Below are 57,490 nucleotides of genomic sequence, written 5' to 3'. Positions count from 1 at the left end.
CAGGCAGGAGCCTGTAAACAGTGCCATCCCGGTCTACCAGGAAATGAGATGAGACATTGAGTTTTCCGGCCTCTCCGACCATGGTTCGCCATTGGGGTATGGTCGTATCATCAAAGGCGTCAAAAGAGCCTTCTAAGGTAGGAATGGCCGTCCAGTGGAGAACGATCATCCGGGGGGTGATATAAATGCTGCTGTCCTTCAATCCATATCTTTCAGCCATGTAAGCCTGGGTGAGTTGTTCCCGCTGGGCATCAAAGACGATAGGCCTGTCTACAATTCGTGTTGAAGCGCAGGACCAGAGCAGCAAAGAGAAACAGAGCCAGAGCAATCCTTTACCTGTTATTTCTTTTCTCATTTTCCCACCAAATTAGTTTCTTCACCTTCATTTAAAGGGATCCCGTATTGTATGACCACTTTCTTACGGCCCCATTCCCGGGCTTTTTCCACATCCACCCCCATAAAGATATCGATACGGTTTACCCATCTACCGTGCATTTTGTCCTTCACCCGGAAGACCCCTTCAAATCCCTCGATCTTTACCGGTGTATCGTATCTCAATCCTTTTTTCAGCAGGTCACGGGAGACCGCAATGCACTTCATCCCGGGCTTGAGGGTATCTCCCCATGCTGCGATATTTACCAGGGAATCTGTCTGGGAAGCCACTGCATTGTAGGCCGTTGCGGTCACTTCCATGGATTCCCAGGTATACTTGTCCTCTTCATCGGCACAGGAAAGCAGCGGCAGACAGACCAAAATTAGGATCCCGGTAAAGCTGATCAGACCCCTCATCTTATGGCGTTAATTGATTTTCAAGGATCATCAGGTCTATCCCAAATTCCTTCCATCTGTTCTGCAAGTCTTGTGGGGCAGGGACAAATGGCAGGGTAAAACTGCTTACGATTATATCCAAATCCCCATCCCCGTCAATATCTCCCTTGTCCATCAAAAACCATTTTGCTTTATCCGAATCAGCCACCTTAAAGGTCTCGAATTGATAGGCGGCGGGATCTGTGTTATCCAGAAACAGGAAGGTACGGTCCGGAGCATTCTCGTAGTCTGGAAAGGTGGAAAGCAGTCCAAAGTCCATGTCACCATCCTGGTCAAAATCGCTCGCCAGGACCCGTGTCGCCCCGTACATAGGGTAAAAGAAGACCTTAGTAAAATTATTAAGACCGTCGTTCAGGTGCAATCGCATGCCGTGATAGGGTTTTGCAACATAGGATTTATCGGCATTGTCCCCGTGGACAGTTACAATATCCAGGTCCCCATCTCCTTCGTAATCCATCAGTTCGAACCAGCTACTCCCATATACGGGGTTAAAACGAATGACTTTATGTGCCTCAAAGGAGAGGTTTTTCTTTTGAAAGAGGATCGTGATACTTTCGTCTCCCTGTGAAGTGAGGGCCACGAGATCCAGAAGTCCGTCATTGTCCATATCCCGGGACACTACCCTGATGGTCCCGGGCTGATTCAGCAGAGTTCGCTTTTCGTACTTCCCTGAGGCGTTCTTTACAGAAAGGGACAGTTCTCCGGTCAGGTCCCCGAACTCACTGATTACCAGTTCCTCCTGCCCGTCCCCATTGAGGTCCTCTGCCAGAGTATGAACGGGCCGATGCAGCGGATGTACCACTTGAAGGGTATCCGTTCCCCTGATCTCATAGACCGTTCCCCTGGACAATGCACTGGGGTGGATATTTCCTATGGTCGTGATAAACGCGTGCTCCTCCCCTGGTTCGTAAGCGACCACCAAGCTCGTAAAGTACCCCAGTTCCTTTAATCCTTCGGCAGGTGAATAGGACATCAATTCCCCCCGCATATCCCCCATGATCATTTTTCCGAGGGAAGGTTTGAATTCGAGATAGGCATAAGAACGCTTTATGGGTCCACTGAACGATTGGAGAACAGATTTGAATTTCTCCAGTTCTCCCGCCTCCACAGATATCCTGATCTGCGGTAAGGAATCCGGGGCCTGCTCCAGGATGTACTCTTTTAATAACGCCCAGTCTTCTTGGGCTATGGTGGGTGTTAACGGATAAATTCCGGTCCGGATAACCGCTTCCATTTCTTCATAGGACAAACCGGCAAGGGGGTCATAGCCCTTGTCCCGGATTCCCATCCTGGCTCCCATATCTGGCAGGATAGCCTCTTCCCAGATCTTTCTGGGCAAATGATCGATCTGGGGTGCTATATGGCAGTTCGCACAATGCGTTTCATACAGCTGAACCTGCCTTTCTTCCCTGCCAGTGCCACAGGAAGAAAGGAGCAGTAAGCACAAGGTCAGATACAGAGCGTAGATTGACCCAGTATCCATCGAGGATCTTGAAAATGTTCGTTTGTGTTTTACAATGCTATGGCTGTTTTTCATATGCTTTTAGACGAATCATATTTCCTATCTTCGGCTTTTATTAGTTTTCTCCGGAGATTTCAGATCCAGTCCTGAACGGATCAGAATTTCGGAAAGTTACAAATATCGAAAGTGAAATGAAGAAAAAAATTATGAGGTTTGCCCTTATCCTCGTCCTGTTCATTGGGGGTATCGGTATATGGCAATATCCCAAATTGAATCTGATCTCCGGATACGCGGCAAAGAATACCGCTTCAACTATTTTTATCGCCGGTCGGACCCTGGCCTCTGTATCCGAAAATGACAATAACGTTCCCCTGATAGAATTGGCCGAATCTACCTATGACCCTTCCAAAAAGACGGCTGGTGCAAAGGTTTTCGGGCTCATGGAAAGAACGGCGATCTGTACCGACGGACTCGGATGCGTCCTGGTCAACGGAGACATGGATAGCAGGATGGTCATGGAGGTCCCCATGAGGGTCCGAAACTCCATACCTCTGCCCTATCCACACGGGCATCTACCTGCAAGGGATACCACCTTCGGGGAGGTCAACTACACCCAATTGGATTTAGCTCTCGATCATGTCTTTGCCGATACGGTTAAGACAAGAACTGCCCTGATCCTATATAAAGGGCAGGTCCTGGCAGAACGTTATGCGGACGGTTTTGATCAGGACACTCCCATTTTGGGCTGGTCCATGACCAAGAGCGTTCTGGCAACCCTCTACGGTATTCTGGAATTCCAGGACAAACTACAGATTGCGGACATAGTGGATCTGCCTTCCTGGAGTGAGGACGACAGAAAAGAAATAACCTTCGATCACCTGCTTCGCATGCAAAGCGGCCTTGAATGGGATGAGAATTATTCAACAATCTCCGATGTCACTAAAATGCTCTTCATGGAATCTAATATGGCAACGGTTCAGGCAAATAAACCTTTGGTAGCCCAACCCACTGAGGTCTGGAATTATTCTTCGGGAACGAGCAATCTTCTCTCTGGTCTATTGAAGGGTAGCTTTTCTTCCTATCAGAATTATCTGAATTTCCCGTACAAGGCCCTTATAGACAGGATAGGAATGCATTCTATGGTCATTGAGACCGACCTGGCAGGAAATTTTGTAGGGTCGTCCTACGCATGGGCCAGTACACGTGACTGGGGGCGATTTGGACAACTATACCTCCAAAAAGGAGACTGGAATGGGGAACAGATCTTCCATCCTGCCTGGGTCTCCTATGTAACAGAACCCACTGAACATTCCGACGGGGTTTACGGGGCCCATTTCTGGCTCAATGCCGGAGGTAAATTCCCGGATGTCCCCAGGGATATGTTCTCAGCCAACGGGTATCAGGGGCAGCATGTATTTATCATTCCATCAAAAGATCTGGTAGTGGTAAGGACGGGTCTGGCTGAGGCTCCTCAATTCGATACCAACCTGTTTTTAAAGGAAGTGATAATGGCTCTGCCCTGATGTTCTATCCCTGTTTTTGCCTGAAAATAGGGTTTCACAACAAAACGAACGGGGTTGACAACAAAAGTTGTTCAACGAGAAAATTCTGCTCTATGTTTACAGTGTCTTTAACAAGGAGTTAATTTTTTCATTTTCATATAGTGTTCTCGTAAAAAGGCCCCGATCTCAACAGACGGGGCCTTTTTTAATGGATGAAAATGAAATCCCCATTATGGGATCCAGTTGTTCTTCCCAAAATCAGGTTTGCGTTTTTCCAGAAACGCATTCCTTCCTTCCTTGGCCTCATCAGTCATATAGGCGAGTCTAGTTGCCTCTCCCGCGAAGACCTGTTGTCCTACCATGCCGTCGTCTGTCAGGTTCATGGCGAATTTCAGCATCTTGATGGAGATGGGTGACTTGGCCAGGATCTCCTGTGCCCATTCGTAGGCGGTCTCTTCCAGGTCGTCATGAGGTACCACGGCATTGACCATGCCCATTTGACAAGCTTCCTCCGCAGAATAGGTCCGACCGAGAAAAAAGATCTCCCTGGCCTTCTTCTGTCCCACCATCTTGGCGAGATAGGCCGACCCGTATCCCCCGTCAAAACTGGTTACGTCAGCATCGGTCTGTTTGAATTTGGCGTGCTCTTTACTGGCCAGGGTAATGTCGCACACCACGTGCAGACTGTGTCCCCCACCTACAGCCCAGCCCGGGACCACTGCGATTACTACCTTGGGCATAAACCTGATCAGCCGCTGTACTTCCAGGATGTTAAGCCTGTGATATCCGTCTTCTCCCACATACCCTTTATGCCCCCTTGCCTTTTGATCTCCTCCGCTGCAAAAGGAATACACCCCATCTTTTGAAGACGGGCCTTCAGCCGACAACAAAACAACACCAATCGAGGTATCTTCCTGGGCATCGTAAAATGCCTCATATAATTCCCTTGTGGTCTTTGGCCTGAATGCATTTCTCACGTCCGGTCGGTTGAAGGCGATGCGGGCAACCCCTCCGGATTTTTTATAGGTGATGTCCTCGAACTCTCTGACGGTCTTCCAATTTGCGACTGAATCCATGATCTTTGTTTTGGTCAGTAAAGATAAGTCATCCGGACAGGCCTCACAACGCATGCGGAAAGCGACTTACCTTTCTTGTTGCTTTGATTGTTCCTCCTTGAGTCCGATCCACTTCGAAAGGTATTTGCTGCTGGCCATGGTGTGATGGAGGAGCATAGAGCCAAGGAGGTTGTTCTCCCTTATTTCATCGAGTTGATGGGTAAGAACGTCCAGTTGATTCATCAATTCTTCTTCAAACGCCGTACAGCAGAAATCGTTGCGCAACATATCGTCACCTCTTCGCTGAAGGTCCTCCCATAGCTTCTTTTCCCTGTACAGAGACACGGCCAAAGAAGCGAAAAGATGGGGGTCATCTGCCACATATTCCTTTTTATCTGCCAAAACGGTCCCCTCTGCAGCGATGGAGGTCATGGCTGAGGGGGTCCCACAATGAATGGCCTCAAACATCTTCCCTTTGAGACCTGCCCCGAAACGCAGGGGCATGAGGTTGACCCGGGCTGTACGGAGGACCGTGGATACATCGGGTATCCATCCCTTCACAAAAAAATTATCTTCGGGTGCCCTGAGATCCGTGACCTTCCTGGGCAGGGAAGCCCCATAGATATGGACACAGGCGTCTGGCAGTTTTTTTCTAATTAGAGGCCAGACCACCTTCTTTAAATAGCTGATAGCATCCGTGTTAGGCAGGTGCCTCCCGCTTCCGATAAAGACAAAGTCCTTTCGGTCCTCAAAAGGCAGGCGATCGCTTTCTTCTACGAGATCGGCCTCTTCAAAGATAAAAGGCAGGTAAAACAACTGGGGAGTAAGTGAGGGTACATGCTCTTTTAACCAATCCATCTCAGCTCGGGAAATGATCAGGGACAGGTCGCACCGAAAGAGGGAGGCGAGTTCCCTTTTTGTGATCTCCAGGGTCTTCCATAGAGAGGGGGTGAAGTCGACCCCATTATCCAGGGCTACTTTTCGTGCCTGCCTCAGGGAATGCAGGTCTTCTGTATCCACGATACGAATGGCACGCGGGAGGATCCGGGCTACCCTCCAGCCAAAGTACTCCTCGGTAAGGAACCTGTCGAAAATAACTATGCCGGGGTCTAATTCGGAAATAAAGGCGTCAAAACTGTCATGGTTCAGTCGAATCCTGGAAAAATTCACCCCCGGGATTTCAGGAAACTCCCCTCCCGTCGGGAGGGCGGCCGCCGAACTGAAAGTGATCTGATATCCCCCGGATTTAAAGAGGGAGATGAGTTGCAACATACGCACCCCTGCGGCCGTGGCCGTCGGATCAGGCCAGTTAAGACCTATGAGAAGCAACCTGGGGTTGTGTTTTTCCATGGTCACATCCTTGATGCGAACTTCTGGGAGATCTTGAGCCTGAGTTTGCGCTCGTAATCTTCTTGGAGCCAGTCCTTGTAATTCTTGGTGTTGTTCATGATGCAATAGGAGTACTGCTTCACGCGATATTCTATCTCGTCCTTCAGTTGTTTGGCCAGAATCCTCGCTTCGAATACGTCCTTACTGTTCTCCACACATATCCTCGCGTGTTGCTCAATACTTTGTTCGAGGACCGTTTTAGACCTCAACCCCTTGGCGAAGATCTCTTTATAGGCTGCCTTGACATCAAAATCAATCTCGTCGGATTTAGAGAATTTTTCCCTGAGTTCGGGAGGCATCTCGTAGACAAACTCACGCTCTATGTCCTCGTCGTTCTTGATATTCTCCAGGTAGAAATCCGGGAAATGGAAGATCTCCTGCCAGTCTATGGGGGCATCCCACATCCCGAAGCGGGCAATATTGTTACCGAGGTCCACAACCGTGAATTCATCCTTGTTTGGCAGGATGCGCGATCCTCTCCCGATCATCTGGAAATAAAGGGTCAGGGATCGGGTAGCCCTGTTCAGGATGATGGTCTCAACGGTTGGCTCATCGAAACCCGTGGTCAGGATACTTACCGAGGTGAGTATAGCGTCAGGGGTTTTGGCGAACCAATCCAGTATTTCCCGCCTTTCGGAGGCGGTATTCTTATTGTCCAGATGGCGAATGGGGTATCCCGCCTTTTTGAAGGTCTCGTAAACATAACGGGAGGTATTGATCCCGTTATTAAAGATCAGTGTCTTGGTCCCTTTGGCAATTTCCTCGTACGCGCCCAGCAATTTGCCGAGCATATTCTGGTTTCCGTACAATTCATCAGACGATTTTACTGTGTAATCCCCGCTGATCCCCAGTTTTAGGGATTTAAGGCTTACATCGTAGCTGTACATATTCGCCTTGGCCAGGTATTTGTTCTTGATGAGCGAGTCTATAGACTGTCCCACGATCAGCTTTTTGTAGTGATCTTTCATGGGAAGTTTGATGTTCGAACTCAGGGGAGTAGCCGTTACACCCAGAATGGTGGATGCTTCAAAATATTTAAAGAGCTTTCGGAATGAGTTGTAATGGGCCTCATCAATGATCACCAGGCCGATGTTCTTAAGGGAAATGGTACCTTCCTGCAGCCTGTTGTTCAGTGTTTCCACCATGGCTACGTAGCACATATGGGGATCATTGGCCGGTAATTCCTTTACATCGCTGTTTATGATCTTGTTCTTTACGCCAAAACCGCGGAGCATCCTGGAAGTTTGATGGCTCAGTTCTATCCTGTGTGTAAGAACCACCACCTTTTCCTTCCGGTGGGCGATAAATCTCCTCGTAATCTCGGAAAAAACAACGGTCTTCCCTCCTCCCGTCGGTAATTGATAAAGGAGATTGGAATGGTCAGCGGGATTGTCCAGGTGCTCAAATATGGAATGGAGGTCCCTTTGCTGATAATCGTAAAGGGTCTTTTCAATATTTTCAGTGGAAATCGACAAAAATGTCAGGTTTTGGGGTTAAAATTCTGCTCTTGGGGTTCTTAAATCACCAATTTGCAAAACTAGAGGATTTTTTCCCTTTAATGAAATTTAAAATCCGAAATCTGGGGTCAGTAACCCTGCTGGAGGTCGACCTGGTTCCTCAGCTCCTTCCCTTCCCTCAACCTGAAAAAATTCTCGGCTAGCTGGGGTACGACGGACTGGGGGTCAGACACACTGGCCACATGAGGCGTGATTCGGATCTTTGGATGTTCCCAGAATAAATGACCGCTTGGGAGGGGTTCCTCCTCAAAGACATCCAGGCATGCTCCGGAGAGCTGTCCGGAGTCCAGTAAAGGAATGAGGTCACCCTCCTCCAGGTGTCCTCCCCGGGCAACGTTGATCAGGAACGCACCATGAGGCAGCTGCGAGAGGGTTTGCTGGTTGAGAATCTTTTTCGTTTCCGGGGTCAGGGGCAAAAGACATACGAGTACTGTGGATTTTGAGAGGAATTCCCGGCGCGACTCTATCCCGTGAAATACGTGTACCCCGGGGAGCTCTTTTGGGTTTTTAGACCACCCTATAATCCGGAATCCCATTACCCTTAATTTATCTGCCAGCTGGGTCCCAAGGGTGCCAATGCCCATTATTCCAATAGTATGGTCCGCAATACGACTATAGGGCCTGGGTTGCCAGAGCCCCTTTTCCTGATCCCGGGCGTACTGGTCCATGTTTTTTAAGTGGCCCATGATGGCTGTGATCACGTATTCGGCCATATCATTCGCCAGGGCGTCGTCTACCACCCTGGTGATGGGCACTCCCTCTGGACGAGTGGGATCCCCAAAGATAAAATCGACCCCGGCCCCGAAGGAAGCTATGCATTTGAGATTTGGGTAGGCCTTCAGGCTACCTTTAGGATGTTTCCACACTACAGCCATTGTGATCTTTTCCGCGGGATGTTCTTCTTCAAAATGATATACCGGGAGGGATGGGTATTGATCCAAAAAGGCTTTTTTCCAAAGCCCGAGTTTTCCGTCCTTTCTGATGAGTACTATGGCCATTGGTGTATTTGCATTATAATTTTGTGAATACCAGAGTTTCGTATACGCGTTCGAATTCTTCTGCATATCCCCAATCCTGTTTTCGAGCCTGTGAAGAAACTGCTTCCAGCCGTTCAGTGAAGGCATCCCTGAGGGCATTGCGAGCAATATGCGAGACCGCCTCGGTAAAAGAACGGAGCATACTCTTATAAAAAGCTTCATGGACCTTGTGGTGGGAAGCATAGCGCTGGGCAGTCTCCAGGTTAAACAGCATGAGGTCGGCCAGCAGATAGGGATCCATGCCCAGGGTCTCGAATTTCCTGATCAATTTTTGCGCCACCGACCGTCTGGCTCTGGGGCGTTTCCTCTTCACAGGAAAGTATTCGTTGGAGATCCTGGCCTTTGCCTCGCCCAGGAGTTTATCCTCCTTTGGGTTGAAGACAAAATCGTAATACGTTTTCACCTGGGAAATGCGCTCGTACAAGTCCATGATCTGGATTTCCAGATCCTTTTTTTTAAGGTCTCGGACGTACTTCTTTAAAGCTGATTTGCTCATCTCTCTGTTTTGGCCGGTTACAAGGTACTTATTCTGCCTCCAAAATCAAGATTCGTCCATTAAAACCCCATATTTTACGGGACGGGGGTGCAAATACTAAAGTTCTCATAAAATATGTATAACAATAGGGGGGTGCTTTTGGAAAAGACAGAATAAAAGTGTATAATGAGAGAATGTAATTTAAAAAAAATTCTGTATACATATGAGGCAACTAAAGATTATCAAGCAGGTCACGAACAGGGAGTCCAAATCACTAGACAAGTACCTGCAGGATATCAGTAAAATAGATTTGATTACGGCGAATGAAGAAGTAGAATTGGCCCAACGTATCAGGGCTGGAGATCAGCTGGCCCTTGAAAAACTGACCAATGCAAACCTTCGATTCGTGGTTTCCGTGGCCAAACAATACCAAAATCAGGGACTGACTCTCCCCGACCTGATCAACGAGGGGAACGTAGGCCTTGTAAAAGCTGCCAAACGCTTTGACGAAACCCGGGGCTTCAAATTCATTTCCTATGCTGTCTGGTGGATACGGCAATCTATCTTGCAGGCTCTGGCGGAACAATCCAGGGTGGTCAGGCTACCGCTGAATAAAATCGGCTCCATAAACAAGATCAAAAAAGCCTTTTCCTACCTGGAACAGGCCCATGAAAGGCCGCCATCGGCCGAGGAGATCGCACAGGAGCTCGATATGACGGTAACCGAGGTCAAACAATCTATTAAGAATTCAGGGAGACACATTTCCATGGACGCCCCACTGAAAGAAGGAGAGGATTCCAATCTCTACGATGTCATGCGGTCTGGTGAATCCCCAAAACCCGATAAAGGACTGATGCAGCAATCCCTGAACACAGAGATCAACAGGGCCCTGGACACCCTGTCTCCCCGGGAGGCCGACGTAGTAAAACTCTATTATGGCATTGGCGATCAGCAGTCCATGACCCTGGCAGAGATAGGTCAGACGTTCGACCTGACTCGAGAGAGGGTACGACAGATCCGGGAAAAGGCCATCCGTAAACTCAGACACAATACAAGAAGTAAACTCCTCAAAGCCTATTTAGGTTAATCTTTACTGTCTTTAAAAATTAAAAGGAAGCCCGAGGGCTTCCTTTTTTCTTAATGGATATACACTAAAACACTTAAGAACAGCTAAGCCTGCTGATCTCAAAGTCTTTCAGGATCTCATTGAGGTCCTCAATGAAATTCAGGTACGCTGCATTGTCATAATTTGGATTTGCCATAAGCTTGGGGTTTTAGGGGAAGCCGAACTCTTCTAGAGATAATCGAGTTCTGCTAATTCGTTGACGCTTAAAATTTCATTCAGATCTTTAAGGAAGTTTAGGTATTCCTCACCGTAGGTATCGTATAACATGATCGTTTGGTTTTAGTAGAGATCGGGGACTAAAGTTTAACTATATAAACATATTTTATCTGTTCAGGATCACCAATTCTTTGTGGTGTACTCATTGATAATTGTTGTATATAACGCAATTTTTGAGGTGCTTATTGTGGGATCAGAAGCCGACCTGATACCGGAGACCTGCAGAAAAAGCCCAGAAGAAATTACCCGGGGCAAAAACGAATTCCTGTCGGGTAAGGCCCAGGTGGATCCTGTAAATGGAAGGGTTGGAATTAAAGGAAAACTGGTATTCCATCAGAAGTTGCTGAGACTCTACAAAAAGGAGGGTCTCCGCGACCAGGACACTGTTGGCAAGGAATTGTCTGAATTCCGGCATAAATCCCATCCCGGCAGTCAACCCTATATAGTTATTTGCGTCCTTCAGATATCTCCGGGCGTTAAGAACCCCAGAAATTCCGAGAGTGTTGTTGTTTCTGGGCGTAACATAGGGCCTGAGAGAGAAGTAGTAATTCCCCTTATACAAACCAGCAGACCCGGTAAAAATAGTGACCTCACTATCGGTAAAGGACAGGTACCTGGCTCCAAGGGAGGTCTCCACCCCTCCAGGCAGGTTAACGTACAGATCCCCTCCTACTCTGTGTTCCGGATATATCTCAGATTGGCTGTACCCGTAATTTATATAGGCGTATACCGATTTGGAGAATTTGGGGTAAAGATCGAGCTCATACTGAATACCGTCTATCCCAAATCGGTTACTGTAATTGATTCTGGGTATGATCTTCCCTAAATCCGTCCCAAAGTTAAATTCAACGCCCGTATAGTACATGGGATCAAAAACCACATCAAAGAGATCTGCTGAGCTGAAAAGTGCCACAAAATTTCTGTTGCCTTCCTGCTCTTCCGCCTTTTCGGCCTCTGTTCCGGTATCCGTTCCTTTTTCATCCCAGGATTCGAGAATACTGTTCCTAAGACCCCTGAGATCTGCATCTTCCGGCAGGTAGATAAGGGCCTTGTTTGCCAACCCTATAGCTGTATGTTTATTCTTTGCGTAGATCTCGTTGCGGATGGCCGCTTCCCAAACTTCCTTGTTGGATTTTTCGGAGGAAGTGATCCTGTTGAAGAGATTGCGTGCCTGAGTATAATCTCCGTCCCAGCTATAGGTTTTGGCCAGGAGGTTGCTGACATCCGTGTATTCGGGATAGTAAGCTAATATATTTCTCAGGGTGTCGCGCGCCTCTTCACGTTTTCCCTCTCCAGCCAGTTCCATTGCCCTTTTCAGAGAGCGATCCGGGTCTTTAGGAAAGGCAGCCTCCTGTGCTTTTAGCTTAAGAGGTAGGCCCAGGAGGAAAACCCCGAGGATTACGATACCGGTTTTCATGGTTCTGTTATTCATATCCATCCTCCTCAAAATTCAGGTACCCCAGATTGTCATCCCGAAACAAGGTTTGATCCTTCTTCATTTTGTCTTCCGCCCTCTTGATCTTGCTCCTGAGTTCTTCACTGTCCAATCTGTGTTTCTTGATCAGGGCTTTGAGATCCAGCGCTTTGTAATTCGTGTCGGACCAGAAATACACATCCAGCAATGCCGAATAGGCATCTGCGTATACCGGATATTTCTTGATGGTTTTTTCAAGCAACTGGGCTGCCTGTTCGTATTCCTTATTCCAGGCGAATATCCTGCCTTTGAGGATTTCCGTATCCGCATGTCCGGGCACTTCTTTCAGGATGTGTTCGCACAACAGCAAAGCCCTCTCCCGGTCTCCCGAGATGGCAAGATCCCTGGCGGTCCTGTAAGCGTTGTCGTAATCGTCACTGTTAAAAACACTATTGATCCATACCATTTCTGATTTTTCCTTCAAGGTGTTGACCTCGTCCTTTGCCAGCGTGTTGCCCGGCAGAAGTTTGTTGTTCCTGGTAACATACTGATTGATTGCTTTGAAATTCCTGAAAGAAGTGCGGAGTTCGTCCACTCCCCCGGCTTCCCCTGGTTCAAAAAGATTGAGGTCGGCCCCTATGCGGTATACTGAATTTCCCGAAATACAAACATTGCCGCGGATATACTCCTGAATATTGCCGCGATGGCGGAACAGGGGGATGATCTTATCTTTCTCAAAAAAACCTTCATGAAAGAGTCCGGTTCCAAGCCAGGATACCATCTCCGGGACGGATACCTGATATTGGGAATGCAACAGTCCGGCCAGTTCGGGAAGTACATCCGTATGAGCCACCAGGGAATTGATCCGTGAAGGCGATATGAGCATGGGACTGCTGATGATGAGAGGGACACGGTAGCGCCCCAGATAGTCCTTTTGGGGGAGTTCACTGAGATTATGGGTACCCGTAATGATAAATATCGTATTGTAGAATTCAGCTTTCCGCTTGTATCCTTCCATGAATGTGCGCACCGCCTGGTCTGTGTAGAGCAGGCTCGCGAAGATCTCTTCATTTTTGCGGATCAGGCGTTTGTTCCGATCCGCAATCTCTGCCTGCGTACTGATCTCTTCCACCTTTTTCTCGTATTTGTCTAGGGATGGTATCAAAAAGGGACTTTTTGTGCTCTGGGTAAGGAAAACATCCAGCCTGGGGCGGTCAACGCTGGTGTAGTCATCAAACCATTTGCGGAACAGCTCTGCATCGGGGTAACCCAGGGAGATTCCTGCAGCATCTTCCTCCTGAAGAAGGTATTGGGGCCCAAAGGTCTTCCTGCCTGAAATGAGATCTACCCCTTCGTGATGAAGGAATCTGCCGAGATTTTCCAGGGAAATGTTTCCTCCGAAATTAAATGAGGTCTGATACCCATCCTCGTTCAACAGGTCGAACAGCGTATAGCTCTCAGGCAGGGATTCGAGGTTGGTAAACCCCTCTTCGCCAAAGGGCAGGGAACCAAATATAGAAGGAATACTCGCAGCTGGCTCCCCTGTGTTACTGAGGCCATGCGGCCAGTACAGGGATTCATTGAGCAGAGAGTTCAGATAGGGCATAAATGCCTTAAAGGGGGCCTTTTCCCCAATAAAATCCGAGCCCACCCCATCCATGATGATAAAAACAATGTTAGGCCTTTCCTGCTTCAGCTGAAAATGAGAAGCCAGGGCTGAAGAGGATTCTAAAGGCCTGAGTAAGGGATATTCCTCCTGCCCTTCGTATTTATTGAAATCCAGTGATTCCTTCATCTGATGGTAGATGAGGTGTTCGGTCTTATTCTCGTTTACCGGGTTTTTTCTGGTGATCAGGGTTGCCAGGAACAAGCTGAAAATGATGATAGTAAAAGGGTACATCCTGCTGACGGCGGAATAAAAGTTCGCCGTGATCCTGTAGAAAAGATACAGGAGGGATATGGCGAAAAAGACAAAGACGGGGATATAATAAAGGAAGGTCCATCCGGTTGTGGCTTCTATGCGGTCTGTGAAGCCAGCCCCGAGGATCTCGTAGTTGGCGATGTAATACCTCGTAAGGAGTCCTTCTGCCCCCAGAAGGAACACAAGGATCATCGTCACCATTTTGAACCCTGCGTCAGACTTTAGCTGTTCCAGAAACTTAAAGGGGAATACCAGTGCCAATGCGGTGAGGGAGGCAAATCCGAGATGGTGTACTGCCAAAAGAAGAAAGCTTTTATTCAAGATCCCATCGAAGACTCCAGCGCTGTATAACCTTATATTCTGATAGATGGCGATCACGAGCTGACACAGGTAAAAGGCCAGGATCAGCCTGATGAAATCCCGCAGGTCCCGTTTCTTTGCCCGAATGTCAATCTTTGTCCGCATAGCTTATGCCTTGGCAAACCCTTTTCTGACCTGGGATCCCCATCCAGACCTGATCTTAAAAAGTTTTTTATAATTCCCCCTGACCGAGGACCACACCACCAGGGGGTGGAAGAACAGGGGCTCCAGTACAGCTGTTAGCATCATGGTAAGAATGTCTTTGGTTCGCGCGTACTGGTTATAGGAATAGACTTCCCAGAGAATGGCGTAAAAGGAGAACATGATAGAAAAACTGTATATCGCAAGGGTAATGGCGATAAAGAAATCCCAGTTCAGTATCCCCAGATACAGGAACATGATCACAGCCAGGCATCCTGTGAATTCCAGCAGGGGCGCCAGCCATTCATAAAAGAACCAATAAGGGTAGCTCAGCATCCCTAACCTGCCGTATTTAGGATTGAAGAACATGTCCTTATGAGTACTCAGGGTTTCCAGGTTACCCCGCGACCAGCGATCCCGCTGGTTGATAAATATCTTTAAGCTTTCAGGTACTTCCGTCCAGCAAAGAGGGTCAGGGATATAGGCCACATGGTAAGGTTCCCCCTTATCGTGCATATAGCGCCTCATCCTGAAAATGATCTCCATATCCTCCCCTACCGTGTTTGTATCATATCCTCCTACCGCGATGGCGATCTCCCGGTCAAAGAATCCAAAGGCGCCTGATATGATCAGGAGACTGTCTAATCGACCCCAGGCCATTCGCCCCAAAAGGAAGGATCTGGTGTATTCCAGCAATTGGAACCGTGCCAGCCAGTTTTTAGGCAATCTGATCTCTTCCAGGGTTCCACCTGAGATCTTGCATGAATTGGCCACGCGAATAACCCCGCCCACGGCAATGACCCTTTTCTGTGAATGCTGATAAAACGACTTTACCACATGCAGAAGGGCTTCCGGAACAATTAAACAATCAACGTCTATACATCCTACATATTTATTCTCAGAAAGAAAGATTCCCGCATTCAGGGCATCTGATTTACCTCCGTTGGCCTTATCCACCACGGTGAGTTTTGCAAAGGAACGCTGGGTGGATTTGTAGATACCCCGAATGGGCTTCGATTTGATATCAGGGTCTATTTCCCGGTCGATCTTTTCCAGGTTATAAGCCTGGATAAGCTTTTGAAGGGTATCGTCCTTACTCCCGTCGTTCACCACCATGACCTCGTAGTTCACGTACTGAAGGGAAAGCAGGGAACGAACGTTTTCCACAATGGTCAACCCTTCGTTATAGGCAGGGGCAATGATCGTAATACCCGGTGCAAGGGGAGATCCCAGTGTTTTTGTGATATTCCCGAAGCTGTTCTTGTTTTTGTAATGGATGGAATTGCGCGTGGCGAAATACGCCATTAGGACATAAAGCGTAAACAGCATGGTTGAGAACACCAGAAAGACGATGTTCAGGTACTCCAGGATCACATTAAATACACCGTTGTCCATGATCAGTTCCCTTACTTCTTTAACTCTTTAAGGTCAAAATTCAGGAGATCACTCTGATACGAGCTGCTTGCCCATTTTACAATCGAATCCCTGTTTTGTCCTTCTCCTTCTTCTTTCTTGAGTCTCGCGCTGAGCTTTTTCCTGACCTCAATGGCCATTTTCCGAAGGCGCGCATTCGGGTCTTCCCTGAGGCTTTCCAAGAAAGTGAGCTCCCTGTGATCTCCCAATGCCGGGATCTCCCGTAAAAGAATCAATTTGGCGTCCAGGTCCGATTTGCAGAACAAATCCGCAAAGATGCTGTGGCCCCGTGGTTGATCTACAAGAGTATTTTCCTCTTCTTGGTAAATAGGCGGCTCGATATTAGCCTCCGTGAGTCTTTTCTCAACCGAATTACTGAGTTCCTCCCAGTCTACCAGGGAGCAGGCATCGTCTCCTTCAGATACCTCACCAGGCTTTTCTTCCAAAATGGCTGATTCAACCGCATCTGTCTGCTGACCCTCCATATCGGTTACCTTAGTCAGTTTCTCCTTCTGGTCTGTTCCTGCCGGGTTTTCGCGCGGTAGATCCTCCTGAGGTGCATCCTCCACTACGAAAGGCAGAAAATTGAAATTAAGGTATTCCACTTCGGTCTCCCCGCCAGGGTTTTGGACTTCCACCCGGCTTAGAATGTCCTCCAGTTCCTTCCTGAATTCATAGTCAGGGTGGACCACCTCATAAGCGACCTTGAGATTCCAAAGCCGCTTTCTCGATTTCTTTTTGGGTTTCTTCTTATCCATTTCGGTTGGTTTTTCTATTACAATTGGTAAAAAATCCAGGGGCAGGTAGCCTGCATCCTCTTCATCTTTTCTGCGGCTGTCTAGAATCTCGTTGAGTTCTTCCATAAAGCAATGATCGAAGATCTCGAGGTCTTCACTGAACAGTTCAATTCCCTCCTCGGTCACTTCAATTTCCTCTTCTGCCGTTTCATGGATTTCACTTGGAGCTCCCGGGACTGTTTCGAGTTCTGCTTTCAGGTTCTCTGTTTCATCGATGAGCTTCGGAGTCACATCTGAGTCGATCATGGGGTCCAGGTTCTCATGGGGCAGTACGGTACCAGGCGCTATGGTGTTAATGGCCCCCAGTGCCTTGCTTCTGACATTGAAATTGGACACTTTCCGGCAGACCTCCCTGAGGAAAGGAATGTGTTCTTCTTTTCCAATGGCACCCATAGCATCCAGGATCAGGATGCGCGTGTCCCTCTTTGCCCTCGGAAATGCAGCCATAAGCGTAGGCATGGCTTCAATAATCCCGAATTCCTTAATGCAATCAATGGCTGCCTGTTTGATCTCTTCGTCCTTGTGTTTCAGCAATTGGATGACCCCGGAATTGGCATCCGTTTGGTTGTAAAACCTTATGAGCCTGAGGGCGAAAAGCACAACATCCTTGTTGGCTGACAACAGCCAGACCCCAAAACTCGGGGGGATAAAATCCTCCTTCTCCCTCAATACCTCGAGGATCTTGATCTGTTGCCATTCGGAGATCGGATATTTATTGGTATCCAGAAAGTGGGCTATGCCTTCGTGTTTCAAGGAAACTGCCGCGATCTGCGCCTGCTTTCGGATCACGCTCTTCCTGTGATTTATAAATTTCCTGATAGCTGTATAGGCCTCTTCCACCTGCATCTGGGTAAGTTCCACGATGCCCTTGGTGACGATCTCCCATCTCCAGCTTTTCAACTTGTCAAAAGCGTCGAGATGGAGGTCAAAATCCTTGTACATGGCCAGAAGCCTGGTCCTGGAATCCCCTGTAAGATCGCGCTGAAGATCGAGTAATATATCCTTGAGGATACTGCGGTTAATGGGATCCTTGAGAAATTCCCTGATCTCAACCTTGAGTCCGATATGCTCATATTTTTCTTCCCTGGTGGCATCTTCTCCGTGGAAGAGGAAGTTGCTGATGATGGGGGTCAGCTCTTTCCGCTGTTCCCTGATGTTCCTGGATTTTGCGGAAAGCCTGTTCCTGAAGAAAAAAATGAAACTGAAATAGAGAATACAGAGACTTCCGAACAAGACACTAAGATCCCACAAAAGATCCGTATGGATCTCTGGGATGCTCAGAAGCATGGAAGTGTGATATGTAATTTTTGCTCTAATGAATATCAGGCTTTGTTGAGTTCGCGTGTTACCCTGACCAGTAGCTCGGCCGGACTCACAGGTTTCGATATAAAATCATTGGCACCCAGCTCAAAGGCTGAAAGCACGTTTTCCTCATTGCCGGCGGACGAGATGATAATGATGGGTACCTTGGAATTCAAGGTGTTGCGCACATAGTCTACCAGCTCGAGCCCGGAGAAATAGGGCATCATGATGTCACTCACGATGATATCGGGGATCTCCTTTTCTAGCTCCTGTTTCACCTCTCTCCCGTCACAGGACCAGTGGACCTTAAAACCGGCCTTGTCCAGCCTGTAGTTCAACAGGGAGGCCAGGAGTTCATCGTCATCGGCAAGCAGGATCTTTTTCATCTGGGTATCAGTTTTCCTTTTTTAATCGCATCAATTCCCTGTCCAGCGTACATTCTACCATGGGATACTCCTGTACGAACCGGTCAAACAAGTATTGCATACGTTCATAATTGGGGTCGTTCTGGCAATGGTCCTGAATTTGCCTGACCAGAATCAGCAGGTTCTCGGCTTGCACCATTGCGAGCCCTGATTTCATCTTATGTGCGGCAAAACGGAGTTGTTCGGTATCCTGGTTTTTGAGGTGGAGTTTGGCGCGTCCGGTAAACTCCAGGACGTTGCCTTTGAAAAGGGAGATCAGTTCTTCGAGCATGTCGACCTCCCCCATGCAGTCCTCCAGCATACCGGTAAGATCGATCTGAAAGTTGGGCTCTGGGGTCGGGCCCGGGCTTTCAGGCTTGTTGGGATTGGGCGTAGAAGCCGATTTCCGGGAATCCGGAAACCCGTATTCCATTAACTTGTCGAGTAATTCCTGAGGTGTATAGGGCTTTAGGATAAAATCATTAATGCCGTCAGCAGCTGCCTTTTCCCTGTCGTGGACAGAGAAGTCGGCTGTCAGCGCAATCACTGGGACCCCGGATATTCTTGGATTCTCAGAGGCCCGTATTCTCCGCGTGATCTCGTATCCATCCACAACAGGCATATGTAGGTCCATAAATACCAGGTGAACTTGCTCCTCTTCAAGGATCTTTAACCCTTCCACCGCGTGTTCGGTCACGAAGAAGGAGCATCCCCAGTTCCTGAGTCGTTTTTTGATCAGCCACTGATTCAGGGGATTGTCCTCAAAAACAAGCACATTCAGAGACCGTAAATCTTTTTCGGGCGTTTTATTTCTATCCTCCTTGAGGACTTTCTCTTCCTGTCCTACCTCGTAGATAAGCGTCATATCGAAGCGGGTACCTTTATTGACCTCGCTTTGTACGCTGATGGTCCCGCCCAGGCGGTCTACGATCTGTTTGACGATGCTAAGGCCCAGGCCAGCACCCCCATACTTCGAAAACGTGTGTTGGCCGGCCTGTCTGAAGGCGTCAAAAATGTGGTTGAGATCTTCTCCGGGGATCCCGATCCCCGTGTCTGTGATCCTAAACTTCAAATGGGCTTTTCCTCTTTCGATCCTATCGAGCCGGGTCTCCAGGACCACTTTCCCTCGGTCTGAAAACTTGATCGCATTCCCCAAAAGGTTGAGCAGAACCTGGGTGAGTTTGGATGGATCACCCAGCAGGAATGGTGGGATCTCAGGATCTGTCGTTACCTCAAGGGTTATCTTTTTATCGACGATGAGGGTTTCGCAGAGATAGGAAACTTCCCGGATCAGATTGTGGAAATTAAAGGAGACTTCCTTGAATTCTTCGGAACCCGCTTCCAGTTTGGAGTACTCCAGGAGTTCATTGATGATGTCCAGTAGAGATCTCGATGCAGAAAGGATCGCGTCTACCTGCTGCTGCTGGGCCGGATTCAGGTCCCCTTCTTTAAGGAGGTCCGCAAATCCCATAATCCCATTGAGAGGGGTTCTGACCTCATGGCTTACCTTGGCGATGAGATGGGATTCCCTGTTTTTTTCCTGCTCCTCATCCGTTTCGGGTTGTTCGGGAGTAATGCCCCAGATTCTCGCCTCAAGTTCATGCTTAAAAGTGTCAAAAGATCTTTTTAAGCGACTGGCTTCTTCTGTGGTAAGTTCCTCAAACGAAAAATTGTTCAGGGCCGATTCGAGATCGGTGATTTGGGTAAGTAGGTTTTTTGACTTCAAGTTGAGGTTTTAATAAGGTGAATTCTTCACTAAAATCCCGATTTACGGGGGGTAGGCCAATTAAATGTTACCTATGAGGTATAATGTGTTGTCAAAATGCTTTATTTGTAGGTCTAAAGAGATCGTAATGAAGTATTTCACCTTGTTTTTTTGCATTTTATCGATAGTCTCCTGTGGGCAGTCCACAGAGGATGAGCAAATGGCTTTACGGAAAAAAGCGGAACGCATTCACCAAAACGTGATCACCATCGATACCCATGACGATATCAACATCCGAAACTTTACGGACAGTGTTAACTACACTCAGCGGCTGGAAACCCAGGTAAATCTCCCTAAGATGAAAGAAGGGGGCCTGGACGTGGCCTGGTTCATCGTCTACACCGGACAGGATTCCCTTACCCCTTCGGCCTATGAAAGAGCAGAGGAAAATGCCATGGCGAAGTTCCAGGCCATCCACAAACTTTGTGAGGAGATCGCTCCGGATGAGATCGAACTGGCATTGACCTCCGAAGACGTCCGGAGAATCCACAAAAAAGGTAAACTCGTGGCCATGATCGGGGTGGAAAATGCCTATCCTATGGGCGAGGACCTGGAAAATTTTAAAAGATACCACGACCTGGGGGCACGCTATGTTTCCCTATCACATAACGGACACAGCCAATTCGCCGATTCCAACACCGGTGAAGCCGATAGCATTTGGCTACACAATGGTTTAAGTGACTTAGGCAAAAAGGCTGTAATTGAGATGAATAGATTAGGAATTATGATTGATATTTCTCACCCGGCCAAAAGCTCCATGGAGCAGATCATCGCCCTCAGCAAAGCTCCTATCATCGCTTCCCACTCCTCCGCCAGGGCCCTGTGCGACCACAGCAGGAACCTGGATGACGAACAGCTTTTGTGGTTAAAGGAAAACGGAGGGGTGGTACAGACCGTAGCCTTTAGTTCATACCTGAATACCGACAAGGATAAGGCTCGGAGGTCTTTCATGGAGGAGCTGTATGAAAAGGTGGCGGATTCTCTTGGGATCACCTGGCACAACAGGTCTGAGTACAGGTCCCTGCCACCGGATCAGCGGGAGGAATTTCTCGAGAACTACCCAAAGGTGGTCTCCATCGGAAAAGACATCGCAGCCAAAATGCCTGACGCCCCTGCGGCCGTAAACGTACAGGATTTCGCAGACCATATTGATTATATGGTCGGACTTATCGGGATTGACCACGTGGGGATCAGCTCGGACTTCGACGGGGGTGGCGGTATAGAGGGCTGGTCCGATGCTTCCGAGACCTTTAACGTGACCCTCGAACTCGTAAAAAGGGGATATACGGAAGAGGAGATCGCCAAACTCTGGGGCGGAAATCTGCTCAGGGTTCTGGACGAGGTCCAGGCCGTTGCACGGGAGATGGAATGACCTAATCTTCCTGGTCTGCGAGCCGATCCTTTACATATTCTACTTTGGTCTTCCCGTGCGGAAATGGCTTGCCTTTGTCATCCAGGTTCACCATGATGATATTATCGACCGTGAGGATGGTCTCCCGTGTCATTTTGTTCCTGACCTCACATTTCAGGATCAGGGAGGATTTTCCGAATTTGATCACCTCTATACCGATCTCCACAATATCCCCCTGATGTGCCGTACTCATAAAATTGATCTCGGACATGTATTTGGTGACCACTTTTTTATTTTCAAGCTGGATGATACTGTATAAAGCCGCTTCTTCGTCTATCCAGGACAATAACCTGCCCCCGAATAAGGTCTGATTGGCATTGAGGTCTTCGGGTTTTACCCACTTTCTGGTGTGAAATCGCATAACAAAATTTTTGTCAAAAGTACTACTAATATAAGCTCGACAACTCGACAGGACCCAGGGAGAAATCAGAATTATCAATAACGCAAACCGGAGCCTCCTCCATTGCCGCCTTGACATTTTTTGGACTTCTGAATTTGCGCTTTGTTAAACTAATCTCAAGGGGTCTTCCATTTTCCCTTTATTTTAGGAACTTCGCAAAAAATTGAAGATATGATCCTCTTCGTGGACATGGATGAAGTGATGGCGGACACCTATACCGCCCACATAGAATATTACAACAGGGAATTCGGCGAATCCCTGACTTTTGAGGAATGCATGGGGCACGAGGTCTGGCAGAAGGTCCCCGAATATCGCAAGGACAGCATTTGGCAGCACTATTATCAGAAGGGATTTTTCAGGGGATTAAGACCGATGGAGAACAGCATCGAGGTCCTGAAGGAACTCAATGAGAAGTATTCGGTCTATGTGGCTTCCGCCGCGATGCAGTTTCCAAATTCCCTCCTGGAAAAACATCAATGGCTGGATGAACACTTTCCCTTTATCCATTGGAAGAAAAGGATTTTATGTGGAGATAAAAAGATCCTCAGGGGGGATATCCTGATCGATGACCGAAGCCACAACCTCGAGAACTTTATTGGAAGGCCATTGATCTATACCTCTCCCCATAATATACACACAAACCATTTCGAAAGGGTGAATTCCTGGGAAGAAATCGCCAGGGAATTGCTCTGAACCTGTAGAGGGCTTTGTTCATAACCCCGTTAACAAGTAATTGATTCCCACATCCAGCCCCCTTCCCGATTTTCTAATTTTAATAAAACTTCTGAGATGAACGACAGATCTTCGGAGCTCCTGAGGTTTCGCCCAGAATTGCCCAACGCCCGGATCACAGACAACATGAGTCGGGACGAACACTTCCAGAACGCTACCCTCAGACCCATTATCAAATTTCAGAATTCCCTGCTTATCGCTGCCTTCATGAACTACGTGCAAAAACACAAAAATGTGTTTTACGGTCTGCAACTTCCCAAAAGGCTGGCGTATATAGAGCACGCCATTCAAAAGGACATGAAGTTCAGGAATTCCCTGAAAGGGATGATCATCGGACTCTTTACGGTTGAGGAGTACGAGATCTATATTCAGAACTCATCTTCCCTTAACAAACGGATGATGAACATGGTCATCGAGAGGCTCAAGGACCAGGTACAATTGTTCGAACCTGCCGAACTATCTCAATAGGGATTCACCGTTCAGGTCGGTGGTCAGGATAGCGCTCATTAGGTCAAAATAAGGCCGGATCCTTTTGAAGGATTCGTCTACCACCTCTATAAAATCTGGAGCGAGCACCTGTTCATCCGAAAAATTCCGGATAAAGATAAATTGCTTCTTTTTGATTAGATCTATGTCCGGATGCTCCTTGTCAAATCCCTTGGGGGCCGTCTTTACTTCCTCCCCTGCAAGCTCTCCCCATGTCTTCCTGAAAACATCGGCAGTGATGACCTCCCTGAATTCACTGGCGTCCAATTCCAGCTCTTTCCGAATCCTCAGGAGGTCGTCCTTATTGGGTTCCCAAAATCCGGCTGCCGCAAAGGTATCCCCCGGTTTGATTCTGAGATAGTAACCCCCTCTTAAGGCTTTACCTGCCCGGGAAAATGAACCTGCGAAATGAGTCTTGTAAGGGGTTTTATCCCTGGAGAAACGCACATCCCGGTAGATCCGGAACCACTTCATTTTCTCGATATCATCGTGCTTTCGCATCCTTTCCATGAGGGAAGAATAGAGGGATCTGACCTCCTTTTCCAGAGATTTGAATTCCGGTTTATGAGCCTCAAACCAATCCCTGTTGTTATTGGCGGACAAGGCCTTTAGAAAATCAAGTGCCTCCTTGTCGATCTTGTCTGTAGCCATGGATAGTCCTGTTATAGAAGATTTGTAATAAAGTTAACCTTTTTGAAGAAGGGCCTTTTTAATTAATGGTTAATTTTATTTTGAAATTTACTGTTATGGAGACCCGTGCTATCATTGATAGAATCAAGAAAAACAAAATACAACCGAACCTGAGGTTCAGGTTAAAGAGAGAAACCGAAGCCTTTACGGATCTGTTGTTCCTCTCCTTATTCGACATAGAGACCCCCATTGAGGATAATATGCCCCGTCTCCAGGAAAAGTTTGACCAACTGGTGGATCTGGCATGCTGGGATCCCGACAGGTCCTGTGCTTCCATTTGGGAAGAGTATCTCCAGACCTTACCCGGAGTTCTTGAAAAACTAAACCTGGATGCCAGGGCCATCGCGGAATGCGACCCTGCTTCCCTCTCGATCGAAGAGGTGTATCTGGCCTACCCGGGTTTCTACGCGATAGCGATCTACCGACTGGCCCACGAATTGTACAAAAAACGGTTTCCCCTCGTACCAAGGCTGATGACAGAATACGCCCACCGGCAGACCGGGGTCGACATAAACCCCGGGGCCCAAATTGGCAAGTCGTTCTTTATCGATCATGCCACAGGGGTGGTCATTGGGCAGACCGCAGTGATCCACGACCACGTGAAGATCTACCAGGGGGTCACCCTCGGAGCCCTTTATGTGGCCAAAAACCTGAGTGATACCAAAAGGCATCCCACCATTGAAGACAACGTCACGATCTATGCCAATGCCACCATCCTTGGCGGAGATACGGTCATAGGTGCGAATTCAATCATAGGGGGAAATGCCTGGCTTACCAGCTCGGTCCCCCCTAATTCCAAGGTATACCACAATCCGGAGATCGAAATAAGAACACAGCAAAATGACCAATAAACTTACAGACCTGATCGGGAATACCCCCCTTGTACTTTCGAAGACGCTGAATGACCATCCGAAGGTCCGATTGTATTTTAAATTGGAAGGACAAAATCCCGGGGGAAGTGTCAAGGACCGTGCTGCACACAACATGATTGCTTCCGGTCTGGAAAGAGGGGATTTTTCAAAGGAAACCCGCCTAATCGAGGCCACCAGTGGTAATACGGGCATCGCCCTGGCCATGATCGCAGGGATCTACGGACTCAATATAGAACTCGTAATGCCTGAGAATGCTACCAGGGAACGCGTTCAGACGATGAGGGCCTATGGAGCCAAGGTTACCCTGACTCCTTCAGAAAAAGGTATAGAAGGTGCCCGCGACTACGCGGAAGCCAAGGTGACCTCAGAAGGATATCAAATGATCAACCAATTCGGAAATCAGGACAACTGGAAAGCTCATTATAAAACCACAGGGCCAGAAATTTGGAGGGATACGGGAGGAGAGATTACCCATTTTGTATCTTCCATGGGTACTACCGGGACCATTATGGGCACTTCAAGATTCCTTAAGGAAAAAAAGGCATCTGTTCAGATCGTCGGGGTACAGCCTACAGACAATTCCAGTATCCCCGGGATCCGCAAATGGCCCAGGGAATACCTGCCTAAAATCTTTGACCCCAAAAGGGTAGACCGAATCCTTGAGGTCAGTGAGGCAGAGGCCAAGGCCATGACAAAGCGCCTGGCAAAGGAGGAGGGCATCTTTGCGGGGATGAGCAGCGGAGGAGCAACAGCCGCAGCTCTCAGGCTTGCCGGGGAACTGGATGAAGGTGTAATCGTGTCCATCATTTGTGACCGGGGAGATCGCTACCTCTCTTCAGACCTTTTTGATGGATGACCTAAAAAAATGTGCACCGATGGGTGCACACTTTATCTTTCCAGCCATTCTTTTCCATAGGATCAGTTCGCAGCAAAAGCCGCTTTAACTCCGTTCTGTAATTTGAGGCCAGAATTGAACTCCAGGGTCCTGATTGGGAAGGGAATATTGACGCCTTCCTTGTCAAAGGCCTTCTTCAAGGCTTTTATGACCGTGTTCTTGGCCCTGAGTTTTTCGATGGCGCTTTCGCTGGTGATGTAGAATCTGACTATAAAATTGATCGAACTATCACCGAATTCCTCAAAGTAAAACTCTACGTCTTCAACAGATCTGACCTGGTCAATACAATCCTTTACCGTTTGTTTGGTCAGGGTCTCCACCTTGTCCAAGTCCGATTCATATCCAACCCCGCATCCCAGGACCACACGCATTTTGTTGGTTAGGGTGAAATTTTTCAGTGGGTTTTCCAAAATGGTCTTATTGGGTATGATCACTTTGTTGTTATCGGCTTCTTTGATGATAAAGTTATTCAGGTTAATCTTGATAACCTCACCGGCGAACCCATTGGTCTCCACCCAGTCGCCTATGCGGATATTCTTCCTGAAGGACAGGACCACTCCGGAAATAGTATTGGATAAGGCTCCCTGAAGGGCCAGACCCACAACGAGACCGGCAACTCCTGCCCCTGTCAGCAGGGACATCAGGGCGTCATTGAGGTCGAGAATGCTCAGGGCCAGAAAAAGCCCGAATAAAACCACAACTACGGTGGTCAGGTTGGAGATTAGGTTGGAAATGGATTTTTGTGGGACTTTCTTGCTGACGAGCCTGGTGACCCCTTTACTGACGTACCTCGCCAAAAAATAGGACGTGAGCAGGACTGCGATGGCCAGCAGCATATTGGGCAGGTTTTCGATCAGGGTATTGCCCCAGGTATTGAGTTTATTCAGTAATACGTCAAAGGATGATGATAGTTCTTCTTTCATGCGTTCGGATTTAAATTAAACAATAGTTTGCGTGGTCCGAAGTGCATTAGATGATGGTTGCCGTCTTAAGTTCACCATTCTTTTCCTTGTTCCAGGCATTAAGCATCCAGCTGGTTTTCTCGAGTTGACGGATGTACGCGCCTATGAGATCGATGGTTCCTTCATCACCTACCTCATTTGCCTTTTTCACGACCTTGCTCATTTGTTTGAGCAGGATGCTATGTGCCTTCAGGATCTCTCCTATCATCTCCCGGTCCGTCTTTTTTCCGGTGCTTTCCTCAATGGTTCCGGTCTTTAAATAGGCGCTCAGATTGCTCATCGGGTGATAACGCAGGGTGAGTATACGCTCTGCGATCTCGTCTATCTTTTCCCTTGCGTCCATATACATGGTCTCGAATTGTTCGTGCAGGTCAAAAAAGTTCTGCCCGAGGATATTCCAGTGAAAATTTCTCAGTTTCTGATAATACAGGTGATATTCTGCCAACAGGGTGTTCAATTCGATCACAACCGGCAATAATTCTTCTTCTTTGATATTCAAATAGTTCATCTTAAGGGATTTAAATGTTAATTAAAAAGTAATGTCGGATTCATTTCAGGGCCGGAAGAAACCGGCAGAAATTGGGCGAATGCCCGATGGAAATGTTTTATTTAGTAATCCAACTACTTGAATATAAGGTATTTAAAAAATTTGTCAAGCGATTTAACAAGGTTTAACAGGATTTTGCACTTATTATCATAATGCTCTGTTAAACCTGTTTCGAATTGTTAAAGTCCAGAAAAGGAAGAAAAACGGTTCATTCCTGAGATCTGGGGTTCACGATGAGGGTTGTAAAATGAGCCGAAGCGCTCTGCGATAGGTTTCGAAGGTATTGAGGTTGTTGTGTTCTCCCCCTTCGATCTCGATGAATTCAACGGGTTTTCCTTCGAGACTGCGCAGGAGTTTTAAGGAGGAAGAAATAGGCACTACCTCGTCCTGATCCCCGTGAAAAATAACGATCTGAGCATGCGTATGACGCAGGAATTCGTGGTTTCTGAAAGGGTATTTGATAAAATTCTCTACCGGTAAAATGGGAAATCGCCCTTTGGCGACATCCAACAGGCTGTAGAAGGGCGTTTCCAGGATCAGCAGGGGTACCTGATTATGGGATGCCACATAGGAAGCCATAGCCGTTCCCAAGGATCTTCCGTATACCACAATGTTCTCTGCCTGGTAAGACCGGACCAAATGTTCATAAAATGCCTGGGCATCCTCCAGCAATGCCTGTTCACTGAGTTTTCCCCTGCTTTTCCCATAGGTACGGTAATCCATCACCAACACATCGTAATTCAAGTTCACCAATTCCTGTACTACCTCTCCCCATCGGGCCAGGTTGCCGGCATTACCGTGGAAATACAGGATAACCCCTGTCGGATCCTCCTTCTTAAAATGCAGGGCGTTGAGGGTTGCCCCGTCTGGCCGGTCTAAATAAAACTCCTCGAAGGGTACCTCAAAGGTATACCGGTAGTCCTCGGGCAATCGCTCAGGGAGGAAGATCAAGTTTTCTTGAAGAAAATACAGCATAGTTACAGAAATCAATAGAAGAATAATCAGGCCCAGACTCACCTTTTTCAGGCTACGCATGACGCTTGGAATTGTTTTGATGAACATGGATGCTCGATCCTTCGAGGTTTATCCTTACAGGTTTGGAAGTGATAATATCCTCCAGCATCTTGTGGTACGACTCAAAAGTGTTCAGGTTCTTGTGCCCTCCACCTATGACCGTATACAGGGTGGTCTGCTTGGGTTTTATTTTCGAGAGTTTTAAGCTCGACTTATAGGGGATCAGATGGTCATCGGTGCCGTGGATGATATGAATGGGGCACTGCACGTATTTAAGCCATTTATAGGTGGGCATGGGAAATTTGATGAGAAGCGATAAAGGCATAAAGGGGATGTATTTCTTGGCCACGTGCCTGAGGCTGTAATAGGGCGCATCCAGGATGAGCATCCTGGGGTTGTTCATGGAGGCCAACTTGGCGGCAAAACCGGATCCGAGAGACCTGCCATAGAGGATAATGTACTTTTCATCCACCTTTTCCCGAATTTTATCATAGACGATCTGCATATCCCTCTTGATCGCCTTTTGGGTCCTTCTCCCAGTGCTCTTGCCAAAACCCCGGTAATCGACCATAAGCACATCATATCCATGGCGGGTAAAATCCACCGCAAATTTTCCCCATCCTTTGATACTCTTGGAATTTCCCTTAAGATAAAAGACTACCCCTTTGGGTTCTCTCGCCTTGAAACGCAGGCCGTTGATGACGGCCCCATCCCTTGTTTCCACATTGTATTCTTCGGTTTCCTGGTTCTCGTAATAGAACTGGAAGTCTGCTGGCAGTTTTTCCGGTTTGAACATGAGATAGTCCTGGAGGATGAAAATCAGTATACTGATCAGGAGGTAGACCAACCCCAGGAAAAGCAGAATTTGTACCCAAACTGGCATACTCTGAATTTGGACTTAATGTACAAAAATTATCAAAAGACAGGGGAAGCGGAATCCGGCAGATCAGATCCACTTTCTCTTCCGGAAATAGATCAACATCACGATCAGCACAAAAATCATCAGTCCCCAGACCATGTAATATCCGTTTTGCCAATGGAGCTCGGGCATATTGTCAAAGTTCATCCCGTATATGCCCACAATAAAGGTCAGCGGGATAAAAATAGAGGCCATCACGGTCAGCACCTTCATGACCTCATTCATCTTATTGCTTACGTTACTCATGTACATCTCCATAAGACTCATGACCATTTCCCGGTAGATCTGCAGGGACTCATTGATCTCCAGGCAATGGTCCAGGACATCCCTCAGAAAGAGCTTGGTATCCTTGGTGATGAGCGGGTGTTCGGAATCGATAAGTCGGCTGATCAATTCCTTTACCGGGAAGATGAAACGACGGATCCGTAGCACTTCTTTCTTCAGTTCCTGGATCTTCTGGGCAGTCCTCGGTTTGGGTTTTCTATAGACCTCTTCCTCCAGAACTTCGATCTGGTCCTGAATATGCTCGAGGACTAGAAAATAGTTGTCTATGATGGCATCGAGCAAAGCGAAGAACAGGTAATCCGCACCCCGGAGACGTATCCGCCCAAGTTTTCCCAGTATCCTCTCCCTAACCGAACCGAACACATCGTCCTTGAGTTCTTGAAAGACCAGGACCTCGTGTTGGAAAAGTGACAGAGCGACGTGTTCAATGACGATATTCTGTTGTTCATCGAGGTAGATCATCTTAAACACACCGAAGATGTAATGCTCGTATTCGTCAATTTTGGGGCGTTGTTCGGTATGTACCGCGTCCTCAAGGACCAGTGGGTTAAGGTCGAACGTCTTTCCGAGCTTCTCTATAAAACCCTCATCACTGAGCCCCACCAAATTGATCCATTTGATCATCTCACCCCGGTTATCCAGAAGGGACTCCACATGCACGGGGCTGTATTGTTCTACGTGTTCATTCCCATAGGCGACCACATCGAGGGTGCTGATCGAATCTTCACGGTTCCCCATGTAAGTGATCGTTCCGGGAGCTTTCCCTACCTTCTTAAGGATCCTGAATTTCTTTTTGTGGATTTTTCCGACTGGAAAATGCAATTTGGCCATGGACTACAACTTTCCTTAAAGATATAAAACAAATCGGGCTATATCAGTTCCAAATTCTTTAAAAACAGGCCAGAGGAAGGAGCTATAAACGGAATTCGGATCTCCTCTTCTTTCAGCAAAGCCCTTTCGATCAAGCCGGGGTCCACTTCTCCTTTTCCGACCAGAACAAGAGCCCCCATCATCATTCGGATCTGATACCGCATAAAGCCATCCCCCCTCACGGTGAGTACGTAACTCTTCTCGGGGAAAAAACTTGCGCTCAGTTCCTCGTTTTCCGTGATCCGACAGAACGCAACCTTCCGGAAGACCTTCTTCCCTACCTGCAATTGCGCAGTGAAATTGTGGAAGTAATGCGCTCCTTCGAAAAGGAGGGCAGTCTCCTTCATCAGGTCCAGGTCGAGGTCGCCCTGGAAATTTGCCATAAAAGGCGCACAGAAGGGATGATTCTTGGGACCGAAAGAAAAGAAATATACGTATTCCTTCTTGTTGGCATCCTTAATGATGTTGAGGCCTTCCCTGCCCTCTTCTATTTGCAGGATACGGATATCGGGAGGGAGATTTTCATTGAGTTCTCCCATGAATACAGCCATACGGCCATTTAGTTCTTCAGAAGTGATCAATTGAAACGCCATTTTGAACGCAGATACCCTGGCGTCTGTCCTGCTGGCCCCGAGGATCTTGAAAGTCTCTCCCGGCCGAATGAATTTAAGGGTCTTGCGGATCATACCCTCGATCGTTTTTTGACCGGGTTGGCGCTGCCAGCCACTGTACCGGAACCCCAGGTACTGAACCCAGACCACATAGGTGTACTTCCCTTTCACACACGCTTCTTTGATCCTAAAGATATCACAATAAAAAAGAAGCCGCCGTTTGGCTCCATTTTTCAATCGAATCCAATCCAAAGAAAAAAATTTGTACTTTGGAATGTCAACAACCTAAACAAACAGAGATGAACAAACAATCAACTGCAAAACCCCCGGTATGGTTCTGGGTGGTCAGTGTCCTCGCCCTCTTGTGGAACCTGATGGGTGTTATGAATTATCTGGGAACGGCCTTTATGAAGGAGGCCATGAAGGCGGAAATGACTCCGGCCCAGGTAGAACTGATAGAAAACACCCCGGCCTGGGTAACGGCTGCTTTCGCCATTGCCGTTTGGTTCGGGGCAGCCGGATGTATCGGACTCCTTTTGAGGAAAAAATGGGCAAAGTCAGCCCTGGCCCTCTCTCTTGTGGGAGTGATCGTACAAATGGGTTACAGTTTTTTTATGACCAACGCAAGTGAAGTCTACGGGCAAACTGAAGCTGTCATTATCCCACTCATGGTGATCATAATCGCCGTCCTGCTTGTATTTTTCGCAAGGCTTAGTGAACGGAAGACCTGGATCGCCTGATCTTCGGGCAGGAGCTGCCCCCTCAGGTTACTAAATGTCACTTTCAGCGAATTCAAAAAGAGAATTCGCTCATAACTCCTTTGTTCTCCTTAACCAGAACTCCATGACCGCTATTCAAAAATCATCCAGGATCGATATCATAGACGCACTCCGCGGATTCGCTCTGGCCGGGATCGTCATCGTGCACATGGTTGAGAATTACGTGGCAGCTCCAGTCCCTGAAGCCGCCGTGGAAGCTGCACACCAGGGGGTATTTGACTATGTGATTGATGGGATCGTCCTGATCTTACTCAGAGGCAAATTTTTTGCCCTCTTCTCCTTCCTGTTCGGACTGAGTTTTTTTATACAGATGCACAAGGCTCCCCAAAAAAAGGGGGACTACAGATATAGATTCCTGTGGCGCATGATCCTTTTGATGTGTATAGGATACCTCCACAGCCTTTTCTACAGGGGAGATATCCTGACTATTTATGCCATGCTGGGTGTTTTTCTCCTGTTTTTTTACAGAGTCAGGTCCACTTGGATCCTGGCAATTGTCGCGATCTTATTTTTAGGTGCAGGCCGATTTATAACGTTTACCCTCACAAATGGGCAGAGTTTATTTCTATTAGGGGAATTAACGGCTGAAAATCCCTTAATGATCCAGTATTACGATGTTCTTAAGGAAGGTTCGATCTGGGAAGTCTTCCAAACCAACGCCTGGGAAGGTCATCTTATGAAACTCGATTTTCAATTAGGCATTTTTTCCAGGGCATACCTGACCTTTGGTTTTTTTCTTCTAGGATTATACACGGGAAGAATCGAGTTCTTTAAAAACTTTACGCAAAGAAAAAAAATCACCAGAGATCTTCTTTGGGCCTCTTTGATCCTCTTTTGCGTAGGTGTCTTTATCACCGTAGGTTCTTTTGCACAGATCGGGCCAGAACCAAAATTCGACAATTGGTATGCGATGATCGGACTTACGGGTTTTGATCTGGTCAACATCGCTATTACCCTGGCACTGCTTTGTCTTTTTGTGATCGTTTACAGATCCGAAAGATGGAGAAAATACCTTGATATTTTCAAGGCCTACGGACGGACTGCCCTTTCGAATTACGTTCTTCAAAGTATTTTGGGAACTTTTTTCTTTTACGGATGGGGGCTCGGTTTTATCGGAACCCTTAGTAATACCTATGTCTTCATTGCGGCGTTGCTGCTAATTGTCTTTCAAATGGGCATTAGCATTTGGTGGATGAAACGTTTTTACTACGGTCCACTTGAATGGATCTGGAGAAGCTTCACTTACTTTACAGTGTATCCTTTTCGCAGGAACGGGGCCTGAAAATTTTACAACCTTCGTCTTTCGGTTCCGGCCCTTCACCACACATTTCCGGGGATACTCAACATTCCTTGCAGTTCAACGATTTTTTTCAAATAAAGGTTTTCGGATCCTCGTTTTGGATATGAAAAATTTACAGAACCGTTCCATATAATGAAGCGTATCTTGAAACTACTGCCCTGGAAAAAGTGCTTCTACCTTTCCCTGACGGTTCTTCCCCTGATATTGATTTGCAGTTTCTACGGGTTGTATACCAACAGATTTTATTTCCTGAAGGTCGACAACTATATTTTTTCACTCCTGATCCTGGTGCACCTTGTATTTCTCCTTGTACTGAAGCGTTCAGGCAGAATGGAGAACACTGATTTGAATTTATTGAGAAACCTGGAATTTGTCATGTATGCCATCCTGCCCGTATACATTTTCAAATTGGCAGAAACCTTGTATATCCTGCTTACTTATTTCGATTATTCCGAACAGGTATTTCCCTCGACTTTTCTGCCCGCAGGCAGTTTTATAATGGGATTGCAAACCCTGTTAATCATTTTAACTCTGACAGCATTTCAACACAGACGAATACGAATAGGTTCTTATACCCTGGACCGGATACACGATTAAATCCCTCATCCTTACCAGAGATGAGAGCGATGTGCTATGGCAGCACTAAAGACCCCCGCAAGAGCGGGGGTTTTTTATAGTTTACTGATAAAGCCTCCGTAGAGGTCCTTGAGCTGGTACCCTTTGCTGAACCGCTGTTTGCTGAGTTTCTTATGCACCACCAGGCCCCACAGTAAGAACTCCTTTAAGAAATACGAATCGCGTTCCTTTACTTTTGGCTGGTGTTTCAGGATCAGATCCTGGAGGGGTGGAATACTGTTGAGCAGCTTCTGATACTCTTCATCGGTGTGCTCATCTTGCAGTTCAAGGCCTTCCCTGTCAAAAAACCAAAGGATCAGATCGTCATAGGGGCCTTCGGCATTCTTTTGCTCCAGTTTAAGGATGGCGGGGAAATAGTTGGGAAACAGACTTTTGATCGCATCTTCAATTAGCATCTGGGCCACCGTATCGGCCCCTTCCTGTTCTCCTTCGTATACAAGTTCAATCTTTCCGGTAATGGAAGGGATGATACCCATGAAGTCCGAGAGTCGGACCGCCGTGGAGTCAGCGCCTTGTGCCAGGGCCCTTCGTTCCGCGGTGCTCAGGAGATTCTCGTAGGCTGTGATACTCGTTCGCGCACTCACCCCGCTTTTTGCATCCACATATTCGCTGGTTCGGGCTTCAAAGCTGATCTGTTCCAGCAGGATCTTGGCAAGTTCCGGGACGTAGACCATGCCTTCCTGTTCCTCGTCCAGCCGGGCTTCCTGGGCCGTAATTTTCCTGGCCGTCTCGATCTCCCTCGGATAATGGGTGAGGATCTGTGATCCTATCCTGTCCTTCAAAGGGGTTACTATGCTCCCCCGGTTGGTATAATCCTCCGGGTTTGCCGTAAAGACGAACTGAATATCCAACGGGAGCCTCAGTTTAAAACCCCTGATCTGAATATCGCCTTCCTGCAGTATGTTGAAGAGGGAAACCTGTATCCTGGCCTGCAGGTCGGGAAGTTCGTTGATCACAAAAATACAGCGGTTGGCCCTGGGGATCATCCCAAAATGGATCACCCGGTCATCTGCATAGGACAATTTAAGGTTCGCAGCCTTGATGGGATCTACATCTCCGATAAGGTCGGCAACCGTGACATCCGGGGTGGCCAGCTTTTCATAGAAACGTTCTTCCCGGTGGAGCCAGGAAATGGGGGTATCCTCCCCTTTTTCCTCTATAAGCCTTTTGCTGTATCTCGAGATAGGAGCCAGGGGATCGTCGTTGATCTCCGAGCCTTCCACCACGGGGATATACTCATCGAGCAGATTTACCATAAGGCGGGCGAGGCGGGTCTTAGCCTGGCCCCTCAGGCCGAGGAGGTTGATGTTATGCCTCGAGAGGATCGCCCTTTCGAGTTCGGGAATGACCGAATCCTCATACCCCCAAACTCCGCTAAATGTATCCTTCCCCTCTTTGATCCGCTGTTTGAGGTTCTTTCTCAGTTCATCCTTGATACTCTGACTTTGGTATCCCGATTTCTTGAGCTCCCCCAGAGTTTTTATTTTTCTGTAATCCATAGTTCTATCAACTGTTCTTAATCAATGTCTATTTTTATTTCAGTCTCTTCTTTCGGTTCTTTTCATAATCTTCAAAGATCATCTCCCCCAACCCTTTTAATCCCGTGAACAGGGCCTTGCCCTTGTTTGCTTCCGTAAAGTGGCGTACGAATTGCATGAGGTAGGGATCCTGGGCGATCATAAAAGTGGTGATCGGGATGTGTAGCTTTCTCGCTTGTCTGGCCATATTGTAGCATTTCTCCACGATAAAATCATCGAGACCAACGCTGTTCTTGTAATAAGTACCATCGGGCAGTCTCAGGCAACTGGGCTTCCCGTCAGTGATCATAAAGATCTGTTTGTTGGTATTCTTTTTCCTTCTTAGCATGTCCATGGCCAATTGCAGTCCGGCCACCGTGTTGGTATGGTACGGGCCTACTTTGAGATAGGGCAGGTCCTTGATAGGGATGGGCCAGGCATCATTCCCGAAGACGAGGATATCGAGAGTGTCCTTAGGATATCGGGTTGTGATCAATTCGGCCAGGGCCATGGCCACTTTCTTAGCCGGGGTGATACGGTCTTCCCCATAGAGGATCATACTATGGCTGATGTCAATCATTAAGACAGTGCTCATCTGTGCCTTGTGATGGGTATCCTCTACAACCAGGTCATTCTCGGTGAGTGAAAATCCCTCCAACCCGTGATTTACCTGTGCATTTTTAAGGCTTTCGGTCATGGAGATCCTGTCGAGGGAATCGCCGTAGTGGTATTCCCTGAAATCACCCGTGTGCTCATCGCCTAACCCTGACTTACCTGTGCGATGGTTGCCTGTACCGCTTCGTTTTATCTTTCCGAAGATCTGGTCAAGGGCCCTTTGCCTAATGATGCGTTCCATTTTGGCGGTAATGGACAAAGTCCCTTCACCTGGGGTTCCTTCTCCGTCTCCCCCCTGTCCCGGCTCGAGCTCTTCCCTCAAATACCCCTTTGCCTTGAGGTCTTCAATAAAATCGTATATGGTGTAATCCTCATCCGTGAGGTCGTATTCCTTGTCGAGTTCCCTCAACCAATCGAGGGCTTCATCCACATCCCCTGAAGTATGGGTGATGAGTTCCTGAAAGATCTCGAAGAGTTTTTCGAATGGGGTCTGCTCGGGCGCTTCGTAGTTTGTAAAACGGAAGCCCGATCTTATTTTCATAGCCATACCATAAAAATACTACATTTCAATTTAGGTGTCAGCCTTTTAAAAAAACCTTAACGGTTTGCTTATTTTCGCCAGCATGGAAGGTCTCTTCACCCAAATGGCCCGGGCTTTTATAAGTACCCCTCCCCTGTGGACGCGATCTCAGTTCGGGCTGCAACAGTTCCCGTTCCCGGAGATAGATCTGGCCCGGGTAAAGCCGGTAACCTTTGGATCCAGTATGCGCCTCGGCCATAAAATGGAACGTATTTTCACCGCCCTGCTCGAAGGGCAGGATACCTATGAATTGATCATGGAGAATGTCGTGATAAAAAAGGACAAGAAAACGCTGGGAGAGATCGATTTCCTGCTGAAGGATTTGAGAAATGACCGACAACTTCACCTCGAACTCACCTATAAATTCTACCTTGCAGATACGGACATTAGCGAACCTATCTTCCGACTCGTAGGCCCTAACCGGAGAGACATGTTCTATACCAAACTGGAAAAACTCAGGGAAAGTCAGCTTACCCTCCCCCACACCATTGAAGGAACGAAGACCTTGAGAGCCATGGAAATGGAACCTGAATTCCTGGAGCAACAGGTGTGTTTTAAAGCCCAGCTCTTCCGGCCTTACCGCAGTGCGCGGCTTGGGATCAGGCCCCTGAACAAGAGCTGTATCGCCGGTACATGGATGCGGTTTCAGGATTTTGAATCCGCGGGATTCAAAACGCATCAGTATTATTTCCCCTCAAAAGATGAATGGGTTATATCTCCTTATAATACAGCAGATTGGATATCTCATTTTAATGCACTGATTGAACTCAATATACGCATGATAAAAAAGAGTTCAACCCTGGTCTGGATGAGAAAGAAAGAGGGAAGTCTGGAAAAATTCTTTGTCGTATGGTGGTAAGACCCTAGGTCACCGCCTTGTGCCTTGCTTCCAGGACCTCTGCGACCGACTCCAGAGAAAATCCCCTTGCTCTCAGAAGGATAAGGAAATGGAACAGCAGGTCTGCGCTTTCGTTCAGGAATCGGCCGTCATCGGCATCCTTTGCTTCAATAACCACCTCAATGGCCTCTTCCCCCACTTTCTGAGCTATCTTATTGATCCCTTTTTCGAACAGGGACGCTACATAGCTCTGCTCTCCAGTGGCATTTTTTTGCCTGAACCGGATGATCTCCTCCAACTCGGTGAGAAATCCGTAAGTGGTCTCATTATCATGCCCCCAGCAAGTATCTGTTCCCAGGTGACAAGTAGGCCCCACAGGAGTTACCCGGATCAACAAGGTATCCCTGTCACAGTCTTCCTGTATGTCTTCCACTATAAGGAAGTTACCACTCTCCTCCCCTTTGGTCCAAAGTCTTTTCTTACTGCGGCTGTAAAATGTTACTTTCCCGCTTTTCATGGTCTGTTCCAGAGCGTCGTGATTCATGTATCCCAGCATAAGGACCGTCTTTGTCCGTTTATCCTGGATGATCGCCGGAACCAGGTTGTCCTGGTTTTTGTTGAAATTCACTGCCATATCCCTAGTCTTAAATGATCTGTTTTATAATCGAACCGGGATCTTTTGATCCCTTAGATATTCCTTTAGTGCCCGGAGCCCGATCTCCTGAAAGTGGAAAACACTGGCTGCCAATGCCGCATCTGCTTTGCCTTCTTGAAAGGTGTGCAGGAAATGTTCCATGTTTCCCGCACCCCCTGAGGCAATGATCGGAATGTTCACCGTGTCTGATAGTCTAGCAAGGGCTTCATTCGCAAAACCATTCTTAGTGCCATCATGATCCATGGAGGTAAACAGGATCTCACCGGCTCCTCTCTTTTCTACTTCCACGGCCCATTCGTATAAATCGAGGTCAGTAGGAACCTTGCCTCCTACCAGGTGGACCTTCCAGAGGCCGTCGACCTGTTTGGCATCTATGGCCACGACGATGCACTGCGACCCGAATTTGGCCACGAGTTCATCTATAAGGCCCGGATTTTTTACTGCCGAGGAATTGACCGAGATCTTGTCGGCCCCGTTGTGCAGCAAAAGGCTTACATCCTCCACAGAGGAGATCCCTCCCCCTACGGTAAAGGGGATGTTGACCCTCTCTGCCACCCTTCTGACCAGCTCGGCCAGTGTCTTTCGTTTTTCCTCTGTAGCCGAAATATCCAAAAACACCAGCTCATCTGCCCCTTCCCGGGCGTAACGCGCCGCCAGTTCAACGGGGTCTCCGGCATCCCTCAGACCCACAAAATTAATCCCTTTTACGGTACGGCCGTCCTTGATATCCAGGCATGGGATGATCCTTTTGGTCAGCATTCGCTTTCGTTTTTAGCATTTAAATCGAACCCCTCATAAAATTTCAGGTCCCGGTTCTTCATCAATTTTATCCAAAAGGCGATCTGCCCGGTGTGGTAGGAAAAATGCTCCACGACATGCAGCAGAATGCCCGTGCCGCTCAGATCGAACCCCTGTACCCGGTAATGCCCGGTCAGTTGTTCCTCGGTGAGCCCTTTGATCTCCTGTTTCACTTCGCTGGTCACAGCGGTTAGTTTATCCATCAGAGCAGCCTTGGTTAAACCACCGTTGATGGTAAATTCTTCATCTCGCCTTCGCTGATCTTCTCTGCCCCCCAGTCCTGCAAGCACATACTGCGTCATGTTCCCGCATAGGTGAACGATGAGATTACCAATACTGTTCGAGGTAGCGTTCGGTTTTTCCCAGAGGTCTTCCTCTTTCAGGAGTTCAAAACTCTTCCTCACCATCCTCATATTCTCGTCCATTCTGTACAGGGTGTTTTCGAGGAGATCCCTGACTATGGTCGACTGATCCTGCTTCATGACGTTGTGATATACGTTTCCAATTCTTTCAGGCTGATACGGTTCTCATAGATCGCTTTGCCCAGGATAGCACCCTCACAGCCTGTTTTACTAAGGGCGTACAGGTCGTCCATTGAACTGATCCCGCCGCTGGCGATCAGATGGATCCCCGATTTGCCAGCTTCCGTGGTCTCCTCAAGAATTTTTTGATAAAGTCCGGTGGATGGACCTTCCAGCATCCCGTCCTTATCTATGTCTGTACAGATCACGAATTTTATTCCTTCATCCCGGTAGGCCCGGATAAAGGGTATCAATTCTTCCCCCGTGCCTTCCTGCCAGCCCGAAACCGCGATCTTCTCATCCATGGCATCGGCGCCCAGGATGATCTTCTCCTGTCCGTATTGCCTTAGCCAGTTCAGAAAAACATCCCGGTCTCTCACCGCAATACTTCCCCCCGTGACCTGCTTCGCTCCGCATTCAAAGGCGACCCTCAGATCCTCGTCGGATTTGAGTCCCCCTCCGAAATCGACCTTCAGAGAGGTCTTTGAGGCGATTTGTTCCAATACCTTGTGGTTAACGATGTGCTTCGACTTCGCCCCGTCCAGGTCTACCAGGTGAAGGTATTCCACCCCATGGGCTTCGAAAGCCTTCGCCATTTCCAAAGGGTTTTCGCTGTATACTTTCTCCGTGGCGTAATCTCCTTTGGAAAGCCTCACACATTTCCCCCCTATAATATCTATGGCCGGTATGATCCTCATCCTACTGTGTTCAAAGGGTTATAAAATTCTTTAGAATGCGCTCTCCCAGTGTACTGCTCTTCTCAGGGTGGAACTGAACCCCCCAGAAATTATCCTTTTGCACTGCACTGCTGTAGGGGATGCCATAATCGGTTACCGCGATAGTTTCCCCGCATAAAGGAGCGTAATAACTGTGCACCAGATATATAAATCCATTTTCGGGTATGTCCCGGAACAGGGGTGTTTTGAGTTCGCGGATCTGGTTCCACCCGATCTGAGGCACCTTGAGTTCATCGGTAAACTTCACCACATCCACATCAAAAATACCCAGACCACGGGTATTCCCTTCTTCAGAGTAGTTGCACATCAGCTGCATCCCGAGACAGATCCCCAGTACCGGTTGGGTAAGCTCAGCAATCAAGTTCTCCAGCCTGTGTTCCCGTAATTTCTTCATGGCACTGCTGGCCTCACCTACTCCGGGAAAAATGACCTTATCAGCCGCTTTGATGATCTTCGGGTCATCGGACAGGACTGCAGAATATCCCAGGCGCTCAAGTGCGAACTTGATGCTCTGAATATTTCCGGCTCCGTAATCAATAATGACGATCTTCATATTCTTCCTCTATAGCATTCCTTTTGTGGAGGGAAGCACCATTTTTTCCGTATCCCGCTTTACGGCCATTTTTATAGCCTTTGCAAAAGCCTTGAAAATCGCCTCTATCTTGTGGTGTTCGTTCGTCCCTTCCGCCTTGATATTCAAATTGGCCCGGGCACCATCCGTGAAGGATTTAAAGAAGTGAAAGAACATCTCTGTGGGCATATCCCCTATCTTTTCTCTCTTGAATTCAGCATCCCACACCAGCCAGTTGCGGCCACCAAAATCGATGGCTACCTGCGCCACGCAGTCATCCATGGGCAGACAGAATCCATAGCGTTCTATCCCCAGCTTATCTCCCAAAGCCTTGTGGAAGACCTCCCCCAGGGCAATGGCCGTATCCTCAATGGTATGGTGTTCGTCTACTTCGAGATCTCCTTTTACCTGGATATTCAGGTCTAATTGTCCATGTCTGGCCAATTGATCCAGCATGTGATCAAAGAAGGGAAGTCCGGTTGAGATCTGGCTCTGTCCGCTCCCGTCAAGGTCGAGGCTGATAGAGACCTGAGTCTCCTTTGTATTCCGGTTGTGCTGGACAGTGCGACTGCCCAAACGAAGGAACTCGTAGATCTCTTTCCAGGAGGCTGTTTCCAGGGCGATGCATGCCCGAATCTCCTCTTCCCTTGCCGTGAGTTCATCGTTCCCCAGTTCCGTGTGATTATTGATAAAGATTCCCTTAGAGCCCAGGTTTTTTGCGAGTTCCATGTCGGTAAGACGGTCTCCTATCACAAAGGAATTCTTCAGATCATAGGCTTCCGTAAAGTAGGAGGTCATTAGGCCCGTCCCCGGTTTCCTGGTCTGCGCATTCTCATGGGGGAAGGTCCTGTCGATCAGTACATCTTTAAATCGGATATCTTCCTTTTCCAGGGTCTCCATGATAAAATTCTGTACGGGCCAGAAGGTTTCTTCAGGAAAGGCCTGGGTTCCTAGTCCGTCCTGATTGGTCACCATCACCAGTTCAAAGGACAGTTCCCTGGCTATCTTACCCAGCCATGTGAAGATGCCCGGGTAGAACTCCAGTTTTTCAAAAGCGTCTATCTGCTCATCCGCAGGCTCCTTGATCAGCGTGCCATCCCGGTCAATGAACAAGACTTTTATTCTTTTTTCTGTATTCATTTCAAATCAATTAATACCTCTATCAAGCGGCGGTTCTCCTCCGGTGTGCCTACCGTGAACCTCAGGCAGTTTTCACATAAGGGCTGATTAGATCGGTTCCTCACTATAAATCCCCTTTTAAGGATTTCCGAATACCTCCTGTCTGCGTCGTCCACTTCGACCAGAATGAAATTAGCATCGCTGGGATAAACATGTCTAACAAAGTCCAGTCCGTCCAGGGCCCTCTCCAGTTTTCTCCTTTCTGATCTCAACACCTCTACCTCCCCCTCGATCGATTCGGATTCCCTGAGGCGTTCCAAAGCCGCCCTCTGTGTGAGTTCATTCACGTTGTAGGGAGGTTTGATCTTGTTAAGCACGGTGACCACCTCCACTGACGCATAACAAACCCCCAGCCGTATACCGGCCATGCCATAGGCCTTGGAAAAGGTCTGTGTAACTATGAGGTTAGGGTAATCTGAAAGCACAGTAACCCAACTCTTTTGGTCAGAAAAATCTATATAAGCCTCATCCAGCACTACGAGCCCCTTAAAATTATTCAGAATTTCTGTGATCTGTTCGGGTGGAAGGGAATTCCCTGAGGGATTGTTCGGGGAACAGAGAAAGACGATTCGCGTCCCTTCGTCTATGGCTGTAAAGAGACCCCTGAGGTCCAGGGTGAAGTCTGGTTTCAGTAAAACCTTCCTGTTTTCTACATGGTTCAGGGAGGCCAGTACGCTGTACATCCCATAGGTGGGTGGCACCGTGATCACATTATCCCTCCCGGGCTCGCAAAAGGCCCGGAAGATCAGGTCCAGGACCTCGTCACTCCCATTTCCAAGGAGGATCTGATCCGGACTGACGCCTTTCCGCTCTGCAAGTTGGGACTTCAGGATGCGTTGCTGGGGATCCGGATACCGGTTGATCCCGTCCCCGAAGGGATTCTCATTGGCGTCGAGGAAGATCTTTTCACTGCCGTCTGAGACGTATTCATCCCTGGCCGAGGAATAGGGGGTCATGTTCCTGACATTTTTCCGGATCAGGCGATTGAGGTTAAACTGGGTTGCCTTGGTCGGTTCCATACTATCCCACTTTTTGTATTGCTTGTCTCAGATACTCCTTTCTGATCGTTACGGCATTCTTGTGCCCTTGCAGGCCCTCAGCCGCGGCCATGACTTCTATGGTCTCTCCCAGGTCCATGATGCCTTTTTCCGATATTTTCTGATAGGTGATGCTCTTTGTAAAACTATCGAGGTTAACACCGCTATACTGCTTTGCATATCCATTTGTAGGCAGGGTGTGGTTGGTGCCCGACGCGTAGTCCCCGGCGCTCTCTGGAGTGTAATTTCCTATGAATACCGATCCTGCATTGATCGTGTTTTCAAGATAATACTCTTCCTCTGCGGTACAGAGGATAAAGTGTTCCGGACCGTATTCGTTTATGAGATCGATGGCCGTTTCCCTGGAGGAGACGTAAATGAGTCGACTGTTATCTATCGCTTTTTCCGCCAGGTCCTTCCTCGGAAGTTTCCCGAGTTGTATGCCTACCTCCTTTTCCACTTTCTGAAGGAGTTCCCTGGAAGTAGTTACCAGGACCACCTGGCTGTCTGCACCGTGTTCAGCCTGACTCAGGAGATCCGCAGCCACAAAGGAAGGGATAGCCGTATCGTCTGCGAGCACCAAAAGTTCACTGGGTCCTGCCGGCATATCGATGGCCACCCCGTATCGGGTAGCCAGTTGCTTGGCTACCGTCACATATTGGTTGCCCGGGCCGAAAATCTTAAATACCTTCGGAATACTCTCTGTTCCGAAAGCCATGGCCGCCACCGCCTGTATGCCCCCTACCTTGAATACACGTGTAATGCCGCAAAGCGCTGCCGTATAAAGCACTGCGGGGTGCAGGTTTCCGCTTTTGTCAGGCGGACTGCAAAGTACGATCTCTTTACAACCCGCGATCTTTGCCGGAATGGCAAGCATCAGTATGGTCGAGAAAAGGGGTGCTGTGCCCCCTGGAATGTAAAGTCCAACTTTCTGAATGGGCTTTTTTTGCTGCCAGCAAATAACTCCCGGGGAGGTCTCTACCTCTACAGGAGAGGTCTTTTGGGCTTTGTGAAACTTGTAAATGTTGTCATACGCCCGCCGGATCGCATTCTTGAGTTCCCCGTCTATGGCACCCTCGGCTTCCATGAGTTCCTCTTCCTGTACTGCCATAGATTCTGGGGAAACTCCGTCAAAACGGAGGGTGTATTCTCTCACGGCCTTATCTCCATCCCGCCGGACTGCTTTGAAGACCTCATTTACGGTCTCTTCAATGTCTCCAAACGTGCGCGTGGGGCGGGACAGGATGTCTTCCCAGTCTATTTTTTGCGGATCGAAATACTTTTTCATGCAGAATTATATTACCATTTTTTCAATAGGGCAAACCAGGATCCCTTCTGCACCTGCCTGCCTCAATTCATCTATCACTTCCCAGAACTTATCCTTGTTGATCACGGAGTGCACAGAGCTCCAGCCCTCTTCTGCCAGGGGCAGGACGGTAGGACTCCGCATCCCGGGAAGAAGGGCGATCACGTTCTTGATCTTGTCATTGGGAACATTCATCAACACGTATTTAGACTGTTGTCCGGCGATGACGGAGCGAATCCTGAATTGAAGTTTCGAGAGGATCTCTTTCTGGCCTTCCCCTATACAGGGAGATACGGCCAGTACGGCTTCGCTTGAAAGGATCTTTTCCACCTCCTTCAGGTTATTCTTGAAGAGGGTACTGCCACTCGAGACGATATCGCAGATCGCATCTGCCAGCCCGATATTCGGGGCGATCTCGACGGATCCGTTGATGATATGCAATTCAGCCTCCACCCCTTTCTCCTTCAGGTAGGTTTCTACCGTATGGGGATAGGAAGTCGCTATGCGTTTTCCCTGCAGATCAGAAATGGATTCGTACTTCGCTGCCTTGGGGACGGCCAGAGACACCCTGCATTTGGAAAACCCCAGTTTTTCGGCAATTTTGAGATCAACACCTTTTTCTACCAGCACATTACTTCCGATGATAGCCACGTCCACTACTCCGTCCCTCAGGTATTGAGGGATGTCCCCATTCCTCAAATAGAATACCTCCAGAGGAAAGTTTCTTGCCGATGCTTTGAGCTGGTCCTTCCCGTTGTCAATGGATATACCGCAGTCCTTCAGTATTTTCAGGGAATCTTCATTGAGGCGCCCTGCTTTCTGAATCGCAATCTTTAATTTCATACGTCTTTCTTTTTCTGCTACCGTTCTAAAAACAGAACCCGTTTGATTGCTCAAACGGGTTCGGATATTTTGAAAATACAACAATACATTCCTAACCTGCTTGAGGGCGAGATGCGGAATGATGATGTGTATTCTGGTTATTCATATGGGGCAAAAGTAGAATTTATTTTGTTCTTGCAAAAATTTCGATGCCTTAATTATTTCCTAAAATGATCGGCAAGCCCGATTCACCTGAACCCACGACGATCACCTTAGCATTGGGTGATTCAGCTAGTTTCAGAGTGGCCTCTATCCCCTTATCCTGAAGAATTTTATCAGTTAAGGATGCACTTAAAATTCGGTTCGCATCTGCTTTACCCTGCGCTTCTATGATTTGTCGTTGCGCTTCTTTATCGGCTGTGATCAGTCTAAATTCGTATTCAAGGGATTCTTGTTCCTGCTTTAATTTTCTTTCAATAGCTTCTTTGATTGTAGGTGGCAGGGTAACATCCCTGACCAGTACCTCATTGAGTTGTATGTACTGCCCGTCTACAATTTTCTTGGTCTCCTCGTAGATCTCGGCCTGTATCGCATCCCTTTTACTGGAATACAGTTGTTCAGGCGTATAGCGCCCAACAACGCTTCTTGCCGCGGATCGGATGGTAGGGAGCAGGACCCTCTGAACATATGCCTCTCCTTTCTCCTGATGCAATTTACCAAGGGCCTCATATTTAGGTTCGAACCAGGCAGAGGCATCTAATTTTATTTCCAGACCGTTGGAAGAAAGCACCTGCATCTTCTCAAACACCTCCTGTTGTCTTACCTCATAAACAAACACCTTGTTCCAGGGAGCTACAAGATGGAACCCCTCCCCTAAAGGCGGTTCATCGGTGACCACACCGTCTCCAAAGGTGCGGTAAAGGACTCCGGCCTCTCCGGAGCCGATGGTGATGGCTGATTTTGAAATAAGGATCACCAAGACTATGATGATGAATACTGCGGGCAGTGCGATTTTTGGAAGTTTGTCCATTCTTGTGTATTTAAATTAATCCGTTGTATTTCCTGATAAACCATTCTGCTGTAAGTGCCAGAACGATACATCCCAGAAGTATTTTGAAGTCGATCAAAGATACGATATTTTCTGTGCTTTTCTGGGTCGGTGCGAATCGGGTGTCTTCCAGAAGTTCCCTTACAAGTTCGGACAGCTGATCGGGATAGAACAATTTCCCTCCACTGCCCTCAGACAGGGTTTGCAATTTGCGATAATCGCTGGAAACAAAGAGTTTCTCCAGGTTGAAATCCTCGATCCTGAACCTGCCATCCGATCTTAATTCCTGATCTGCCACGGTCACCGAGAACGCGTACTTCCCAGGAGGCAGGTCACTCAGATCAGCTTCGTACTGGTTGTTAGTGAGGACCATATTCTGTTGGCCTGAATATTCATTATCCGTTCCCCTGACATTAATTTTCAGATCAGCCCCGGGGTCAAATACAAAGGTCGCATCGTATAGTGCCGCTTTTATTGAGCGCTCGGATGCTACGTTGTACACTTGCTCATAACTGACGGTCAGCCGGTCTCTTTTCCCGTCTGAAGTCAGATACAGCACGAGCTTATCAATGAGCCGGTCGAAATTCTCAAAATCCCTGTCGTTGACAAAACTCTGCAACCTCCATTTCCAAAGGTTTTCCCCAAAAAGGAGGGCGTGCCTGCCCTCATTATCGCTCAGGACTGAAAGCAGAGGCTCCCGGAGATCGACTCCACGGATCTGCTGCTCCAAAATACTTTCGTTCTGCTTCGTGATCAGGATCTCTCCCAAAATCCCCCTTAGAGGCGGAAACTCTTCCACTGAAAAGTCGGAGATATCAAAAAGGCCGAAGGCGGGGTTGATCAATGGGAGGATCTCCTCGGTTTGGTTAAAACTATTGATCTGCAAGCCTTTCTGTACTCCATTGAGAAATCTCCAGTCAGTATCCGGACCGGCAACGGTGAACGTATTCAATCCAGATGTAAGGAGGAATTCATAGACGGGTTCGAAGGTCCTGTCCGGCTGATAAAGGATAAGCATATCAAAGTCGACCAGGGAAGCAGGCGCATCCTGAGGCTTGAGCAGTGTGACCCTTCGCTGCTCGTTGCTTTCTATGGCTTTCGTAATTGCTCCTATGTCCGGATGAGAGATCCCGCTAACAATACCGATCCGGGTCTGTTCATCAATGACCTCAATGGGGGAACGCCACAGGTTATTTACCGTATTTCTTTCTCCGGGGATGGAATCCAGGGTCATGAGGAGCGTTTTAAGGCCTACCTCAGATGCCCGCAGATCTGTGGTTATCTTTGTGGAATTGATCTCCGGGCCGAGACTCACATCCCTCTCAAATACCGTCTTTCCGTCCATCCTTACCCTAAGTCGGCTGCTTATACTTTCACTTCCCTGATAGCTCACAAAAATCTCCAGGGGAAAGGTGTTTTTCAGGAAGGCGTATTTGTTGAGGTTGACCCGGTTGATCTTAAGGTCTGTATAACGGGTGGTATCCCCTACGGCAACCGAGTAGACCGGAAAGCTGAGATCGGGCCCCATGTATTCATAGGCCTTCCCAAGGGTCTGGTTCCCATCTGAAACAAGGATAATGGTAGATTTATCACGACCGTAAATGGATTCCATGGAGGCCATTGCCCCGGAAAGATCTGAGCCCTCAGCGCGAAAGCCGAGGCTATCCAGTATTTTGAGTTCCTCTCCAAAGGCATAGCTGAGGATATTAAACCTGTCGGTCAGCCCGCTGTTTTCCCTCAGATCGGAATATAGCTGTTTGGCCTTATCTGCGGCCCCTCCATGGTCTATGGATTTGGAATCATCAAAAAGTAAAATGAGGTTTTGCCGGGTGGTGGTCAGGGACTTTTTTGAGATCTCTGGGTTAAGCAGCAACAGCAGCAATCCAAAAACTGCAAAAAAACGAAGGATTGCGATCACTAGCGTAATACGCCCTTTCTTACCCGCCCTGAAATAATACTGCCACCATACCAGAAGCGCAGAAAAAAGGGCTGCAAGCAGCACGCCCAGAAAGGTTGCCATTTGCATTATTCACTTCTTTTTGTCGATTTCTTCAATGGATTCCTTTAGCGGAACTCAGATTTTTTGGGGTCCGGTATAGCAATCAGGTAAGCATCCCCCCATCTACATGCAGGACCTGACCGCTGATATAGGAAGAGAGGTCTGAGGCCAGAAAAAGACAGGCATTTGCAACGTCTTCTGGGGTTCCTCCCCTCTTGAGCGGAATGGCATCCCTCCACCCCTGTACGGTTTTCTCGTCCAGTTTTCCGGTCATTTCCGTTTCTATAAAGCCCGGTGCAATGGCATTACAGCGGATATTCCTCGAGCCGAGTTCCAGGGCTACCGATTTGGTGAACCCGATGATCCCCGCCTTGGAAGCCGCGTAATTGGTCTGGCCTGCATTGCCTTTGACTCCCACCACACTGCTCATATTGATAATTGAGCCATTCCTTTGCTTCAGCAAGGTGCGCTGTACGGCCTTGGTCATGTTGAAAACGGATTTTAAATTGATCTCGATCACAGCATCGAAGTCGTCCTCGGTCATCCGCATGAGGAGGTTGTCTCTGGTGATCCCGGCATTATTGATCAAAACGTCTATTCCTCCGAAATCCTCCAGTACAGCCGCTACGAGGTCTTCGCATTCCTTGTAAATGGCTGCGTTGCTCTTATAGGCTTTGGCCTTCACCCCTGCCGAGATAAGCTCTTTTTCCAGGGCCACGGCAGGACCCTCGCTCGAACTGTAGGTAAAAGCGACATTTGCTCCATGTGCCGCAAAAACCTTTGCTATGCCGGTGCCTATACCTCGACTGGCTCCGGTGATGATTACATTCTTTCCTTCTAACAATTTCATATGGTAGTCAGTATTCGTTTCACTTCTCTCAAAGATACACGTTGTAAAGTTTAAGGCGAAAAAAATCCCGATCTGGTCGGGATTTATTTGAATGAGGCCAGGGTTAACCCATTACTTCCTTCACTTTCTTGCCAATATCAGCCGGGGAATCCACCACGTGAATCCCGCATTCCCTCATGATCCTTTTCTTGGCCTGGGCCGTATCGTCACTTCCGCCTACGATCGCACCGGCGTGACCCATGGTCCTTCCGGCAGGGGCAGTTTCGCCAGCGATGAACCCGACGATGGGCTTTTTGCTGCCGCTTTCCTTGTACCAGTTGGCAGCATCAGCTTCCAGCTGCCCGCCAATCTCCCCGATCATGACCACGCAACGGGTCTCCGGGTCATTGATCAGCAGTTGCACCGCTTCTTTGGTGGTGGTACCTATGATCGGGTCTCCACCAATGCCGATGGCTGTGGTAATACCGAGTCCCTGGCGTACTACCTGGTCTGCCGCCTCATAGGTAAGCGTACCCGATTTGGAAACAATACCGACATGGCCCTTTTTAAAGACGAATCCCGGCATGATCCCTACCTTGGCCTCACCTGGGGTGATGACTCCCGGGCAGTTGGGACCTATCAGCCTGCAGTCCTTATCCTTGATATAGTCATATGCCTTCACCATATCTTCCACCGGAATCCCTTCCGTGATGGTAATGATCACCTTGATACCGGCACTGGCCGCTTCCATGATCGCATCAGCAGCAAAGGCAGGCGGAACAAAGATGATCGTAGTGTCCGCTCCTACCTTCTGTACGGCTTCTTCTACGGTATTGAATACCGGCTTTCCAAGATGGGTCTGACCCCCTTTACCCGGAGTTACCCCGCCGACCACATTGGTGCCGTATTCTATCATTTGTTCGGCGTGAAAAGTACCTTCACTACCTGTAAAACCCTGTACTATGATTTTGGAATTCTTATTGACTAATACACTCATGATCTATGGTTTATTCGCGGCACAAAAATATAGGAATGCCTTTGATCTCAAAAGCAATCCCGTCTTTATTGTTTATTAATTTGCTTCAGGATCTCGGGGATCCTTTTGACGTTGGCCAATTGTTTTAGTTTGTCCCTGGCTTCTTCCGCGGGGCTGCCGAAATAGGTCTTACCTCCTGCCAGGGATTTTGCCACCCCGGTCTGAGCAAGGACCACGGCCTTTTTACCTATGGTGGCCGCACTGGTTACCCCCACCTGACCCCAAAGGGTCACCTCGTCTTCTATGACCACGCATCCCGCGATCCCGGTCTGGGAAGCGATCAGGCATTTCCTGCCAATGACCGTATCGTGGCCCACGTGTACCTGGTTGTCCAGCTTGCTTCCTTCTTTTATCGTGGTATCTCCCGTAACCCCTTTGTCTACCGTACATAGCGCCCCTATCTCCACATGGTCTTCGATGACCACCCTTCCACATGACAGCAGTTTATCGAATCCTTCAGGCCTGTTCTTGTAATAAAATGCGTCGGAACCCAGGACTGTACCGGCGTGGATCTGGACATGGTTACCAATGACGCAATGATCGTAAATAGTGACGTTGGGGTGGATCAGACAGCCTTCCCCAATGGTCACATGGTTGCCGATAAACACATTCGGCTGAACCACCGTGCTTTTACCTATCCTAGCCGAGGCCGAAATGCTCGAAGAGGAACTGACAAAAGGACGGAAATGTCGGGTCAGCTTGTTAAAATCCCTGAAGGGGTCTTCGGAAAGAAGAAGGGCCTTGCCTTCCGGGCATTCCACTTTTTTATTGATCAGGATCACCGTAGCTCTTGAATTCAGTGCCTTGTCATAGTATTTTGGATGGTCAACAAATACGATGTCCCCAGGTTCTACTACATGAATCTCGTTCATTCCGGATACCGGAAAATCCGGGGATCCCACGAATTCGATCTCCAGGAGTGCAGCGATCTGCTCTAAGGTCTGTGTTTGTGGGAATTTCATGTCTTGTTATTCCTTGGCTCGTTCCATGTAGCTTCCCTTTTCGGTATCTACCTTGATCCTGTCGCCCTCGTTTATAAAAAGGGGTACATTCACCGTGGCCCCTGTTTCCAGGGTAGCCGGTTTTGTAGCGTTCGTTGCCGTGTTCCCTCTCACCCCGGGCTCGGTATGGGTGACCTCCAGGATCACACTGGCAGGCATTTCCACCGAGAGGGGCATATTGTCCTCTGTATTGAACATAATGGTCACGATCTCACCTTCCTTCAGCAATTCAGGAGAATCCAGGGCGCCCTCCTGCAGAGCGATCTGATTGTAATCCTCTGTGTTCATAAAATGGTAGGTCGTGCCTTCCGCGTACAGAAACTGATAACTCCGGGTCTCCACTCTCACATCCTCGATCTTGTGCCCTGCAGAAAAAGTGTTGTCCAGCACTTTCCCCGAGGTGATGCTCTTTAGTTTGGTCCTTACAAAGGCCGGACCCTTCCCCGGTTTTACGTGGAGGAACTCTATGATCTTATAGATGTCGTTGTTGTACCTGATGCACAACCCTTTCCTGATATCTGATGTACTTGCCATAAAATTTAATTCGTGCTAAAATAACCTTTCATGATCCCTCTCTGGGAGTCCCTTATAAACTGAAGGATCTCGTCCCTTTCCGGGGTAGCTTCCATTTCGGCCTCTATGATCTGTACCGCCTGTGAATTGTTGTAGTTCTTCTGGTAGAGGATGCGATAGATGTTTTGTATCTCCCTGATCTTTTCCGCGGCAAACCCCCTTCTCCTCAATCCTACCGAATTGATCCCGACGTAAGACATGGGTTCCCTAGCCCCTTTCACATAGGGAGGCACGTCCTTTCTCACCAGGGATCCGCCCGTGACAAATGCGTGGTTGCCTATGGAGACGAACTGGTGCACCGCCACGAGTCCGGCCAGCACAACATTATCCCCTATGGTCACATGTCCTGCCAGGGTGGAATTATTCGAAAATATACAGTTATTGCCTACAAAACAGTCATGGGCGATATGGCAGTATGCCATGATGAGACAGTTTTTCCCGATTACGGTTTTCATCCGGTCTGCCGTTCCCTTGTTGATGGTCGCACATTCCCGGATGGTGGTGTTGTTGCCGATCTCCACAGTGGTCTCTTCCCCCTTGTATTTCAGGTCCTGGGGCGGGGCCGATATAACCGCTCCTGGAAAGATATTGCAATTCTTTCCGATACGGGCACCTTCCATAATGGTGACGTTCGAACCTATCCAGGTTCCCTCCCCTATAGTCACATTGTTATGTATGGTCGTAAAGGGTTCTACCACCACGTTCTTAGCAATCTTTGCCCCGGGATGGATATAAGCAAGCGGTTGATTCATGTTATTTCTTTTTGGCGATTTGCGCCATCATCTCGGCCTCACAAACGAGTTTATTGTTGGCGTAGGCATAAGCCTGCATATGGCATATCCCCCTCCTGATAGGTGTGATCAGGCTGCAGTGGAAGATAAGGGTATCTCCCGGGAGGACTTTTTGTTTGAATTTTACATTGTCGATCTTCATAAAGAAGGTCAGATAATTCTCGGGGTCCGGTACGGTGCTCAGCACGAGGATACCCCCTGTCTGGGCCATGGCCTCCACCTGGAGAACACCCGGCATAACGGGAGCTCCCGGAAAGTGCCCCACAAAGAAGGGTTCGTTCATGGAGACATTCTTCATGCCCACCACGTGGGTATCTGAAAGTTCCAGGATGCGATCGATCAGCAAAAAGGGAGGCCTGTGAGGCAGCATGGCCATGATCTGGTGGATATCCATCAGAGGCGGCTCATTCAGGTCGTATTTGGGCACATTGTTCCGTTTCTCCAGTTTGATGATCTTTGAGAGTTTCTTGGCAAATTGGGTATTTACATAGTGACCGGGTTTGTTGGCGATCACCTTCCCGCGAATACGCGTGCCGGTCAGTGCCAGGTCCCCGATCACATCCAGTAATTTATGCCTGGCAGCCTCATTGGGCTGATGCAAGGTAAGGTTGTCCAGGATGCCGTTGGGCTTGACCGATAATTTCTTCTTCTTAAAAGCTTTTTCGAGCTTTTTCATTGTAGATTCAGAGATCTCCTTGTCTACGTAAACGATGGCATTATTGAGGTCCCCTCCTTTGATGAGGCCGTTTTCAAGAAGCATTTCGAGCTCGTGAAGAAAGCTGAATGTACGGGCGTCTGCGATCTCCTTTTTGAAATCAGACAGGCGTTCCAGGGTGGCGTTCTGAGTGCCCAGGACCTTTGTGCCAAAGTCGACCATAGTGGTCACCTGATATTCGTCTGAAGGGATCACGGTGATCTCACTTCCCGTAGCCTCGTCCTTGTAGCTGATCACCTCCTTGACCACGTACTCCTCCCTTTCGGCCTCCTGTTCAACGATCCCGGCCTTTTCCAGGGCTTCGACAAAGAATTTGGAAGATCCATCCATTATGGGCGGTTCGGGCGAATCGAGTTCGATAAGCACGTTGTCTATCTCCAGGCCTACCAAAGCCGCCAGGACATGCTCCGACGTCTGTATCTTTACCCCCCTCTTCTCCAGGTTGGTGCCCCTCTGTGTGTTGATCACATAGTTGGCATCCGCTTCAATGACGGGTTCACCTTCCAGGTCTACCCGTTTAAATGCATAGCCGTGATTCTCCGGCGCGGGAACAAATTTCATGGTCACCTTTTCCCCGGTGTGTAATCCCACCCCGGTGAGCTCTACTTCTTTAGCGATGGTCCTTTGTTTCACCATAGACTTCAATCTCCATTATTTTTTTCCAGGTCTGCGATCCTGCCCACCAGCCTGGTCAAATTTTTAAAATGCACGTATGATTTGTTAAAGTCGGCGTAGTTCAATGCAGGGGAGCCTTGCAGGACCTCATCGTCCTTCACGTTCCGAATGATCCCGGATTGCGCCTGGATCTTCACCCGGTCCCCTATGGTGATATGGCCAACGATCCCCACCTGTCCGCCGATCAGGCAGTTCTTCCCGATCTTAGTGGACCCTGCAATCCCCGTCTGGGCAGCGATCACTGTATGTTCGCCTATTTCGACGTTGTGAGCGATCTGAATTTGATTATCCAGTTTTACTCCCTTCCTTAAAATAGTGGACCCGAGAGTCGCCCGGTCTATGGTCGTCCCGGCTCCAATTTCAACGTTGTCTTCCACGATCACATTCCCTGTTTGGGGAACCTTGCTGTATTCCCCTTCACGGTTGGGGGTAAAGCCAAAACCGTCTGCCCCTATGATCACGGCACTGTGGATCATGCAGCCATTCCCGATGACCGATTCTGAATAGATCTTTGCCCCGGAGTAGATGACCACATTGTTGCCAATCGTGACATTGTCGCCCAGATAGACATTGGGATAGATCTTTACGTTGTTTCCGATCCTGACGTTATTTCCAAGATAAGAGAAAGCCCCCAGGTAAAAATCCTCTCCGTAAGAGGCGCTTTCCGAAAGGAACACGGGCTTTTCTATCCCTACCTTGTTATTTTTTACGTTGTTGTAGAATTCGAGCAACTTGGAAAAGGACTTGTAAGCGTCCTCCACTTTGATGAGGGTGGTGGTAATCTCCTGTTCCGGCTTGAAATCCTTGTTGACAATAGTGATGGAGGCCTCGGTGCTGTAGATATAATGGGTGTACTTGGGGTTTGCCAGAAAGGTGAGCGAACCCTCTACCCCTTCTTCGATCTTCGCCAGCTTATGGACAGAGATTTCGGGGTTCCCATGAACCTCTCCTTCAAGGATACCCGCTATCTGACTTGCTGTGAATTTCAAACGCTGATTTTTTGGACTAGGATTCGATCGGACAAAAGTAAGAAAAATTACGAAACGCTTTTCTTGGGGTAACAGATATAATGCTTGGTCACGGTTTTGGAGAGGGCATCCAGATTCAGGTGGTCCGAAGCCCGGGCCACATCGATGGTCCGGGAGTTACCCATCAATATATTAATGTTCTCCTTCTCGTGGTTATACGCCCTGTTTTCAATGGTACCGGTAAAGATGAAATAGGCCGCCTCATGCTCCCCTATCCCGAAATCCTTCGCCAAACCTGTTCTCATCCCCTCCAGTTTTTCGTCAGATACCTGCTTGTTCTTCACCTTTACCTTTAAAAGGTTTCGGTTGAGGATCATACGGCTGAGTTCCGCCAATACAAAGTCGGGATGGTTCTGCCAGGCTTTCAGGGCCGAGAGCACATCCACATCATCCAGGGATGAGAATCGTTCCAGGACTTCCCGGTTAAACCCTTCCCTTTTTACCCGGTTGAGCAGAAAATATAACAGTGGGTCGCTCCCCGACAGTTCTTCTCCTCCTGAATGCAATTCCCTCGCTCTTCGCAGAACCCGGATCAAAAGCTGTTCTGCTGCAATACCGGTTTTGTGAAGATAGACCTGCCAGTACATAAATCGTCTGGCCATCAGGAATTTTTCTACGGAATAGATCCCCTTCTCTTCTATGACGAGCGACCCGTCTACCACGTTAAGCATGGTGATAAGCCGTTCCGCATTGATGTTCCCTTCGGCCACCCCCGTGTAGAAACTATCCCGTTTCAGATAGTCGAGCCGGTCCATGTCGAGCTGACTCGACACGAGCTGGTTTAAAAACTTTTTGGGATAGGTGCCCTTGAAGATCTCGATCGCACAAGAAAGCTCCCCGGAAAACTCCTCATTGAGGTGCTGCATAAAGAGCAGGGAGAGTTCTTCATGAGAGATCCCTTCCACCAGGCTGTGCTCCATGGCATGGGAAAAAGGCCCATGCCCTATGTCGTGCAGCAGGATGGCAAAGAGAAGGCCGTCAGCCTCCTTATCGGTGATCTCGACGTTCTTGTAACGGAGCACCTGAATGGCCTGCTGCATGAGGTGCATACTCCCCAGGGCATGGTGAAACCGAGTATGGTGGGCCCCGGGAAAGACGAGGTAGGACATCCCCATCTGGGAGATCCTCCGAATCCTTTGGAAATAAGGATGGGAAATGAGATTAAAAAGTCGGTTGTTGGGAATACTAATAAATCCGTAAATTGGATCGTTAAATAACTTCAACTTCCTGGTGGTGGCCAATTTTCTGCGATTTAAAGGGGTAAAGATACGCTAAATGAAAACGATTACAATACTGTGGGTGGATGACGAGATCGACATGCTTAAGCCCCATATCCTGTTTCTGGAAGAGAAGAAATACCAGGTGGTCACCTGCAAAAGTGGGCAGGATGCCCTGGAGGAAATGGAAAAGACCCAGTTCGACATCGTTTTCCTGGATGAGAATATGCCAGGCCTCTCCGGCCTTGATACGCTGAATGAAATAAAGAACAGGGCGCCGGCCATACCGGTGGTGATGATCACCAGGAGTGAAGAGGAGACCATCATGGAAGAGGCCATAGGTTCCAAGATCGCCGACTACCTGATCAAACCGGTGAACCCCAACCAGATCCTTTTGTCCCTTAAAAAGACCCTGGACCATTCCCGCCTGATCTCCGAAAAGACCACCTCCAACTACCAGCAGGAATTCAGGAAGATCTCCATGGACTTGTCTATGGTGAATACCTATGAGGAATGGGCCGACCTGTACAGGAAGCTGATCACCTGGGAATTGAGGCTGGAGGAGATCGAGGATTCGGGCATGTTTGAGATCCTGGAATCCCAGAAGATCGAAGCCAACAACCAGTTTGGAAAGTTTATAGACAAGCGGTACCCGGAATGGTTCCGCGAGGGGGACGGGCCGGTCATGTCGCATACCCTTTTTAGGGAATGGGTGCAGCCAGAACTGAAAGAGCAGCCCACCCTCCTGGTGGTCATAGACAACCTGAGGTATGACCAATGGGTGTCTTTTGAGGATGTGCTCTCCCCCTTCTATAAAAAGGTGAAGGAACAGCCCTATTACAGCATCCTGCCAACGGCGACACAGTATGCCCGGAATGCCCTTTTCTCGGGACTCATGCCCCTGGAGATGGAAAAGAAATATCCCCAATGGTGGAAAAACGATACGGATGAAGGCGGAAAAAACCTGTTTGAGGACAAATTCCTGGAAGCTCAGTTACAAAGGCTGGGGCTGAACCTGGAATGGGAGTACTTCAAGATCAGCAGCCTGAAACAGGGGAAACAGCTGGTGCAGAACTTCAACAGCCAGAAGAAGAACGACCTCACGGTCATCGTCTACAACTTTGTGGACATGCTTTCCCATGCCAAGACGGAAATGGACGTGATCAAGGAACTGGCCTCGAATGACAAGGCCTATCGTTCCCTCACCCAGAGCTGGTTCCGGAATTCCCCCTTGCTGGAGATCATACAGAAAGCGAGGACCCTGGGGATGAAGCTGATCATCACCACAGACCACGGCACCATTAACGTAAAGCAGCCTTCTAAGGTCATAGGCGACCGGGAGACCAGCCTCAACCTCAGGTACAAGACCGGGCGCAGCCTGTCTTATGAGGCCAAGGACGTGCTGGAGGCAAAGGATCCTGGAAAGATCTACCTGCCGAGCCTGACCATGAGCAGCTCCTTTATCTTTGCCAAAAACGACCTCTTCTTTGCCTACCCCAACAATTACAACCACTATGTGAGTTATTACAGGAATACCTACCAGCACGGGGGGGTAAGTCTGGAGGAGATGATCATACCGTTTGTTATACTCCAACCACGTTAGAAGACGTTACATGAGAATCAGTGGGCAGATAAAGTTTATTTGAATGAATTTTTATCCAAATAGCGAGGTGGATAAGTGCTATTTTTAACTTGTTAAAACAAGTTGTAACACATTACCAACCTTTCTCAAATCTACACCATACATGGGAGAAATAATTGCGGAAATCCTTTTCACTTGGATTCTTGGTGGAATTTGGACGGCTATAAACGCAATTTATGACTGGATTAAAGGATTGATTTTTGGAATCCCAAAAAATGAGGTTGAAC

Annotated in this window: 55 protein-coding genes (1 of these 55 cut by a window edge); 12 read left to right on the top strand and 43 right to left on the bottom strand. The window is 48.3% G+C overall.

Annotated elements, in window-relative coordinates; genetic code table 11:
- The 3 genes in view from GWK09_RS12140 to GWK09_RS12130 are tightly spaced (at most 1 nt apart) and all read right to left on the bottom strand, a layout consistent with a single transcriptional unit that may run on beyond the window.
- Positions 1–355, bottom strand: partial view of an N-acetylmuramoyl-L-alanine amidase gene (locus GWK09_RS12140; RefSeq protein ID WP_163693729.1) — the 5' portion only. The gene continues 320 nt to the left of window position 1, outside the view; 355 of the gene's 675 nt are visible here — the first part of the coding sequence; its start codon is at positions 353–355; its stop codon lies beyond the left edge, outside the window.
- Entirely contained in the window at positions 352–789 is a 438-nt protein-coding gene (locus tag GWK09_RS12135; RefSeq protein ID WP_163693728.1) for a 3D domain-containing protein, read from the bottom strand. The genes GWK09_RS12140 and GWK09_RS12135 overlap by 4 nt, the downstream gene beginning before the upstream one ends.
- A gap of 1 nt (position 790) precedes the next feature.
- Complete coding sequence (locus GWK09_RS12130; RefSeq protein WP_163693727.1) at positions 791–2,311, bottom strand: FG-GAP repeat domain-containing protein; 1,521 nt, start codon at positions 2,309–2,311, stop codon at positions 791–793.
- 170 nt (positions 2,312–2,481) lie between these two features.
- On the opposite strand from GWK09_RS12130, the gene GWK09_RS12125 reads away from it, so the two are divergent.
- A complete protein-coding gene (locus GWK09_RS12125; protein ID WP_163693726.1) occupies positions 2,482–3,813 on the top strand; it encodes a serine hydrolase domain-containing protein in 1,332 nt (443 codons plus the stop codon).
- Positions 3,814–4,022: 209 nt separating this feature from the next.
- Here GWK09_RS12125 and GWK09_RS12120 read toward each other — a convergent pair whose 3' ends face one another.
- From GWK09_RS12120 to GWK09_RS12100, 5 genes are all read right to left on the bottom strand, one after another.
- The gene (locus tag GWK09_RS12120; protein WP_163693725.1) at positions 4,023–4,868 is read right to left on the bottom strand and encodes a 1,4-dihydroxy-2-naphthoyl-CoA synthase; all 846 of its coding nucleotides are present in this window, start codon (positions 4,866–4,868) and stop codon (positions 4,023–4,025) included.
- 66 nt (positions 4,869–4,934) lie between these two features.
- Positions 4,935–6,197, bottom strand: coding sequence for a glycosyltransferase (locus GWK09_RS12115; RefSeq protein WP_163693724.1), 1,263 nt, complete (start codon positions 6,195–6,197; stop codon positions 4,935–4,937).
- 2 nt (positions 6,198–6,199) lie between these two features.
- Positions 6,200–7,711, bottom strand: coding sequence for a DEAD/DEAH box helicase (locus GWK09_RS12110; RefSeq protein WP_163693723.1), 1,512 nt, complete (start codon positions 7,709–7,711; stop codon positions 6,200–6,202).
- A 110-nt stretch (positions 7,712–7,821) separates the two neighbouring features.
- Positions 7,822–8,751: a 2-hydroxyacid dehydrogenase gene (locus GWK09_RS12105; protein WP_163693722.1), complete on the bottom strand. Its 930-nt coding sequence runs from the start codon at positions 8,749–8,751 to the stop codon at positions 7,822–7,824.
- A gap of 13 nt (positions 8,752–8,764) precedes the next feature.
- Positions 8,765–9,286, bottom strand: coding sequence for a DUF6155 family protein (locus tag GWK09_RS12100; protein ID WP_163693721.1), 522 nt, complete (start codon positions 9,284–9,286; stop codon positions 8,765–8,767).
- Between the two features lie 202 nt (positions 9,287–9,488).
- On the opposite strand from GWK09_RS12100, the gene GWK09_RS12095 reads away from it, so the two are divergent.
- Entirely contained in the window at positions 9,489–10,352 is an 864-nt protein-coding gene (locus tag GWK09_RS12095; protein WP_163693720.1) for a sigma-70 family RNA polymerase sigma factor, read from the top strand.
- Positions 10,353–10,800: 448 nt separating this feature from the next.
- On the opposite strand, the gene GWK09_RS12090 is transcribed toward GWK09_RS12095, so the two are convergent.
- Genes GWK09_RS12090 through GWK09_RS12065 form a run of 6 tightly spaced genes read right to left on the bottom strand, consistent with a single transcriptional unit; the run spans position 10,801 to position 20,085 of the window.
- Positions 10,801–12,024 (bottom strand): YaiO family outer membrane beta-barrel protein, encoded by a 1,224-nt coding sequence (locus tag GWK09_RS12090; protein ID WP_163693719.1) that lies wholly within the window; start codon positions 12,022–12,024, stop codon positions 10,801–10,803.
- A gap of 7 nt (positions 12,025–12,031) precedes the next feature.
- Positions 12,032–14,407, bottom strand: a complete 2,376-nt coding sequence (locus tag GWK09_RS12085) for a sulfatase-like hydrolase/transferase (protein ID WP_163693718.1) — start codon at positions 14,405–14,407, stop codon at positions 12,032–12,034.
- A gap of 3 nt (positions 14,408–14,410) precedes the next feature.
- Positions 14,411–15,838, bottom strand: coding sequence for a glycosyltransferase family 2 protein (locus GWK09_RS12080; RefSeq protein ID WP_163693717.1), 1,428 nt, complete (start codon positions 15,836–15,838; stop codon positions 14,411–14,413).
- Between the two features lie 11 nt (positions 15,839–15,849).
- Positions 15,850–17,940 carry a HEAT repeat domain-containing protein gene (locus GWK09_RS12075; protein ID WP_163693716.1) on the bottom strand — a complete coding sequence of 697 codons (2,091 nt, stop codon included), beginning with the start codon at positions 17,938–17,940 and terminating at the stop codon, positions 15,850–15,852.
- Positions 17,941–17,975: 35 nt separating this feature from the next.
- The gene (locus GWK09_RS12070) at positions 17,976–18,341 is read right to left on the bottom strand and encodes a response regulator transcription factor (protein WP_163693715.1); all 366 of its coding nucleotides are present in this window, start codon (positions 18,339–18,341) and stop codon (positions 17,976–17,978) included.
- A 7-nt stretch (positions 18,342–18,348) separates the two neighbouring features.
- Positions 18,349–20,085 (bottom strand): ATP-binding protein, encoded by a 1,737-nt coding sequence (locus GWK09_RS12065; protein ID WP_163693714.1) that lies wholly within the window; start codon positions 20,083–20,085, stop codon positions 18,349–18,351.
- Positions 20,086–20,212: 127 nt separating this feature from the next.
- Between GWK09_RS12065 and GWK09_RS12060 the strand changes: the two genes are divergently transcribed.
- On the top strand, positions 20,213–21,496 hold the full coding sequence (locus GWK09_RS12060; RefSeq protein WP_163693713.1) for a dipeptidase: 1,284 nt from the start codon (positions 20,213–20,215) through the stop codon (positions 21,494–21,496).
- Position 21,497: 1 nt separating this feature from the next.
- Here GWK09_RS12060 and GWK09_RS12055 read toward each other — a convergent pair whose 3' ends face one another.
- Entirely contained in the window at positions 21,498–21,896 is a 399-nt protein-coding gene (locus GWK09_RS12055) for an acyl-CoA thioesterase (RefSeq protein WP_163693712.1), read from the bottom strand.
- A 210-nt stretch (positions 21,897–22,106) separates the two neighbouring features.
- Between GWK09_RS12055 and GWK09_RS12050 the strand changes: the two genes are divergently transcribed.
- Together GWK09_RS12050 and GWK09_RS12045 are read left to right on the top strand one after the other, a co-directional pair.
- Complete coding sequence (locus tag GWK09_RS12050; protein WP_163693711.1) at positions 22,107–22,628, top strand: 5' nucleotidase, NT5C type; 522 nt, start codon at positions 22,107–22,109, stop codon at positions 22,626–22,628.
- Positions 22,629–22,724: 96 nt separating this feature from the next.
- Complete coding sequence (locus tag GWK09_RS12045) at positions 22,725–23,135, top strand: glyoxalase (protein WP_163693710.1); 411 nt, start codon at positions 22,725–22,727, stop codon at positions 23,133–23,135.
- Here the strand turns inward: GWK09_RS12045 and GWK09_RS12040 are convergent.
- Entirely contained in the window at positions 23,124–23,804 is a 681-nt protein-coding gene (locus GWK09_RS12040; protein ID WP_163693709.1) for a DUF2461 domain-containing protein, read from the bottom strand. The two genes, GWK09_RS12045 and GWK09_RS12040, sit on opposite strands and share 12 nt — an antisense overlap.
- Positions 23,805–23,899: 95 nt before the next feature.
- Between GWK09_RS12040 and epsC the strand changes: the two genes are divergently transcribed.
- Positions 23,900–24,694 (top strand): serine O-acetyltransferase EpsC, encoded by a 795-nt coding sequence (gene epsC / locus GWK09_RS12035; protein ID WP_163693708.1) that lies wholly within the window; start codon positions 23,900–23,902, stop codon positions 24,692–24,694.
- Positions 24,684–25,571 (top strand): cysteine synthase CysM, encoded by an 888-nt coding sequence (gene cysM / locus GWK09_RS12030; RefSeq protein WP_163693707.1) that lies wholly within the window; start codon positions 24,684–24,686, stop codon positions 25,569–25,571. Before epsC ends, cysM begins: the two co-directional genes overlap by 11 nt.
- 62 nt (positions 25,572–25,633) lie before the next feature.
- Here cysM and GWK09_RS12025 read toward each other — a convergent pair whose 3' ends face one another.
- From GWK09_RS12025 to GWK09_RS12000, 6 genes are all read right to left on the bottom strand, one after another.
- A complete protein-coding gene (locus GWK09_RS12025) occupies positions 25,634–26,533 on the bottom strand; it encodes a mechanosensitive ion channel family protein (RefSeq protein WP_163693706.1) in 900 nt (299 codons plus the stop codon).
- 46 nt (positions 26,534–26,579) lie between these two features.
- Positions 26,580–27,080, bottom strand: a complete 501-nt coding sequence (locus tag GWK09_RS12020) for a Dps family protein (RefSeq protein WP_163693705.1) — start codon at positions 27,078–27,080, stop codon at positions 26,580–26,582.
- A gap of 267 nt (positions 27,081–27,347) precedes the next feature.
- On the bottom strand, positions 27,348–28,154 hold the full coding sequence (locus GWK09_RS12015) for an alpha/beta hydrolase (RefSeq protein WP_163693704.1): 807 nt from the start codon (positions 28,152–28,154) through the stop codon (positions 27,348–27,350).
- Positions 28,147–29,016, bottom strand: a complete 870-nt coding sequence (locus GWK09_RS12010) for an alpha/beta hydrolase (protein ID WP_163693703.1) — start codon at positions 29,014–29,016, stop codon at positions 28,147–28,149. Before GWK09_RS12010 ends, GWK09_RS12015 begins: the two co-directional genes overlap by 8 nt.
- 63 nt (positions 29,017–29,079) lie before the next feature.
- Positions 29,080–30,168 (bottom strand): magnesium/cobalt transporter CorA, encoded by a 1,089-nt coding sequence (gene corA, locus GWK09_RS12005; RefSeq protein ID WP_163693702.1) that lies wholly within the window; start codon positions 30,166–30,168, stop codon positions 29,080–29,082.
- Positions 30,169–30,206: 38 nt separating this feature from the next.
- Positions 30,207–30,989, bottom strand: a complete 783-nt coding sequence (locus GWK09_RS12000) for a tRNA pseudouridine synthase A (protein WP_163693701.1) — start codon at positions 30,987–30,989, stop codon at positions 30,207–30,209.
- A gap of 128 nt (positions 30,990–31,117) precedes the next feature.
- Here GWK09_RS12000 and GWK09_RS11995 point away from each other — a divergent pair, with 128 nt between their 5' ends.
- From GWK09_RS11995 to GWK09_RS11985, 3 genes are all read left to right on the top strand, one after another.
- A complete protein-coding gene (locus GWK09_RS11995) occupies positions 31,118–31,558 on the top strand; it encodes a hypothetical protein (protein ID WP_163693700.1) in 441 nt (146 codons plus the stop codon).
- Between the two features lie 103 nt (positions 31,559–31,661).
- Positions 31,662–32,879 (top strand): DUF418 domain-containing protein, encoded by a 1,218-nt coding sequence (locus GWK09_RS11990; protein ID WP_163693699.1) that lies wholly within the window; start codon positions 31,662–31,664, stop codon positions 32,877–32,879.
- A 150-nt stretch (positions 32,880–33,029) separates the two neighbouring features.
- Positions 33,030–33,494, top strand: coding sequence for a hypothetical protein (locus tag GWK09_RS11985; RefSeq protein ID WP_163693698.1), 465 nt, complete (start codon positions 33,030–33,032; stop codon positions 33,492–33,494).
- A gap of 74 nt (positions 33,495–33,568) precedes the next feature.
- Here the strand turns inward: GWK09_RS11985 and GWK09_RS11980 are convergent, their stop codons facing one another.
- Together GWK09_RS11980 and GWK09_RS11975 are read right to left on the bottom strand one after the other, a co-directional pair.
- On the bottom strand, positions 33,569–35,032 hold the full coding sequence (locus GWK09_RS11980; RefSeq protein WP_163693697.1) for a magnesium chelatase: 1,464 nt from the start codon (positions 35,030–35,032) through the stop codon (positions 33,569–33,571).
- A gap of 34 nt (positions 35,033–35,066) precedes the next feature.
- Entirely contained in the window at positions 35,067–36,212 is a 1,146-nt protein-coding gene (locus tag GWK09_RS11975; protein ID WP_163693696.1) for a vWA domain-containing protein, read from the bottom strand.
- Between the two features lie 58 nt (positions 36,213–36,270).
- Here GWK09_RS11975 and GWK09_RS11970 point away from each other — a divergent pair, with 58 nt between their 5' ends.
- A complete protein-coding gene (locus tag GWK09_RS11970; RefSeq protein ID WP_204260444.1) occupies positions 36,271–37,104 on the top strand; it encodes a DUF1853 family protein in 834 nt (277 codons plus the stop codon).
- 4 nt (positions 37,105–37,108) lie between these two features.
- On the opposite strand, the gene hisIE is transcribed toward GWK09_RS11970, so the two are convergent.
- From hisIE to GWK09_RS11875, 19 genes are all read right to left on the bottom strand, one after another.
- Entirely contained in the window at positions 37,109–37,717 is a 609-nt protein-coding gene (hisIE, locus tag GWK09_RS11965) for a bifunctional phosphoribosyl-AMP cyclohydrolase/phosphoribosyl-ATP diphosphatase HisIE (protein WP_163693694.1), read from the bottom strand.
- 24 nt (positions 37,718–37,741) lie between these two features.
- Positions 37,742–38,497: an imidazole glycerol phosphate synthase subunit HisF gene (gene hisF / locus GWK09_RS11960; RefSeq protein WP_163693693.1), complete on the bottom strand. Its 756-nt coding sequence runs from the start codon at positions 38,495–38,497 to the stop codon at positions 37,742–37,744.
- On the bottom strand, positions 38,491–39,018 hold the full coding sequence (locus GWK09_RS11955) for a DinB family protein (protein WP_163693692.1): 528 nt from the start codon (positions 39,016–39,018) through the stop codon (positions 38,491–38,493). The genes hisF and GWK09_RS11955 overlap by 7 nt, the downstream gene beginning before the upstream one ends.
- Positions 39,015–39,755: a 1-(5-phosphoribosyl)-5-[(5-phosphoribosylamino)methylideneamino]imidazole-4-carboxamide isomerase gene (gene hisA, locus GWK09_RS11950; RefSeq protein WP_163693691.1), complete on the bottom strand. Its 741-nt coding sequence runs from the start codon at positions 39,753–39,755 to the stop codon at positions 39,015–39,017. The genes GWK09_RS11955 and hisA overlap by 4 nt, the downstream gene beginning before the upstream one ends.
- Positions 39,756–39,765: 10 nt before the next feature.
- Positions 39,766–40,347, bottom strand: a complete 582-nt coding sequence (gene hisH / locus GWK09_RS11945) for an imidazole glycerol phosphate synthase subunit HisH (RefSeq protein WP_163693690.1) — start codon at positions 40,345–40,347, stop codon at positions 39,766–39,768.
- Positions 40,348–40,356: 9 nt separating this feature from the next.
- Entirely contained in the window at positions 40,357–41,505 is a 1,149-nt protein-coding gene (hisB, locus tag GWK09_RS11940; RefSeq protein WP_163693689.1) for a bifunctional histidinol-phosphatase/imidazoleglycerol-phosphate dehydratase HisB, read from the bottom strand.
- Entirely contained in the window at positions 41,502–42,563 is a 1,062-nt protein-coding gene (hisC, locus tag GWK09_RS11935) for a histidinol-phosphate transaminase (RefSeq protein WP_163693688.1), read from the bottom strand. Before hisC ends, hisB begins: the two co-directional genes overlap by 4 nt.
- 1 nt (position 42,564) lies before the next feature.
- Complete coding sequence (gene hisD, locus GWK09_RS11930; RefSeq protein ID WP_163693687.1) at positions 42,565–43,869, bottom strand: histidinol dehydrogenase; 1,305 nt, start codon at positions 43,867–43,869, stop codon at positions 42,565–42,567.
- Between the two features lie 6 nt (positions 43,870–43,875).
- Complete coding sequence (gene hisG / locus GWK09_RS11925; RefSeq protein WP_163693686.1) at positions 43,876–44,730, bottom strand: ATP phosphoribosyltransferase; 855 nt, start codon at positions 44,728–44,730, stop codon at positions 43,876–43,878.
- A 193-nt stretch (positions 44,731–44,923) separates the two neighbouring features.
- Complete coding sequence (locus tag GWK09_RS11920; protein ID WP_163693685.1) at positions 44,924–45,739, bottom strand: prohibitin family protein; 816 nt, start codon at positions 45,737–45,739, stop codon at positions 44,924–44,926.
- A 10-nt stretch (positions 45,740–45,749) separates the two neighbouring features.
- On the bottom strand, positions 45,750–47,777 hold the full coding sequence (locus GWK09_RS11915; RefSeq protein WP_163693684.1) for a VWA domain-containing protein: 2,028 nt from the start codon (positions 47,775–47,777) through the stop codon (positions 45,750–45,752).
- Between the two features lie 82 nt (positions 47,778–47,859).
- The gene (gene fabG, locus GWK09_RS11910; protein WP_163693683.1) at positions 47,860–48,606 is read right to left on the bottom strand and encodes a 3-oxoacyl-[acyl-carrier-protein] reductase; all 747 of its coding nucleotides are present in this window, start codon (positions 48,604–48,606) and stop codon (positions 47,860–47,862) included.
- A gap of 103 nt (positions 48,607–48,709) precedes the next feature.
- Positions 48,710–49,582, bottom strand: coding sequence for a succinate--CoA ligase subunit alpha (gene sucD / locus GWK09_RS11905; RefSeq protein WP_163693682.1), 873 nt, complete (start codon positions 49,580–49,582; stop codon positions 48,710–48,712).
- A gap of 65 nt (positions 49,583–49,647) precedes the next feature.
- Positions 49,648–50,583: a UDP-3-O-(3-hydroxymyristoyl)glucosamine N-acyltransferase gene (locus GWK09_RS11900; protein ID WP_163693681.1), complete on the bottom strand. Its 936-nt coding sequence runs from the start codon at positions 50,581–50,583 to the stop codon at positions 49,648–49,650.
- A 6-nt stretch (positions 50,584–50,589) separates the two neighbouring features.
- Positions 50,590–51,156 (bottom strand): elongation factor P, encoded by a 567-nt coding sequence (gene efp, locus GWK09_RS11895; protein WP_163693680.1) that lies wholly within the window; start codon positions 51,154–51,156, stop codon positions 50,590–50,592.
- Positions 51,157–51,161: 5 nt separating this feature from the next.
- A complete protein-coding gene (lpxA, locus tag GWK09_RS11890; RefSeq protein WP_163693679.1) occupies positions 51,162–51,947 on the bottom strand; it encodes an acyl-ACP--UDP-N-acetylglucosamine O-acyltransferase in 786 nt (261 codons plus the stop codon).
- 1 nt (position 51,948) lies between these two features.
- Entirely contained in the window at positions 51,949–53,337 is a 1,389-nt protein-coding gene (locus GWK09_RS11885) for a bifunctional UDP-3-O-[3-hydroxymyristoyl] N-acetylglucosamine deacetylase/3-hydroxyacyl-ACP dehydratase (protein WP_163693678.1), read from the bottom strand.
- A gap of 5 nt (positions 53,338–53,342) precedes the next feature.
- A complete protein-coding gene (gene lpxD, locus GWK09_RS11880) occupies positions 53,343–54,365 on the bottom strand; it encodes a UDP-3-O-(3-hydroxymyristoyl)glucosamine N-acyltransferase (RefSeq protein WP_163693677.1) in 1,023 nt (340 codons plus the stop codon).
- Between the two features lie 47 nt (positions 54,366–54,412).
- A complete protein-coding gene (locus tag GWK09_RS11875; protein ID WP_163693676.1) occupies positions 54,413–55,645 on the bottom strand; it encodes an HD domain-containing protein in 1,233 nt (410 codons plus the stop codon).
- A gap of 34 nt (positions 55,646–55,679) precedes the next feature.
- Between GWK09_RS11875 and porX the strand changes: the two genes are divergently transcribed.
- On the top strand, positions 55,680–57,224 hold the full coding sequence (gene porX, locus GWK09_RS11870; RefSeq protein ID WP_163693675.1) for a T9SS response regulator signal transducer PorX: 1,545 nt from the start codon (positions 55,680–55,682) through the stop codon (positions 57,222–57,224).
- The last annotated feature ends 266 nt before the right edge of the window (positions 57,225–57,490 follow it).

The sequence above is a fragment of the Muriicola jejuensis genome (assembly GCF_010671595.1).
Taxonomy (GTDB): Bacteria; Bacteroidota; Bacteroidia; order Flavobacteriales; family Flavobacteriaceae; genus Muriicola; species Muriicola jejuensis.
This window is presented reverse-complemented; position numbering and strand designations above follow the sequence as displayed.

What these genes read in the sequence shown, in the direction of transcription:
- GWK09_RS12115 (WP_163693724.1), bottom strand. Translation starts at nt 6,197, where the DNA reads ATGGAAAAACACAACCCCAGGTTGCTTCTCATAGGTCTTAACTGGCCT.
- GWK09_RS12020 (WP_163693705.1), bottom strand. Translation starts at nt 27,080, where the DNA reads ATGAACTATTTGAATATCAAAGAAGAAGAATTATTGCCGGTTGTGATC.
- hisD (WP_163693687.1), bottom strand. Translation starts at nt 43,869, where the DNA reads ATGAAAAAGTATTTCGATCCGCAAAAAATAGACTGGGAAGACATCCTG.
- hisG (WP_163693686.1), bottom strand. Translation starts at nt 44,730, where the DNA reads ATGAAATTAAAGATTGCGATTCAGAAAGCAGGGCGCCTCAATGAAGAT.
- GWK09_RS12070 (WP_163693715.1), bottom strand. Translation starts at nt 18,341, where the DNA reads ATGAAAAAGATCCTGCTTGCCGATGACGATGAACTCCTGGCCTCCCTG.
- GWK09_RS11955 (WP_163693692.1), bottom strand. Translation starts at nt 39,018, where the DNA reads ATGAAGCAGGATCAGTCGACCATAGTCAGGGATCTCCTCGAAAACACC.
- GWK09_RS12015 (WP_163693704.1), bottom strand. Translation starts at nt 28,154, where the DNA reads ATGCGTAGCCTGAAAAAGGTGAGTCTGGGCCTGATTATTCTTCTATTG.
- hisB (WP_163693689.1), bottom strand. Translation starts at nt 41,505, where the DNA reads ATGAATACAGAAAAAAGAATAAAAGTCTTGTTCATTGACCGGGATGGC.
- GWK09_RS12130 (WP_163693727.1), bottom strand. Translation starts at nt 2,311, where the DNA reads ATGGATACTGGGTCAATCTACGCTCTGTATCTGACCTTGTGCTTACTG.
- GWK09_RS12025 (WP_163693706.1), bottom strand. Translation starts at nt 26,533, where the DNA reads ATGAAAGAAGAACTATCATCATCCTTTGACGTATTACTGAATAAACTC.
- GWK09_RS11995 (WP_163693700.1), top strand. Translation starts at nt 31,118, where the DNA reads ATGAACAAACAATCAACTGCAAAACCCCCGGTATGGTTCTGGGTGGTC.
- hisF (WP_163693693.1), bottom strand. Translation starts at nt 38,497, where the DNA reads ATGCTGACCAAAAGGATCATCCCATGCCTGGATATCAAGGACGGCCGT.
- GWK09_RS12075 (WP_163693716.1), bottom strand. Translation starts at nt 17,940, where the DNA reads ATGCTTCTGAGCATCCCAGAGATCCATACGGATCTTTTGTGGGATCTT.
- GWK09_RS12120 (WP_163693725.1), bottom strand. Translation starts at nt 4,868, where the DNA reads ATGGATTCAGTCGCAAATTGGAAGACCGTCAGAGAGTTCGAGGACATC.
- corA (WP_163693702.1), bottom strand. Translation starts at nt 30,168, where the DNA reads ATGGCCAAATTGCATTTTCCAGTCGGAAAAATCCACAAAAAGAAATTC.
- hisA (WP_163693691.1), bottom strand. Translation starts at nt 39,755, where the DNA reads ATGAGGATCATACCGGCCATAGATATTATAGGGGGGAAATGTGTGAGG.
- fabG (WP_163693683.1), bottom strand. Translation starts at nt 48,606, where the DNA reads ATGAAATTGTTAGAAGGAAAGAATGTAATCATCACCGGAGCCAGTCGA.
- GWK09_RS12080 (WP_163693717.1), bottom strand. Translation starts at nt 15,838, where the DNA reads ATGGACAACGGTGTATTTAATGTGATCCTGGAGTACCTGAACATCGTC.
- GWK09_RS12105 (WP_163693722.1), bottom strand. Translation starts at nt 8,751, where the DNA reads ATGGCCATAGTACTCATCAGAAAGGACGGAAAACTCGGGCTTTGGAAA.
- GWK09_RS11990 (WP_163693699.1), top strand. Translation starts at nt 31,662, where the DNA reads ATGACCGCTATTCAAAAATCATCCAGGATCGATATCATAGACGCACTC.
- hisC (WP_163693688.1), bottom strand. Translation starts at nt 42,563, where the DNA reads ATGGAACCGACCAAGGCAACCCAGTTTAACCTCAATCGCCTGATCCGG.
- epsC (WP_163693708.1), top strand. Translation starts at nt 23,900, where the DNA reads ATGGAGACCCGTGCTATCATTGATAGAATCAAGAAAAACAAAATACAA.
- GWK09_RS12090 (WP_163693719.1), bottom strand. Translation starts at nt 12,024, where the DNA reads ATGAAAACCGGTATCGTAATCCTCGGGGTTTTCCTCCTGGGCCTACCT.
- GWK09_RS12010 (WP_163693703.1), bottom strand. Translation starts at nt 29,016, where the DNA reads ATGCCAGTTTGGGTACAAATTCTGCTTTTCCTGGGGTTGGTCTACCTC.
- GWK09_RS12085 (WP_163693718.1), bottom strand. Translation starts at nt 14,407, where the DNA reads ATGCGGACAAAGATTGACATTCGGGCAAAGAAACGGGACCTGCGGGAT.
- GWK09_RS12125 (WP_163693726.1), top strand. Translation starts at nt 2,482, where the DNA reads ATGAAGAAAAAAATTATGAGGTTTGCCCTTATCCTCGTCCTGTTCATT.
- GWK09_RS12100 (WP_163693721.1), bottom strand. Translation starts at nt 9,286, where the DNA reads ATGAGCAAATCAGCTTTAAAGAAGTACGTCCGAGACCTTAAAAAAAAG.
- GWK09_RS12045 (WP_163693710.1), top strand. Translation starts at nt 22,725, where the DNA reads ATGAACGACAGATCTTCGGAGCTCCTGAGGTTTCGCCCAGAATTGCCC.
- GWK09_RS11885 (WP_163693678.1), bottom strand. Translation starts at nt 53,337, where the DNA reads ATGGTGAAACAAAGGACCATCGCTAAAGAAGTAGAGCTCACCGGGGTG.
- GWK09_RS12060 (WP_163693713.1), top strand. Translation starts at nt 20,213, where the DNA reads ATGAAGTATTTCACCTTGTTTTTTTGCATTTTATCGATAGTCTCCTGT.
- GWK09_RS11980 (WP_163693697.1), bottom strand. Translation starts at nt 35,032, where the DNA reads ATGGATTACAGAAAAATAAAAACTCTGGGGGAGCTCAAGAAATCGGGA.
- GWK09_RS12040 (WP_163693709.1), bottom strand. Translation starts at nt 23,804, where the DNA reads ATGGCTACAGACAAGATCGACAAGGAGGCACTTGATTTTCTAAAGGCC.
- lpxA (WP_163693679.1), bottom strand. Translation starts at nt 51,947, where the DNA reads ATGAATCAACCGCTTGCTTATATCCATCCCGGGGCAAAGATTGCTAAG.
- GWK09_RS11900 (WP_163693681.1), bottom strand. Translation starts at nt 50,583, where the DNA reads ATGAAATTCCCACAAACACAGACCTTAGAGCAGATCGCTGCACTCCTG.
- GWK09_RS11915 (WP_163693684.1), bottom strand. Translation starts at nt 47,777, where the DNA reads ATGGCAACCTTTCTGGGCGTGCTGCTTGCAGCCCTTTTTTCTGCGCTT.
- GWK09_RS11985 (WP_163693698.1), top strand. Translation starts at nt 33,030, where the DNA reads ATGAAGCGTATCTTGAAACTACTGCCCTGGAAAAAGTGCTTCTACCTT.
- GWK09_RS12095 (WP_163693720.1), top strand. Translation starts at nt 9,489, where the DNA reads ATGAGGCAACTAAAGATTATCAAGCAGGTCACGAACAGGGAGTCCAAA.
- cysM (WP_163693707.1), top strand. Translation starts at nt 24,684, where the DNA reads ATGACCAATAAACTTACAGACCTGATCGGGAATACCCCCCTTGTACTT.
- GWK09_RS11920 (WP_163693685.1), bottom strand. Translation starts at nt 45,739, where the DNA reads ATGGACAAACTTCCAAAAATCGCACTGCCCGCAGTATTCATCATCATA.
- porX (WP_163693675.1), top strand. Translation starts at nt 55,680, where the DNA reads ATGAAAACGATTACAATACTGTGGGTGGATGACGAGATCGACATGCTT.
- GWK09_RS12135 (WP_163693728.1), bottom strand. Translation starts at nt 789, where the DNA reads ATGAGGGGTCTGATCAGCTTTACCGGGATCCTAATTTTGGTCTGTCTG.
- hisIE (WP_163693694.1), bottom strand. Translation starts at nt 37,717, where the DNA reads ATGGCAGTGAATTTCAACAAAAACCAGGACAACCTGGTTCCGGCGATC.
- GWK09_RS11975 (WP_163693696.1), bottom strand. Translation starts at nt 36,212, where the DNA reads ATGGCTATGAAAATAAGATCGGGCTTCCGTTTTACAAACTACGAAGCG.
- hisH (WP_163693690.1), bottom strand. Translation starts at nt 40,347, where the DNA reads ATGAAGATCGTCATTATTGATTACGGAGCCGGAAATATTCAGAGCATC.
- efp (WP_163693680.1), bottom strand. Translation starts at nt 51,156, where the DNA reads ATGGCAAGTACATCAGATATCAGGAAAGGGTTGTGCATCAGGTACAAC.
- sucD (WP_163693682.1), bottom strand. Translation starts at nt 49,582, where the DNA reads ATGAGTGTATTAGTCAATAAGAATTCCAAAATCATAGTACAGGGTTTT.
- GWK09_RS12050 (WP_163693711.1), top strand. Translation starts at nt 22,107, where the DNA reads ATGATCCTCTTCGTGGACATGGATGAAGTGATGGCGGACACCTATACC.
- GWK09_RS12055 (WP_163693712.1), bottom strand. Translation starts at nt 21,896, where the DNA reads ATGCGATTTCACACCAGAAAGTGGGTAAAACCCGAAGACCTCAATGCC.